Annotated in this window: 55 protein-coding genes and 1 riboswitch (1 of these 56 running past the window's edge); of the genes, 23 read left to right on the forward strand and 32 right to left on the reverse strand. The window is 70.3% G+C overall.

The window, feature by feature from the left end; translation table 11 throughout:
* Positions 1-97 precede the first annotated feature (97 nt).
* From IMZ11_RS26360 to IMZ11_RS26380, 5 genes are all read right to left on the reverse strand, one after another.
* The gene (locus IMZ11_RS26360) at positions 98-433 is read right to left on the reverse strand and encodes a C40 family peptidase (RefSeq protein WP_228645121.1); all 336 of its coding nucleotides are present in this window, start codon (positions 431-433) and stop codon (positions 98-100) included.
* A gap of 271 nt (positions 434-704) precedes the next feature.
* A riboswitch (cyclic di-AMP (ydaO/yuaA leader) is annotated at positions 705-862 on the reverse strand.
* An 886-nt stretch (positions 863-1,748) separates the two neighbouring features.
* Positions 1,749-2,708 carry an NlpC/P60 family protein gene (locus IMZ11_RS26365; protein ID WP_061256574.1) on the reverse strand — a complete coding sequence of 320 codons (960 nt, stop codon included), beginning with the start codon at positions 2,706-2,708 and terminating at the stop codon, positions 1,749-1,751.
* 126 nt (positions 2,709-2,834) lie between these two features.
* The gene (locus IMZ11_RS26370; RefSeq protein WP_228645123.1) at positions 2,835-4,151 is read right to left on the reverse strand and encodes an NYN domain-containing protein; all 1,317 of its coding nucleotides are present in this window, start codon (positions 4,149-4,151) and stop codon (positions 2,835-2,837) included.
* Positions 4,152-4,531: 380 nt separating this feature from the next.
* Positions 4,532-4,999: a hypothetical protein gene (locus tag IMZ11_RS26375; RefSeq protein ID WP_228645124.1), complete on the reverse strand. Its 468-nt coding sequence runs from the start codon at positions 4,997-4,999 to the stop codon at positions 4,532-4,534.
* A complete protein-coding gene (locus IMZ11_RS26380; RefSeq protein WP_228645188.1) occupies positions 4,989-6,416 on the reverse strand; it encodes an alpha/beta hydrolase in 1,428 nt (475 codons plus the stop codon). Before IMZ11_RS26380 ends, IMZ11_RS26375 begins: the two co-directional genes overlap by 11 nt.
* Positions 6,417-6,478: 62 nt before the next feature.
* Between IMZ11_RS26380 and IMZ11_RS26385 the strand changes: the two genes are divergently transcribed.
* From IMZ11_RS26385 to IMZ11_RS26400, 4 genes are all read left to right on the forward strand, one after another.
* Positions 6,479-6,715: a WXG100 family type VII secretion target gene (locus tag IMZ11_RS26385; protein ID WP_228645126.1), complete on the forward strand. Its 237-nt coding sequence runs from the start codon at positions 6,479-6,481 to the stop codon at positions 6,713-6,715.
* Between the two features lie 4 nt (positions 6,716-6,719).
* Positions 6,720-7,280, forward strand: coding sequence for a GNAT family N-acetyltransferase (locus tag IMZ11_RS26390; RefSeq protein ID WP_228645128.1), 561 nt, complete (start codon positions 6,720-6,722; stop codon positions 7,278-7,280).
* A 42-nt stretch (positions 7,281-7,322) separates the two neighbouring features.
* Complete coding sequence (locus IMZ11_RS26395; protein ID WP_228645130.1) at positions 7,323-9,071, forward strand: DEDD exonuclease domain-containing protein; 1,749 nt, start codon at positions 7,323-7,325, stop codon at positions 9,069-9,071.
* An 85-nt stretch (positions 9,072-9,156) separates the two neighbouring features.
* Positions 9,157-9,444 carry an Lrp/AsnC family transcriptional regulator gene (locus tag IMZ11_RS26400; RefSeq protein WP_061256561.1) on the forward strand — a complete coding sequence of 96 codons (288 nt, stop codon included), beginning with the start codon at positions 9,157-9,159 and terminating at the stop codon, positions 9,442-9,444.
* Here the strand turns inward: IMZ11_RS26400 and IMZ11_RS26405 are convergent.
* From IMZ11_RS26405 to IMZ11_RS26415, 3 genes are all read right to left on the reverse strand, one after another.
* A complete protein-coding gene (locus tag IMZ11_RS26405) occupies positions 9,396-10,166 on the reverse strand; it encodes a sensor histidine kinase (RefSeq protein ID WP_228645132.1) in 771 nt (256 codons plus the stop codon). The genes IMZ11_RS26400 and IMZ11_RS26405 overlap by 49 nt on opposite strands.
* Positions 10,167-10,256: 90 nt before the next feature.
* On the reverse strand, positions 10,257-11,300 hold the full coding sequence (trpD, locus tag IMZ11_RS26410; protein WP_228645133.1) for an anthranilate phosphoribosyltransferase: 1,044 nt from the start codon (positions 11,298-11,300) through the stop codon (positions 10,257-10,259).
* A 13-nt stretch (positions 11,301-11,313) separates the two neighbouring features.
* Positions 11,314-11,730, reverse strand: a complete 417-nt coding sequence (locus IMZ11_RS26415) for a hypothetical protein (RefSeq protein WP_061256555.1) — start codon at positions 11,728-11,730, stop codon at positions 11,314-11,316.
* A 163-nt stretch (positions 11,731-11,893) separates the two neighbouring features.
* On the opposite strand from IMZ11_RS26415, the gene IMZ11_RS26420 reads away from it, so the two are divergent.
* Genes IMZ11_RS26420 through IMZ11_RS26435 form a run of 4 tightly spaced genes read left to right on the forward strand, consistent with a single transcriptional unit; the run spans position 11,894 to position 16,057 of the window.
* Positions 11,894-12,514, forward strand: coding sequence for a heme-copper oxidase subunit III (locus IMZ11_RS26420; RefSeq protein WP_061256553.1), 621 nt, complete (start codon positions 11,894-11,896; stop codon positions 12,512-12,514).
* A 17-nt stretch (positions 12,515-12,531) separates the two neighbouring features.
* Positions 12,532-13,344, forward strand: coding sequence for a c-type cytochrome (locus tag IMZ11_RS26425; protein ID WP_228645135.1), 813 nt, complete (start codon positions 12,532-12,534; stop codon positions 13,342-13,344).
* The gene (locus tag IMZ11_RS26430; protein ID WP_228645137.1) at positions 13,341-14,426 is read left to right on the forward strand and encodes a ubiquinol-cytochrome c reductase iron-sulfur subunit; all 1,086 of its coding nucleotides are present in this window, start codon (positions 13,341-13,343) and stop codon (positions 14,424-14,426) included. The genes IMZ11_RS26425 and IMZ11_RS26430 overlap by 4 nt, the downstream gene beginning before the upstream one ends.
* Positions 14,426-16,057, forward strand: a complete 1,632-nt coding sequence (locus IMZ11_RS26435) for a ubiquinol-cytochrome c reductase cytochrome b subunit (protein WP_228645139.1) — start codon at positions 14,426-14,428, stop codon at positions 16,055-16,057. Before IMZ11_RS26430 ends, IMZ11_RS26435 begins: the two co-directional genes overlap by 1 nt.
* 219 nt (positions 16,058-16,276) lie before the next feature.
* Here the strand turns inward: IMZ11_RS26435 and IMZ11_RS26440 are convergent, their stop codons facing one another.
* The 4 genes from IMZ11_RS26440 to IMZ11_RS26455 form a co-directional block, all read right to left on the reverse strand.
* Positions 16,277-17,455: an Ig-like domain-containing protein gene (locus IMZ11_RS26440; protein WP_228645141.1), complete on the reverse strand. Its 1,179-nt coding sequence runs from the start codon at positions 17,453-17,455 to the stop codon at positions 16,277-16,279.
* A 150-nt stretch (positions 17,456-17,605) separates the two neighbouring features.
* Positions 17,606-18,001: a cytochrome c oxidase subunit 4 gene (locus tag IMZ11_RS26445; protein WP_061256539.1), complete on the reverse strand. Its 396-nt coding sequence runs from the start codon at positions 17,999-18,001 to the stop codon at positions 17,606-17,608.
* Positions 17,998-19,656 carry a cytochrome c oxidase subunit I gene (gene ctaD / locus IMZ11_RS26450; protein WP_228645143.1) on the reverse strand — a complete coding sequence of 553 codons (1,659 nt, stop codon included), beginning with the start codon at positions 19,654-19,656 and terminating at the stop codon, positions 17,998-18,000. The genes IMZ11_RS26445 and ctaD overlap by 4 nt, the downstream gene beginning before the upstream one ends.
* The gene (locus IMZ11_RS26455) at positions 19,653-20,483 is read right to left on the reverse strand and encodes a cytochrome c oxidase subunit II (RefSeq protein ID WP_061256535.1); all 831 of its coding nucleotides are present in this window, start codon (positions 20,481-20,483) and stop codon (positions 19,653-19,655) included. The genes ctaD and IMZ11_RS26455 overlap by 4 nt, the downstream gene beginning before the upstream one ends.
* 187 nt (positions 20,484-20,670) lie before the next feature.
* Between IMZ11_RS26455 and IMZ11_RS26460 the strand changes: the two genes are divergently transcribed.
* The 3 genes from IMZ11_RS26460 (at position 20,671) to IMZ11_RS26470 (ending at position 22,611) form a co-directional block, all read left to right on the forward strand.
* Positions 20,671-21,804, forward strand: coding sequence for a cysteine desulfurase family protein (locus IMZ11_RS26460; protein ID WP_228645145.1), 1,134 nt, complete (start codon positions 20,671-20,673; stop codon positions 21,802-21,804).
* Positions 21,804-22,112, forward strand: a complete 309-nt coding sequence (locus IMZ11_RS26465; RefSeq protein ID WP_228645147.1) for a sulfurtransferase TusA family protein — start codon at positions 21,804-21,806, stop codon at positions 22,110-22,112. Before IMZ11_RS26460 ends, IMZ11_RS26465 begins: the two co-directional genes overlap by 1 nt.
* Positions 22,113-22,179: 67 nt before the next feature.
* Positions 22,180-22,611, forward strand: coding sequence for a CBS domain-containing protein (locus tag IMZ11_RS26470; protein WP_228645148.1), 432 nt, complete (start codon positions 22,180-22,182; stop codon positions 22,609-22,611).
* A gap of 24 nt (positions 22,612-22,635) precedes the next feature.
* Here the strand turns inward: IMZ11_RS26470 and IMZ11_RS26475 are convergent, their stop codons facing one another.
* Together IMZ11_RS26475 and erpA are read right to left on the reverse strand one after the other, a co-directional pair.
* Positions 22,636-23,622, reverse strand: coding sequence for a carbohydrate kinase family protein (locus IMZ11_RS26475; protein WP_228645149.1), 987 nt, complete (start codon positions 23,620-23,622; stop codon positions 22,636-22,638).
* A gap of 196 nt (positions 23,623-23,818) precedes the next feature.
* On the reverse strand, positions 23,819-24,172 hold the full coding sequence (gene erpA / locus IMZ11_RS26480) for an iron-sulfur cluster insertion protein ErpA (RefSeq protein ID WP_061256525.1): 354 nt from the start codon (positions 24,170-24,172) through the stop codon (positions 23,819-23,821).
* Between the two features lie 361 nt (positions 24,173-24,533).
* On the opposite strand from erpA, the gene nadA reads away from it, so the two are divergent.
* Positions 24,534-25,688 (forward strand): quinolinate synthase NadA, encoded by a 1,155-nt coding sequence (nadA, locus tag IMZ11_RS26485; RefSeq protein WP_228645150.1) that lies wholly within the window; start codon positions 24,534-24,536, stop codon positions 25,686-25,688.
* A 76-nt stretch (positions 25,689-25,764) separates the two neighbouring features.
* Here nadA and IMZ11_RS26490 read toward each other — a convergent pair whose 3' ends face one another.
* The 4 genes from IMZ11_RS26490 to IMZ11_RS26505 are packed head-to-tail and all read right to left on the reverse strand — an operon-like array spanning position 25,765 to position 28,290.
* A complete protein-coding gene (locus tag IMZ11_RS26490) occupies positions 25,765-26,322 on the reverse strand; it encodes a hypothetical protein (protein WP_228645151.1) in 558 nt (185 codons plus the stop codon).
* The gene (gene htpX, locus IMZ11_RS26495) at positions 26,322-27,221 is read right to left on the reverse strand and encodes a zinc metalloprotease HtpX (RefSeq protein ID WP_228645152.1); all 900 of its coding nucleotides are present in this window, start codon (positions 27,219-27,221) and stop codon (positions 26,322-26,324) included. The genes IMZ11_RS26490 and htpX overlap by 1 nt, the downstream gene beginning before the upstream one ends.
* Positions 27,221-27,499, reverse strand: a complete 279-nt coding sequence (locus IMZ11_RS26500) for a hypothetical protein (protein WP_061256517.1) — start codon at positions 27,497-27,499, stop codon at positions 27,221-27,223. The genes htpX and IMZ11_RS26500 overlap by 1 nt, the downstream gene beginning before the upstream one ends.
* The gene (locus tag IMZ11_RS26505) at positions 27,496-28,290 is read right to left on the reverse strand and encodes a PspA/IM30 family protein (RefSeq protein ID WP_082776955.1); all 795 of its coding nucleotides are present in this window, start codon (positions 28,288-28,290) and stop codon (positions 27,496-27,498) included. The genes IMZ11_RS26500 and IMZ11_RS26505 overlap by 4 nt, the downstream gene beginning before the upstream one ends.
* 143 nt (positions 28,291-28,433) lie before the next feature.
* Here IMZ11_RS26505 and IMZ11_RS26510 point away from each other — a divergent pair, with 143 nt between their 5' ends.
* A complete protein-coding gene (locus IMZ11_RS26510; RefSeq protein WP_228645153.1) occupies positions 28,434-29,054 on the forward strand; it encodes a DUF3043 domain-containing protein in 621 nt (206 codons plus the stop codon).
* Between the two features lie 42 nt (positions 29,055-29,096).
* Here IMZ11_RS26510 and IMZ11_RS26515 read toward each other — a convergent pair whose 3' ends face one another.
* Positions 29,097-30,554 (reverse strand): SMI1/KNR4 family protein, encoded by a 1,458-nt coding sequence (locus IMZ11_RS26515; protein ID WP_228645154.1) that lies wholly within the window; start codon positions 30,552-30,554, stop codon positions 29,097-29,099.
* A 212-nt stretch (positions 30,555-30,766) separates the two neighbouring features.
* On the opposite strand from IMZ11_RS26515, the gene IMZ11_RS26520 reads away from it, so the two are divergent.
* Together IMZ11_RS26520 and IMZ11_RS26525 are read left to right on the forward strand one after the other, a co-directional pair.
* Positions 30,767-32,797: a multicopper oxidase family protein gene (locus IMZ11_RS26520; protein WP_228645155.1), complete on the forward strand. Its 2,031-nt coding sequence runs from the start codon at positions 30,767-30,769 to the stop codon at positions 32,795-32,797.
* A gap of 27 nt (positions 32,798-32,824) precedes the next feature.
* Positions 32,825-33,823: an aldo/keto reductase family protein gene (locus IMZ11_RS26525; protein WP_228645156.1), complete on the forward strand. Its 999-nt coding sequence runs from the start codon at positions 32,825-32,827 to the stop codon at positions 33,821-33,823.
* Between the two features lie 124 nt (positions 33,824-33,947).
* On the opposite strand, the gene IMZ11_RS26530 is transcribed toward IMZ11_RS26525, so the two are convergent.
* From IMZ11_RS26530 to IMZ11_RS26545, 4 genes are read right to left on the reverse strand one after another with little or no spacing between them, the layout of a single operon-like run.
* The gene (locus IMZ11_RS26530; protein ID WP_228645157.1) at positions 33,948-34,838 is read right to left on the reverse strand and encodes a VOC family protein; all 891 of its coding nucleotides are present in this window, start codon (positions 34,836-34,838) and stop codon (positions 33,948-33,950) included.
* Positions 34,839-34,890: 52 nt separating this feature from the next.
* Positions 34,891-35,184 (reverse strand): Dabb family protein, encoded by a 294-nt coding sequence (locus IMZ11_RS26535; protein ID WP_061256503.1) that lies wholly within the window; start codon positions 35,182-35,184, stop codon positions 34,891-34,893.
* Positions 35,185-35,194: 10 nt separating this feature from the next.
* Positions 35,195-35,707: an aromatic-ring-hydroxylating dioxygenase subunit beta gene (locus IMZ11_RS26540; protein ID WP_228645158.1), complete on the reverse strand. Its 513-nt coding sequence runs from the start codon at positions 35,705-35,707 to the stop codon at positions 35,195-35,197.
* A gap of 22 nt (positions 35,708-35,729) precedes the next feature.
* Positions 35,730-37,052: an SRPBCC family protein gene (locus IMZ11_RS26545; RefSeq protein ID WP_228645159.1), complete on the reverse strand. Its 1,323-nt coding sequence runs from the start codon at positions 37,050-37,052 to the stop codon at positions 35,730-35,732.
* A gap of 246 nt (positions 37,053-37,298) precedes the next feature.
* Here IMZ11_RS26545 and IMZ11_RS26550 point away from each other — a divergent pair, with 246 nt between their 5' ends.
* The gene (locus IMZ11_RS26550; protein ID WP_228645160.1) at positions 37,299-38,417 is read left to right on the forward strand and encodes an acetamidase/formamidase family protein; all 1,119 of its coding nucleotides are present in this window, start codon (positions 37,299-37,301) and stop codon (positions 38,415-38,417) included.
* Between the two features lie 106 nt (positions 38,418-38,523).
* On the opposite strand, the gene IMZ11_RS26555 is transcribed toward IMZ11_RS26550, so the two are convergent.
* From IMZ11_RS26555 to fdxA, 7 genes are all read right to left on the reverse strand, one after another.
* On the reverse strand, positions 38,524-38,898 hold the full coding sequence (locus IMZ11_RS26555) for an AraC family ligand binding domain-containing protein (RefSeq protein WP_061256494.1): 375 nt from the start codon (positions 38,896-38,898) through the stop codon (positions 38,524-38,526).
* 42 nt (positions 38,899-38,940) lie between these two features.
* A complete protein-coding gene (locus IMZ11_RS26560; protein ID WP_228645161.1) occupies positions 38,941-39,750 on the reverse strand; it encodes an HpcH/HpaI aldolase/citrate lyase family protein in 810 nt (269 codons plus the stop codon).
* Positions 39,747-40,946 carry an amidohydrolase family protein gene (locus IMZ11_RS26565; protein ID WP_228645162.1) on the reverse strand — a complete coding sequence of 400 codons (1,200 nt, stop codon included), beginning with the start codon at positions 40,944-40,946 and terminating at the stop codon, positions 39,747-39,749. Before IMZ11_RS26565 ends, IMZ11_RS26560 begins: the two co-directional genes overlap by 4 nt.
* A 102-nt stretch (positions 40,947-41,048) precedes the next feature.
* Entirely contained in the window at positions 41,049-41,894 is an 846-nt protein-coding gene (locus IMZ11_RS26570; protein WP_228645163.1) for a fumarylacetoacetate hydrolase family protein, read from the reverse strand.
* A 463-nt stretch (positions 41,895-42,357) separates the two neighbouring features.
* On the reverse strand, positions 42,358-43,134 hold the full coding sequence (locus IMZ11_RS26575; RefSeq protein WP_228645164.1) for an IclR family transcriptional regulator: 777 nt from the start codon (positions 43,132-43,134) through the stop codon (positions 42,358-42,360).
* A 67-nt stretch (positions 43,135-43,201) separates the two neighbouring features.
* Positions 43,202-44,254 (reverse strand): NAD(P)/FAD-dependent oxidoreductase, encoded by a 1,053-nt coding sequence (locus tag IMZ11_RS26580; protein ID WP_228645165.1) that lies wholly within the window; start codon positions 44,252-44,254, stop codon positions 43,202-43,204.
* Positions 44,251-44,562, reverse strand: coding sequence for a ferredoxin (gene fdxA, locus IMZ11_RS26585; protein WP_061256483.1), 312 nt, complete (start codon positions 44,560-44,562; stop codon positions 44,251-44,253). Before fdxA ends, IMZ11_RS26580 begins: the two co-directional genes overlap by 4 nt.
* A gap of 276 nt (positions 44,563-44,838) precedes the next feature.
* Here fdxA and IMZ11_RS26590 point away from each other — a divergent pair, with 276 nt between their 5' ends.
* Positions 44,839-46,167 carry a hypothetical protein gene (locus IMZ11_RS26590; RefSeq protein ID WP_228645166.1) on the forward strand — a complete coding sequence of 443 codons (1,329 nt, stop codon included), beginning with the start codon at positions 44,839-44,841 and terminating at the stop codon, positions 46,165-46,167.
* A 124-nt stretch (positions 46,168-46,291) separates the two neighbouring features.
* Complete coding sequence (locus IMZ11_RS26595; protein ID WP_228645167.1) at positions 46,292-47,083, forward strand: IclR family transcriptional regulator; 792 nt, start codon at positions 46,292-46,294, stop codon at positions 47,081-47,083.
* Positions 47,084-47,176: 93 nt separating this feature from the next.
* Here the strand turns inward: IMZ11_RS26595 and IMZ11_RS26600 are convergent, their stop codons facing one another.
* A complete protein-coding gene (locus IMZ11_RS26600) occupies positions 47,177-49,390 on the reverse strand; it encodes a cytochrome P450 (RefSeq protein ID WP_228645168.1) in 2,214 nt (737 codons plus the stop codon).
* Positions 49,391-49,586: 196 nt separating this feature from the next.
* Entirely contained in the window at positions 49,587-50,669 is a 1,083-nt protein-coding gene (locus IMZ11_RS26605; protein ID WP_228645169.1) for an NAD(P)-dependent alcohol dehydrogenase, read from the reverse strand.
* A gap of 76 nt (positions 50,670-50,745) precedes the next feature.
* Between IMZ11_RS26605 and IMZ11_RS26610 the strand changes: the two genes are divergently transcribed.
* The 5 genes from IMZ11_RS26610 to IMZ11_RS26630 form a co-directional block, all read left to right on the forward strand.
* Positions 50,746-52,215: an aldehyde dehydrogenase gene (locus IMZ11_RS26610; RefSeq protein WP_228645170.1), complete on the forward strand. Its 1,470-nt coding sequence runs from the start codon at positions 50,746-50,748 to the stop codon at positions 52,213-52,215.
* A gap of 297 nt (positions 52,216-52,512) precedes the next feature.
* Complete coding sequence (locus IMZ11_RS26615) at positions 52,513-53,541, forward strand: zinc-binding dehydrogenase (protein ID WP_228645171.1); 1,029 nt, start codon at positions 52,513-52,515, stop codon at positions 53,539-53,541.
* The gene (locus tag IMZ11_RS26620) at positions 53,538-55,019 is read left to right on the forward strand and encodes an amidohydrolase family protein (protein ID WP_228645172.1); all 1,482 of its coding nucleotides are present in this window, start codon (positions 53,538-53,540) and stop codon (positions 55,017-55,019) included. Before IMZ11_RS26615 ends, IMZ11_RS26620 begins: the two co-directional genes overlap by 4 nt.
* 96 nt (positions 55,020-55,115) lie before the next feature.
* Positions 55,116-56,213 (forward strand): BMP family ABC transporter substrate-binding protein, encoded by a 1,098-nt coding sequence (locus tag IMZ11_RS26625; protein ID WP_228645173.1) that lies wholly within the window; start codon positions 55,116-55,118, stop codon positions 56,211-56,213.
* A gap of 1 nt (position 56,214) precedes the next feature.
* Positions 56,215-56,456, forward strand: partial view of an ABC transporter ATP-binding protein gene (locus tag IMZ11_RS26630; protein WP_228645174.1) — the start only. The gene runs 1,384 nt beyond the window's last position; the window shows 242 of its 1,626 coding nt (coding positions 1-242); its start codon is at positions 56,215-56,217; its stop codon lies off the right edge, out of view.

Here is a 56,456-nt window from a genome sequence, read left to right on the forward strand (position 1 = left end):
GTCCCCGGGACGGACCGAGAGGGGGCTCGGTGGGGGCGGCGGCCCAGGGACGGACGGCAGTCGGTCAGGGGGAAATCCGACGTTCGGTGTAGGGAGCTCAGGCCCCGGGGCGGACCGCGCCGACGAAGCTGCTCTTGCGGTACGCGTCGAGCTTGTCGATCCTGACCAGCGCGCCGGTGTGCGGCGCGTGGATCATCTTGCCCTTCCCGACGTACATGCCCACGTGGCCGCCGCCGCTCGTGAAGATGAGGTCGCCGGGCTTGAGGTTCTTCCAGGAGACCTTCTTCTTGACGCCGCTCTTCTGTGACCAGGTCGTGCGGGGGATCTTGACGCCCGCCTTCTCCCAGGCGTACTGGACCAGGCCCGAGCAGTCGAACGCGCCCGGTCCTGTGGCTCCCCATCGGTACGGGTCGCCGATCTGCTTCTTGGCCACCTTGATGGCCTTCTCCGCGAGGCGCTTCTGGCGGGCTGCCTTGGCCTGACGGATCGTTACTTTTGAGACTATGGCCGCTTTGGCGGAAGTCTCCGCCTTCGCGGCGGCCGCTGTCGTGGTGGCCGTTTCCAATGAGAGGCCGTCCGTCACCGGGTCGGCCGACGCGGGCTGGGCTCCGACGGCTGCGACAGAGGCGGTGATCGCTGCGCCACCGAGGGTGACGCGGGCAAGGCGGGACAGGCGTGCAGGGGTGCTAGACAGGATCGCTCCTATGGTCTTCCGCTTGCGCCTACCGGGTTAGCTGACGGATTCGGGCGGGGAAGTCGCCCTACGGCGCGAAAGGCGCCGATTCACCCCGGACCTTCGATGAAGGTCATTGGTTCCCCGGCTCCGTGCCTCCTGACTGCACGGACTCGGCATGTCGCCGCACCCGGGGGGATCGCGAAGCGGGTGACGACGACGGATGATCGGCACGAACGCGGCTGGCACCGGCGTTCATGGCGACGGCGTGGAGTGCACGTCGCGGGCCAGAAGTTACCGATTCGTGCCATAGGTCGGCAAAGTCCATGCCAAGAAATGGAGATCGAATAAAGGCTCCGGCAAAACGAAAACCCCTGCATACTCGATGCATTCCGCACTAAAATGTGACTCTGGTCACATATTACGAAACATGATTCGAAACTGCCACATTGGCACCAGCGGACACCGTGGAAGGTAGATCTATTTTGGTGATCACAATTCCACGTGACAACTCTCACATCGCGTGCGTGAATGTCGATCGGACCCAGGGTGCTTCCCATATGCCGCTTCCGCCGATGGGTGAACGTGATCGCGAAATCATGATTTCCACCGTCGAATCGCCCCGTATAACAGGATCGGAGTGATCCGGCCGCGTACAGCGGGACCGGTTGCTCCTTGAGGCGTCCGTTCGTGCGGGCGTTCAGGATTCACCGACCCCGGCCGCGCCCATCGGCCTACGGCCGTCCCCGGGGGCTCGATCGAGCGCCCCACGGGCTCCAATACGGCTCTCAGGGCCGGAACCAGGGGAAGCCGGGCTCAGGAGGGACCGGGCCAGGGGACATCGACATGGAACCTCGCCGCAGAGCACCGGCGCGCTCAGCGGCGTCCGACCGCGCGGACACCGCCGAAAGCCGCGCGGACACCGCCGAAATACGCGGCCCAGGACAGATCCGAGGCCTGCGGCCCCGAGACAGTGTGACGGCGGTGCGGATGGGACACCAACGGGTGTGCGGCCGGGGCACCGGCGATCCGGTGCCCCGGCCGGGGCGGTCGCCGGAGTTCCCGGCGGCCGAGATCAGGGACGTACGGCGCCGATGGCGTTGTACTGGGCGAGCGTGACGACCTTCACCACATCGCCCGTCCGGGGAGCGTGGACGACCTTGCCGTCTCCGGCGTAGATGCCCACATGCCCGTACCCACTGTGGAAGAGGAGGTCGCCCGCCTCCAGGGCGTCGAGTGAGACCCTGCGGCTGGCACCCCAGGCCCACTGCTCGAAGCTCGTACGCGGCAGCGAGACCCCGCCGCTCGACCAGGCCGCCTGGACGAGCCCTGAGCAGTCCCAGGCCCCCGGCCCGGTCCCGCCGTAGCGGTACGGCTTGCCGATCTGGCGGTAGGCGAACTGGAGCGCGGCGAGCGCGTTGCCGGAGGCCGAACCCGTATAGGCGATGCCCGCACTGTTGGGGTTGCCGGCGTTGTAGGCGCCCAGGCGACGCAGCAGCTCGGTCTGCTCCTTGACCAGTTCGTCGGCCTTCTTCTTCTCCTTGAGGAGATCGGCCTTGACCTTGGCCGCTTCGTCGAAGGTGCTCTTCTTCTGGTCCCGCTGCCGTTTGAGGTCGGCGATGGCGCCCTGGTACTCGCTGAGCCGCCGGGCACGCCCCTGGGAGAGCTGGTCGAGCGCGGCGAGGCCGCTGAGCATGGACTCGGGGTCCGGGCTGTAGAACAGACCGAAGGAGACGACATCCCCAGTCTGGTAGGTGCTGTTGGCGACCGTGACCAGCCCCTCGCGCAGCTCCTCGACCTTGCTGGCCTGCGCCTTGTAGGTGGTATTGACCGCGATGTACTGCTTCTTGGCCTTCTTCCACTTCTCGTTGGCCGCGTTGTACTGATCCACGATCTTGTCGGCCTGCTCGTCGAGCTTTTTCAGCTTGGCCTTGGCCTGCGCGACGGTGGGCTTGGGATCCGCCTGCGCGCCGGTGATGGGCAGCAGAAGCGCCACAGCGGCCAAGCCGACGGCCACCGGTACACGCCCTCGCACTCAGGCCCCCTTCGTCATAGACAAACCTGGGGCGCGACTTTACTCAGGCGATCATGGCGATTCAACCTATTCGCAGGTATTCGACCTGATCATCACTTATGGCGATCAGCCTGGCACTCTAGGTGATCAAGTACGGCCGAGACGGCGGAGCAACAGGAGCGACGGCACCGGCCGCGCCCCCATCCGGCGCACCGAATCGGCCACCTCACGATCGGAGGAGACCACGGCGATGGCACGGCCGGACGGCTCCGCCTTGACCAGCTGCCGGATGAGATCGTCGGCGATCTGGCCGGGCGCGCTGAACATCACCCGGACCCCACGCGGAGCAGAGACCTGGACCGGCCCGTTGAGCTCGGCCCCGTCGAAGACGCAGGTCACCTCCACCCTTGCCTGTACGGCGAGGCCGCCCAGCCCGGTGAGGAGCCGCGCCCGCTGGTCCGCCAGCGTGAGGGACGGATAGCCCGTCTTGGTGACGTTGTAGCCGTCGATGATGACGTGCAGGTTAGGGATGGCCAGCAACTGGTCGAACAGCTGCGGATCGTCGTCGGCGAGCGCCCTGGCGGGCACCGCCCGCACGCTCGGCGCACCCGGCACCACGGCGGACACGTAGTCGGCCGGTTTGCTGATCATCGTGGGCAGGGCCAGCTCCTTGCGGAGCCCTGCCGCGGCGTCCTGCAGCGCGTCCATGAGCACCCGGATGCGGGCGTCCTCCACGCTGCGCCCCTCCCGGGCCGCACGACGGCTCGCCTCAAGGTGCCGCTCGGCGTCCGCGAGGCGTTCCTTGAGCTTGCGGACCTCGGTCTCCGCCGCGCCGCTGGCGTTCGCCACCCTGGCTCTCGCCTCGGCGGTCTCCGCCTCCATCTCGGCCGCCCTGCGCTCGGCCGCCTTCGCGCGCTCCCGCGCGTCGTGCAGCCTGCGTCGAAGGTCCGCGTTCTCCGCGCGAGCCACCCTCACCTGTTCACGGAAGCGCTCCGCCTCCTCCTTGGCGGCGGTCCGCTGGGTGGCGAGCTGCTCGCGAAGCCGGGCCTCCACCTGGTCGCGCCCCGCCTCGGCCGACGTGGCCTGCTCCAGGTCCTCGCGCGCGCGCTCGATCAGCTCAGGCCAGCTCGGAGGCCGGGTGAGGTAGGCCGCCGCGGCGACGAGCACCGGCTCGGCGGCGGCGGGCACCACTCCGTCGGCGAGACCCGCGACCAGGTCGGGCCAGGCCGACCGGAGCGTCTCCGCGACGGTCTCGCGGAACTCCTTGTCCGTTTCCAGCATGGCGGCGATCGGCGCGCTACCGAGGCGGGCGCGCTTGCGCGGATCGAACTTGGCGATGCCGCGCAACTGAGACGGAATCGCGGCGGCGGGCATGGACCCCAGCACCTGAGCCGCGAGCTCCACCACGTGTAACCGCACCTGCTCCGGCAGCGGACGAGACAGGCCCTCTCCGGCTGAACTCATCCGCTCGCTCCTCATCCTTGTCCTTTTTAAAGGGTACGGCTGTCGCGCCCCTGACCGGGTCGCGCATCACTCTCGCCTCAGCAGCCGCCCCTTCGGGGCTTTTCCCGCCGCATCATGGCGGTTCCCGCCCGATGCACGAACGTCGAGGCTAACGGAGTTCGCCCAACTGCTTGGTTGCGATACGGACTCGGAGCACCCTCGTCAAGCGGCACGGGCGCACTCTGGCGGCTCCGCGCACGGGCCCGCCGACCTGCGCGGCGGGACACCTCTCCCGCCTCCGCCGACGCCCATCGAGCACGATCGCAATGCGATCAGGGCGCGGGCTCACGAGCCATTCGGGAACCGATCACCAGTCGATTCGGGGGCCGGGAAGAGACCCCCTACCGGACGTCCCGCCACTCCTCCGGCACTTCCCCCGGCAAACAAACCGTGTTGCCGTGGACCCACACTTCCTCGCGCTCAGGAAACCCAACGATGCTCAGTTCAAAAGCGGCCACGTCTGCGTACACTTCCGGATGCGCGGGCGCGTCCGAATTATCCTCCTGAACGCGATAACCTCGGCTGCGCCAATGAGTCCGGACTGCTTTGACAGCAGCACGTGGATCATTGCTCTTGATGTCGTAGCTGTAGCTGAAGGACCTCTTCTGCGCCTGATCACACTGCCAGGGGCTCTTGGTCTTCATATACGGCACTGCTCCGTCAAGACCTACAGCCACGGCCTCATCCATTGATGCGACCATCCGCCGCAGTCCATCCGCCAACGTAGGCGGTTCGTTCTCAGTCATCAGGCATCCTTGCGAAAAAATCATGACCACGGCGACAAGAAGGGCGAACTCCTTAACCTTCATTCGGTTCGCTCCTCGCGATACCACCGAAGGGCATGGGGCCTTGATCTCCGGCAATCACATGAGCCATGTTCTTAGTCGCAATCTTGCTCTGGCCGGTGGTGGTGAAGTAGTCGCCGTGGGCGTGGGCGTCGACGCCCAGTTGAACGAGGTCGGTGTCCGTGCCGGTGGCGAGTCGGGTCACACCGCCGAGCAGAATCGGGTCCTGCCCGTGTCCCGCCCACGGCGTGGCGAGCAGGCCCAGCAACCCGGCCTTCGACGCCAACGAGATAACGGGAGCCACACTGATCACGTCGTGCGGATGGCGCAGGGCGTACAGGCGGGTGCCGGGGGCATGCAGAGCTTCGGCCGAGTACACCCCCCATCCCGGGCTCGCGACGGCGACGAGGTTGCCGGGCCGCAGGCCGGCGCTCACGGCGTGTCCCGTCACGGTGCTGCCGTAGGAGTGGCCGACCAGGGTCGTACGGACGCCTGCGCCGAGGCGTAGGCCGGTCACGAAGTCGCGGAGCATCGGCCCGCCGGCCTCGGCGTACGACGTCCAGGTGGCCTGCGTGAGCGACTGCGGCAGGTCGCAGCCCATCCACGCGATCGTCGCCGATCTCCCGCCGGAGAAGCGTTCGGCGAAGTCGTGCAGGGCCCGCGCGTTCGCGCCGGGGCCGTCGGCGTAGGTCTCGAGGTTGTTCCCGGTGCCGGGCACGGTGACGGCGACGGACGTCGCCGTGTCGAGGTCGCCGAACACCTCGGCGACGCGGCCCTGCCCCGAGGCGTCGAACAGCAGGAACTGCCTGGGCGCCTTCTCGGACACGACCCGTCCGTCGCGCACGGTCCGCACCTCGCGCGGTTCGAGCAGCCGGGAGAAGAGGGTGACCCGATCCGTGAGCCACAGTGTGCGGGCCTCGGCGCGGGCCTGCCGGATGAGCAGCCGGTTCGCCGCATAACGCAGGCCGTACGGCACGCCGCCGAGAGGCCCGACCAGGTCGGCGTCGGCGAGAGCCACCGCGAGCGCCGTGTCCGGCGGGAGCGCGGCGAAGAACCCGGCGACCGCCGCGTCACGGTCGGACCCGGCCTCGCGCGCCGCGACCACCTGGCGGAGGTCGGCGAGGGCCGCGTCGGCCGTACCCGAGGCGGCGGCGACCAGCGCGGCCCGGACGGCCGTGGGCTCCACCGGGTCGAGGGACACCGCGTCGGCCTGCTCGGCGATCGAGGCTCTGCGCCGCAGGTCCGCCGCCGTCGCCTCGCACCAGTGCCGGAGGGACCGCAGCCGCTCGGCGTAGTGCGCCAGCTCGGGATGGCGCGACACCTGGTCGAGACCGAACACCGGGGACAGGCCGGGGGCGACTCGCGGGGCCAGACCGCCCGACACGTCGTCCAGGCGCTCGGCGAGCGCGCGCATGGACGGCGCGTCGGCCAACCACAGCATGCTCACCAGCGGATCGTAGGCCATCGATCACGCTGCGTGTCGGCTTCTGCCAGGCTTGCGGCGTGACGTTCGAGAGTGACGCGATGCGCAGGGCGGCTCCCCGCTTCGACGAGCTGCTGGATCAGGTGGCGGCACTGCGCCGGTCCCCGCGCTGGACCGGCCCGGCCGCCGAACGCTTCGACCGGGAACTCCACGGGTGGCGCGGGACGCTGCACCAGTTCTCCGAGGATCTGCGGAGCGTCGCCGCCAGGCTGGAGCGGGAGGAGCAGCGGGCTGACCGGCCATCCCCAATAGGATGATCGCGTGCTGAACCCTACCTATCCGATCAAAACTCCCCGGTTGCTCCTCCGCCCCTTCACCATGGACGATCTCGACGAGTTGCACTCCTTCCACTCGCGTCCGGACGTCGTCCGCTACCTCCCTTGGGACGCGCGTACGTACGACGGGACAAGAGCGGCCCTGGAGACCAAGCTCGGGCAGGCCGCGCTGAGCGCGGAGAACGGCACCTTCAACATCGCCGTCGAGCTGCGCGAGACCGGCGCGCTGATCGGCGACATCTTCCTGTTCTGGCGCAGCCCCGAGCACCGCCAGGGCGAGATCGGCTTCGCGTTCCACCCCGACTACCACGGACAGGGGCTCGCCTTCGAGGCGTCCCGGGAGATCCTGCGGCTCGGCTTCGACGACCTCGGCCTGCACCGGATCTATGGCCGCTGCGACGCCCGCAACGACGCCTCCGCCAGGCTGATGGAGCGCCTCGGCATGCGCCGTGAGGCCCATCTCGTGGAGAACGAGCTGTTCAAGGGCGAGTGGGGCGACGAGCTCATCTACGCGATGCTCCGGCGGGAATGGACTCCCGCGGCATAACCGCGAACGCGGACGACCCGGGTACCGGCGTGGGGAATGTCGGTGACCGTCTCTAAGGTCAAGCGCGTGGAAGCGGTACAGGGCACTCTGGACGAGCTCGGCACTCCCCTCAGGGACGTGACGTTCGTGGTCTTCGACCTGGAGACCACGGGCGGTTCGGCGGCCGAGCACGCGATCACCGAGATCGGCGCGGTCAAGGTGCGCGGCGGCGAGGTGCTGGGCGAGTTCGCCACCCTGGTCGATCCCGGCGGCCCGATCCCTCCGTTCATCTCCGTCCTGACCGGGATCACGGACGCGATGGTCGTGGCCGCGCCCACGATGCCCGAGGTGCTCTCCAGTTTCCTGGAGTTCATCACCGGCGCCGCTCTGGTCGCGCACAACGCGCCCTTCGACCTGTCGTTCATCAAGGCCGCGTGCGCCGCCGGGGGCTACCCGCCGCCCGCCAACCCGGTCGTGGACACCGCCGATCTCGCCCGCCGGGTCCTCACCCGGGACGAGACGCCCAACTGCAAGCTCGCCACCCTGGCGCGGCTGTTCCGCAGCACCACCGAGCCCTGCCACCGGGCCCTCGCCGACGCCAGGGCGACCGTCGACGTGCTGCACGGCCTGATCGGCCGGGTCGGCTCGTACGGCGTGCACACCCTGGAGGACCTGCGCACCTTCGTCCGGGCGCCCAGTCCTGAGCAGCAGCGCAAGCGCCATCTCGCGCAGTCCGTGCCCGGCGCCCCCGGGGTGTACATCTTCGAGGACGCCAAGGGCGAGGCGCTCTACATCGGCAAGAGCTCGAACCTGCGCAACCGGGTCCGGAGCTACTTCACGGCGAGCGAGACGCGTCCGCGCGTCCGCGAGATGGTCGGCATCGCCGAGAGCGTCCGCACGATCGTGTGCGCGACCGCTCTGGAGGCGGAGGTCCGCGAGCTGCGCATGATCGGAGCGGCGAAACCGCGCTACAACAAGCGGTCCAGGTTCCCCGAGCGGGTGGTCTGGCTGAAGCTGACCGACGAGCCGTTCCCCCGGCTCAGCATCGTCCGGGAGATCAAGGACGACCAGGGCACCTACCTCGGCCCGTTCCCGAGCAGCCGCATGGCCGACGAAGCCCGCTCGGCCCTGCACGAGGCGCTCCCGCTGCGGCAGTGCACGCAGCGGCTGTCCACCCGCGTCCGTCGTGTCGCGTGCACACTGGCCGAGATCGGCCGGTGTGGAGCGCCCTGTGAGGGCCGCGAGAGCGAAGAGGGCTACTCCCTGCACGTCGAGAGCGCCAGGCACGCCATGGAGCGGGATCCGGAGGTGGTCTTCTCCGCGATCGAGGCGCGCATGCGCCGCCTGTCGGCCGAGCAACGCTATGAGGAGGCCGCTCTCGACCGCGACCGTCTCGCCGCCTACATCCGCACGGCGGCCCGCATGCAACGGCTGCGCTCGCTCACCTCGATCCCGCAGATGGTGGCGGCCAGCCCCGCCTTCGACGGCGGCTGGGACATCCACGTGGTGCGCCACGGGCGGCTCGCGGCCGCGGGGGTGATGCCGCGCGGCGCCCATCCGGTCCCCTACGTCGACGCCCTGGTCGCCACGGCGGAGACCGTGGCACCCGGCCCCGGCCCCATTCCGGCCGCCAGCGCGGAGGAGACCGAGTGCGTCCTGCGCTGGCTCGACTCCCCCGGCGTACGGCTGGTGCGGGTGGAGGGGACGTGGAGCCTGCCCGCGTACGGCGCCGGCCGGCTCAGAGACCGGGTCGAACGCGCCTACCAAGGGCTGCCCAGGCACCAGCCGCGGGAGGGCAAGCCCCTACGATGAACCACGATCCCGCCCGGCGCCTCCGGAGCGCGGGCGGCGTCCGACGACGCACTCGACGACACACTGACGACACAGGAGAACGCGAATGGTCACCGCGATCGTGCACATCAAGGCTGATGTCGACCGGATTCCCGAGGTCGCGCAGACGGTCGCAGAGCTCAACGGGGTCAGCGAGGTCTACTCCATCACCGGTGAGTACGACCTGCTCGCCATGATCCGCGTCGCGCGGTACGAGGAGATCGCCGAGGTCGTTCCCGGCCGCATCAACAAGGTGCCCGGGGTGCTGCAGACCGAGACGCACATCGCGTTCCGCACCTACTCCCGTCACGATCTCGACGCGGCCTTCTCGATCGGCCTCAACGACGGAGACTGACCCGCCAGCAGGCGGACCCGCATCTCGAAACCGCCGGACACGACGCGCGCGGTCACCGAGCCGCCGAAGAGCGCGGCACGCTCCCAGGTGCCGAGCAGCCGTTCCCTGGGCGCGCCGTCGTCCCGGATGGTCAGGTCGAGCACGCCCTGGGTCCAGCGCAGCCTCACCGCGGCCGACCGCGCCGCTCCGGGCCGCATGGCGTTGCCCAGGGCCTCCTCCACGATCCGGTAGGCCGACAGCTCCAGGGTGGGCCGGGCCTGCCGTACGCCCTCCTCGGTGAACGTCACGTCCAGCCCTGCGGCCCTGAACGCGTGCAGCAGGGCGGGCAACTCGGCCAGGCAGGGCTGGGGGCCTCGTGCGGCTCCGTCCACGCGCAGCAACGCCATCATGCGCTGCAGGTCGCCCAGCACCTGGCGGCCCGACTCCTCCACCTCACGCAGGGTCTGGATCGCCCGTACGGGGTCCTTGTCCATGAACACCCGTCCGGCGCCGACGCCGAGGGTCATCACACTCAGGTCGTGAGCGACCACGTCATGCAGCTCCGAGGCGATGCGGAGCCGTTCACGCGTGCGCAGCAGCTCCAGGCGGTCACGCGGAGGGAAACGGGGCCGCCACGGCGGTAGGAGAAGGGGACCTGACGGCCGCGACCCGCCAAGGCTCCGGAGCGTGGGCAGACATCGCCGGGAGAGGCGGACGAGGCAGGCAAGGAGGTGGCGCGTCATGCGGGCACCGTACGACTCGCGCCGCGCCGTACGCGTCACCTCAAAGGCGGACCGGGAATCCCTCCGGGGACGGACCCCGGCCCGCGCGGTTCAGGAGGCGAGAGCGCGGCTGATCTCGACCCAGCGGTCGAGCGTCGCGGCCGCGCGGCCGGTGTCGACCGCCTCCGCGGCCCGGGCGTAGCCGGCGCCGAGGGCGGCGACCAGGTCGTCGCCCGCTCCGTCGAGCGCGACCAGCGCGGCCGCGGCGTTCAGCAGCACCGCGTCGCGCACCGGCCCGGTCTTGCCCGCGAGCGTGTCGTGCACGGCGGCGGCGTTGAACGCGACGTCGCCGCCGCGCAGGTCGTCCGGCCGGGACCGGGCCACGCCGATGTCCGCCGGGTCGAACATCGTCTCCCGGGTCACGCCGTCGCGGACGACGAAGACGCGCGAAGGACCCGCCGTGGAGAGTTCGTCGAGCCCGTCCTCACCACGGAAGACCAGCGCCGACACGCCTCGTTCGGCGAAGACGCCCGCGACCACAGGAAGCATCCGGGCGTCGAAGACGCCGATCGCCTGGGCGGACGGACGCGCCGGGTTGGTGAGCGGGCCGAGGAAGTTGAAGACGGTGGGGATGCCGATCTCCCTGCGCGGCGGCCCGGTGAAGCGGAACCCCGAGTGGTAGACGGGCGCGAAGCAGAACGCGATCCCGGCCTCGACCGCGAGCCGCGCGGTGCCCTCCGGCGACAGGTCGAGGACGACCCCGAGGTGCTCCAGCACGTCGGCGGCGCCGCAGAGGGAGGAGGCGGCGCGGTTGCCGTGTTTGACGACACGGGCGCCGGCCGCCGCGGCGACGATGGCCGCCATCGTGGAGACGTTGACGGTGTGCGCCCGGTCGCCCCCGGTGCCGACGATGTCGACGACGGGCCCCTCGATGGACAGCGGGACCGCCCGGTCGAGCATCGTCCGGGCCAGGCCGGCCGCCTCGGCGACGGTCTCGCCCTTCGCCCGCAGCGCGACGGCGAAGGCGCCGATCTGCGCCGGTGTGGCGTCGCCGGACATGATCTCGCCCATGGCCCACGCCGTCTCGTCGGCGGTCAGGTGCTCGCCGGCGAGCAGGGCGGTCAGCAGGGACGGCCAGGTGGTACGCGAGTCCATGGAGAGGCTCCGTTTACGAGACGGGCTGGGCGGGGCGGGGCGATCCGGACGAGCTCAGCCGCCGGCGCATGAGGTCGGCGACGGTCTCGGCGACGGCCATGGGGTCGAGCGGCTGGGCGACCACGGCGTCGGCGCGGGACCAGTTGGCGAGCCAGCGGTCGTCCCTGCGCGCGATGATCAGCAGGATCGGGGGGCAGTTGTGGACCTCGTCCTTGGCCTGCCGGCTGATCCCCATGCCTCCGGCCGGGGCGGCCTCACCGTCGAGGACGGCCACGTCGATGTCGCCGGAGTCGAGGTACTTGAGCACGGCCGGCTGGGTGGCGCACTCGACGATCTCCACGAGGGGCACGTCCGCGGCGGGGCGCCGCCCGATGGCAAGCCGCACCTTCTCACGGGTGCCTGCGTCGTCGCTGTAGACGAGAACCCTCATGTCACGCTCACTGTCGAATCGCGGGATATGGTCATCGTGATGCTACCGGCGCACACGCCGTACGCGCAGCCCAGGGCTTGTTGCCAAGATTTTCCGGTTCTAAACGGAGCAAAACGCCTCTAACGGGGGGGCGTGCGGCGACCCGACCAGGGGAGCCGCAATAATGCTGCGCGTGGCGACAGCATCCGCAATTACAACGACGACGACACCGTACGGGTCCCGCCGACCGAACCTCGTTCAGGTCGGGACCATCGTTTGGCTGTCCTCTGAGCTCATGTTCTTCGCGGCGCTGTTCGCGATGTACTTCACCATCCGGTCGGTCACCCTCGGCCAAGGCACAGCCTGGCCGACGGACACCCATCTCGACATCCCGTACGCCACGGCGAACACGATCATCCTGGTCCTGTCCAGTGTGACGTGCCAGTTCGGTGTATGGGCCGCGGAAAAGGGCCAGGTCAAGAAGCTCAGGCTTTGGTACATCATCAGCTTCATCTTGGGCGCGATCTTCGTCGCGGGCCAGCTGAACGAGTACCGCACCCTTGTGGAGGAGGGCACGACCCTCGCCTCCACCGCCTACGGCTCCGTGTTCTACCTGACCACAGGCTTCCACGGTCTGCACGTGACGGGTGGACTGATCGCGTTCCTGTTCATTCTGGGACGCACGTACGCCGCGAAGCGCTTCACGCATGAGCAGGCGACCAGCGCGATCGTCGTGTCTTATTACTGGCACTTCGTCGACGTGGTCTGGATCGGCCTTTTCGCGACCATCTACATCATCAAATGATCGGAACGGGGAGATCGGTGAACTCCATCACCGCGCGACGGCGGCATCCCCTCGCGCGTTTTGCCGTTGTGGCGCTCGCGCTTGGCCTCCTCGGCGGGGGATACGCGCTTGCCGCACCGACCGGCAGCACCGCGGACGCGGCGGTCGCGTCCGGTAAGGCCGACGACGTGGCGCAGGGCAAGGACCTCTTCGTCGCCCACTGCGCCAGCTGTCACGGCCTGAACGCCGAGGGCACCAAGTCCGGCCCCACCCTGGTCGGCGTGGGAGCGGCGGCCGTGGACTTCCAGGTGAGCAGCGGGCGCATGCCCGCCTCCGACCCGGGAGCCCAGGCACCGCGCAAGCCGCTCGACGAGTGGGTCACCCCGCAGGCCATCGACCAGCTCGCGGCGTACGTCCAGTCACTGGGCGGCGGCCCGACCCGGCCGGCTGCCGAGCAGGTCGACCCGGCCAAGGGTGACCCGGCGAAGGGTGGCGAGCTGTTCCGGGCGAACTGCATCCAGTGCCACAACTTCGTCGGCGCCGGCGGCGCACTGACCTACGGCAAGTACGCACCCTCGCTGAACGAGTCGTCGCCCACGCAGATCTACGAGGCGATGGCCACCGGTCCGCAGGCGATGCCCGTCTTCAACGACTCGACGATCACTCCCGACCAGAAGCGGGACATGATCGCCTACATCACGAGCGTCCGCAGCCAGGTGGACCCGGGCGGCTCCGGTCTCGGCCGTATCGGCCCGGTGACGGAGGGTCTCGTGGCCTGGATCGCCGGCATCAGCCTGCTGGTCCTCGCCGCCATCTGGATCACCGCGAAGAAGCGACAGGCGCATTCATGACAGACAACACCATCGACCAGCCCGAGGATCGCGTACCGAAGCGCGTCATCGGCACGCCGCCCGCCACCGAGGCCGTCCTCAAGGACGAGACCGTCCACGAGACCGCCGCTCTGCCGGGCGTGATCTACCAGGACCCGGCGAGCGCCCGCAAGGCCGAGAAGACGGTCGCGCTGCTCTTCCTGATCGCCTTCCTGGCGGGCGTCGGCTTCATCGCCTCGTACGTCATCTTCCAGGTCGGGACGATCGACAAGACGGCGACGTCCAACTTCGCGCTCGGCGGCACGCTGGCGCTGGCGCTGCTCGCGCTGGCCGCCGGCGTCACCACGTGGGTGCGGCGGATCATGCCGAAATACACCATGATCCAGGAGCGCCACCCGATGGCCTCCGACGCCGAGACCCGCGAGACCGTCAAGGAGACGTTCCTGGCGGGCGCCGACGAGAGCGGCTTCGTCAAGCACGGGCTGCTGCGCCGGACGCTGCTGCTGGCGGCCGCGCCGCTGGGCCTGGCCCCTCTCGTCCTGCTGAAGGACCTCGGCCCGCTGCCGGGCACCAAGCTCCGGCACACGGTGTGGGGCGAGCCCACCAAGAACGGCAAGCCGCGGCGCCTCATCACCGAGGGCACCGGGCAGCCGATCCGCGCCGCCGACTTCAACTCGCCCGGCGGCATCCTGTCGGTGGTCCCCGAGGGGTACGAGCACGACCTCAACGCCCTGGCCAAGGCCACGCTGATCCTGCTCAAGTTCCGTCCGGAGGAGATCAAGTCCGGCACGAACCTGAACTGGACGCACGACGGCATCGTCGCCTACTCGAAGATCTGCACCCACGTGGGCTGCCCGGCGGCGCTGTACGAGCAGACGACCCATCACATCCTCTGCCCGTGCCACCAGTCGACCTTCGACGCGGCGGACGGCGCCAAGGTCGTCTTCGGTCCCGCGGCGCGACCGCTGCCGCAGCTCCCGATCGGGATCGACAACGAGGGCTTCCTCATCGCCAAGGCCGACTTCAACGTGCCCGTCGGGCCCAGTTTCTGGGAGCGCGGGGACGCGGAGGCGGAAGCTAGGGAGAAGGCGGAGAAGGCGTAATGGACACTCCTCCCAAGGCAATAGCCGGCGTCTCGACCTTTCTCGACGACCGCCTGGGCGCGGGCAGCTTCCTCAAGCGCAACCTGCGGAAGATGTTCCCCGACCACTGGTCGTTCCTGCTGGGCGAGATCGCGCTCTACTCGTTCATCGTCCTGCTGCTGACCGGTACGTTCCTGACGTTCTGGTTCAAGCCCAGCATGGGCCACGTGATGTACGACGGCTCGTACGAGCCGCTCAAGGGCATCATGATGTCGGAGGCGTACGCCTCGGCGCTGAACATCTCGTTCGACGTCCGCGGTGGTCTGCTCATCCGGCAGATCCACCACTGGGCAGCCCTGCTGTTCGTCGCCGGCATGGTGGTGCACATGCTCCGCGTGTTCTTCACGGGGGCATACCGCAAGCCGCGCGAGCTGAACTGGCTGATCGGCATCGGCCTGCTGAGCCTCGCCCTGTTCGAGGGTCTGACCGGCTACTCGCTGCCCGACGACCTGCTGTCCGGCGCCGGCCTGCGGATCACCCAGGGAGTCATCCTCTCGATCCCGCTGATCGGCACGTACATCCAGTTCTTCCTCTTCGGCGGGGAGTACCCGGGCGAGGACATCATCTCCCGGTTCTTCACGCTGCACATCCTGCTCATTCCGGGCATCCTGCTGGCGCTGATCACCGCGCACATGATCCTCATGTGGGTGCAGAAGCACACCCAGATGCCGGGCAAGGGGCGCACCGAGAAGAACGTGGTGGGCGCGCCGTTCTACCCGGCCTTCATGGCCAAGGCGGGCGCGTACTTCCTGTTCACCTTCGGCGTGCTGGCGCTGCTGGGCACGTTCGCGCAGATCAACCCGATCTGGTTGTTCGGGCCGTACACTCCGGCGGACATCTCGGCGGGTTCCCAGCCCGACTGGTACATGGGCTTCCTCGAAGGCTCCCTGCGTCTGATGGTCCCGTGGGAGATCAACCTCTTCGGGACGTCCGGAGGCACGATCCCGCTGAGCGTGCTGATCCCGGCGCTGGTGCCGCTCGGGATCATCATGACGGGCCTGGCGCTGTATCCGTTCCTGGAACAGTGGGTGACCGGCGACCGGCGCGAGCACCACATCGCCGACCGGCCGCGCAACAACGCGCACCGCACCTCGATCGGCATCTCGGCGGTCACGTTCTACGGCATCCTGTGGCTGCTGGGCGCGAACGACGAGATCTCGGCCAACTTCCACATCGGCCTGTACGAGACGACGATCTTCGGTCGGTTCGCCATCTTCCTCGGTCCGGTGATCGCCTACATCATCACCTACCGGGTCTGCATCGGCCTCCAGCGCAAGGACGCCGAGGTCGTGTCCCACGGTGTCGAGTCCGGCGTCATCAAGCGGATGCCGAACGGCGAGTACATCGAGGTGCACACGCCGCCCGCAGACGACATCCTGGCGCACATCCGCGGCAAGAAGGAGATCCCGGTCATCGAGAGCGGAGTCGACCGTGAGGGGATCCCGCCGAAGGGAGCCCGCTCTCTCATCGGCAGGCTCCGCGCCAAGATGAGCAAGGCCTACGGCACGGACCGCATCCCTCTCGAGGAGGGCCACGGTCACGGCGAGGAGCACGCCGCCGTCGGCGCCGGGGAGCGCAAGGAAGTTCACTGATTCACCACGTGAGCGGCCCGGGTGGGATTCCCACCCGGGCCGTTTCGTATGTATTCCCCGCCCGCACGGCCGTCGTCCCCAGCCGTGTGGCCGTCGTTCCCCGCCTGTACGGCCATCTGCCGCCGCTCCCTAGACGGCCCTCAGATCCTCCGAGACGACGAGCGGCCCGCACCCTCCGATTCAGAGGGTGCGGGCCGAGGTCAGCGGCTCACAGGGCCGTCAGAGCGGTTCGGTGCTGGCGCCACGCAGCCTGCTCCACTTGAGCCACTGCTTCCAGGACTCCTGCCAGTGGCCCCAGCCGTTCGTGGGGTCGAGCGGGCGCGGCGAGCCGGTGACGACGATCGGGTCTCCGATCAGGGTGTTGGTCATGAACCACTTCGCGTTCTCCGGGCTGACGTTGACGCAGCCGTGGCTCACGTTGGAGTTGCCCTGATCCCCCACGGACCATGGGGCGCCGTGGACGTACTCCCCCGTGTCGGAGATCCGTACGGTGTCGTAGACGGTGGTCTGGTAGTAGCCAGGGCTGCCGGGGCCGATGCCGGGTGAGGTCATGACCGTGACGAGTTCGCGGTCCATGGCCAGATGGACGCCCGAGGTGGTGTAGTACTTCATCTCGCCGCCCTTGCCCGCGCTGATCGGCATGTTGCGGACGAGCTTCCCGTCGCGTTTCACCTTCATGTGGTGGGTGCCCGTGTCGGCGTAGCTGATCTGGGAACGGCCGATCGTGAAGTCGCGGACATAGTCCTTCGTGCCGTACATCCCGTCGGCTCCGCGCACGCCGGCGAGCCGGGCGACGAGCCGGACCTTCGTGTGGGCCGGCCAGTACTCCTTGGGCCTGAACGTCACACGGCGGTTGTCGAACCAGTGCCACGCGCCCTGGATCGGCTTGGACGCCAGCACCTGCAGGTTCTTCTCGATCGAGACGCGGTCCGTGACGTCGCGGTCGAACGTGATCATGATGGGCATTCCGACGCCGACGGTCAGCCCGGTCAGTTCCTTGTTCGGAAGGATGGTCTGGACGTCGAAGGACTTGGCCGCCTTCACCGTGGAGAAGACGCTCTTGGTCTCGGTCGTCTTGCCGGCCGCGTTGACCGCCACAGCGGTCACCGTGTAGTCGGTGCCCGGCGTCATCGGCCGTGCGCTCCGCCACCTGGTCCGGTCGGCACTGAACATCCCCGCCACCCGTTTGCCCTTCGCCTCCACGGTGACGTCCTTCAGCGTCCCCCCGGCGGCCGACACCATGATGGGCAGCTCCGGGATCAGTCCCTGGGCGCCGTTCTCCGGCGTGATGCCCACGGCCGCCGCGGGCACGACGGCGACCTCCTTGTCGCGATCCGCCGCTGCGGCGGTACATCCGGTCGCCATCAGTAGGGCCAGCATCCCAGCACCAGCTCGCACGTCGGTCTCCCCCCGCCACACACCACTTGCATGGGGTTAGTACCCGATTACTGTGGGTCTGCGCTCAGGGCCGGGATGACAGCTGGCAAAGAAAAGCGTCGCGGCCGGCCAACAGGATCGTTGGCCGGCCGCGACGGGGAAACTCCCAGGTCAGTGCGAGAAGTTGCCCCGGTAGTACTGGAAGACGAAGCCGATCATGCTCAGCACGACGGCGAAGACGCCGATCAGGAACAGCCACATACCGACGGCGAAGCCGAAGAACGTCAACGCCGCGGAAAGGCAGACGAACAGCGGCCACCAGCTGTGCGGGCTGAAGAAGCCGAGCTCTCCGGCCCCGTCGCTGATCTCGGCCTCCTTGCTGTCCTCCGGCTGGTCACCGATACGGCGAGCCGTGAAGAGCAGGTAGTAGCCGATCATGAGGGCGAGGCCGACGGAGATGGCCAGCACCGCGGTACCGGTCGGCTCCTTGGACCAGAACCAGTAGACCACGTCCACGGCGGCGAAGAAGAGGCCGCAGAGCACGAACATCCATCCCTGGATCTTCATCGAGCCTCCTCCAGCTCAGGCTTCGCGGAAAGGTGCGGATACTTGATGTCGAACGCGGGGCGCTCGGACCGGATGCGCGGCAGCGAGGTGAAGTTGTGCCGCGGCGGCGGGCAGGAGGTCGCCCACTCGAGCGAACCGCAGTAGCCCCACGGGTCGTCGACGGTGACCTTCGGTGCCTTCTTCCAGGTGATCCACACGTTGTAGAGGAACGGCAGCAGCGACGCACCGAGGAGGAACGCGCCCACCGACGAGATCATGTTCAGGTCGGTGAAGCCGTCCACCGGGGAGTAGTCGGCGTAGCGCCGGGGGAAGCCGATGACGCCCAGCCAGTGCTGCACCAGGAACGTCAGGTGGAAACCGAAGAACGTGAGCCAGAAGTGGACCTTGCCCAGCCGGTCGTTCAGCATCCGCCCGGTGAACTTGGGCCACCAGAAGTAGAAGCCCGAGAACATCGCGAACACCACTGTGCCGAAGATCACGTAGTGGAAGTGAGCGACGACGAAGTAGGTGTCGCTGACCTGGAAGTCCAGCGGAGGCGACGCCAGGATGACGCCGGTGAGACCGCCGAAGAGGAAGGTCACCAGGAAGCCGACCGCGAAGAGCATCGGCGACTCGAACGACAGATGGCCTCGCCACATCGTGCCGATCCAGTTGAAGAACTTCACACCGGTCGGTACCGCGATGAGGAACGTCATGAACGAGAAGAACGGCAGGAGCACCTGGCCGGTCACGAACATGTGGTGCGCCCAGACGGTCACGGACAGACCGGCGATCGCGATCGTCGCGCCGACCAGGCCGATGTAACCGAAGATCGGCTTGCGGCTGAACACCGGGATGACCTCGGTGATGATGCCGAAGAACGGCAGCGCGATGATGTAGACCTCGGGGTGCCCGAAGAACCAGAACAGGTGCTGCCACAACATCGCTCCACCGGTGGCGGAGTCGAAGATGTGGGCGCCGAGCTTACGGTCGGCCTCCAGCGCCAGCAGCGCGGCGGCGAGGACCGGGAAGGCCAGCAGCACCAGGATGCTGGTGAGCAGGATGTTCCAGGTGAACATCGGCATCCGGAACATGGTCATGCCGGGCGCGCGCATGGTGATGATCGTGGTGATGAAGTTCACCGCGCCGAGGATCGTGCCGAGGCCCGACAGCGTCAGACCCATGATCCACATGTCGCCGCCGATGCCGGGCGATGTCACCGCGTTGGAGAGCGGCGCGTAGGCCGTCCATCCGAACGCCGCGGCGCCTCCCGGGGTGATGAAGCCGGCCACCGCGATGGTGCTGCCGAACAGGTAGAGCCAGTAGCTCACCATGTTCAGACGGGGGAAGGCCACGTCGGGCGCGCCGATCTGCAGCGGCATGAGCTCGTTGGCGAACCCCGCGAAGAGCGGCGTCGCGAACATCAGCAGCATGATCGTGCCGTGCATCGTGAAGAGCTGGTTGAACTGCTCGTTCGACACGAACTGCAGGCCCGGCTGGGCGAGCTCGGCGCGCATGACCAGCGCCATGACGCCGCCGATGAGGAAGAACACGAAAGACGTGATCAGGTACAGGTGCCCGATCACCTTGTGGTCGGTGGAGGAAAGCCACTTGGCCACGACCGAGCCCTTGGTGTACGGCCGGGCGGCGATGGCGGGTTGCTGGATGGCGGTCACTGTGCACTCCCCGCCTGGCTCTGGATGTACTGGTCGAACTCCGCCTGCGGCACGAGCTTCACCGAGAACAGCATCTTGCTGTGGTCGACGCCGCACAGCTCGGCACATCGGCCGACGAAGACGCCGGTGCGGTTCAGCGTCTTGATCTGGAACTTGTTCCGCACGTCACCGGGGAACACGTCCTGCTTGAACAGGAAGGCCGGCACCCAGAAGGAGTGGATGACGTCGGGCGAGTGAAGCTCGAACTCGACGTCGGCGCCGGTCGGCAGCACGAGCTGCGGACCCTCGGGGTTCTCCACGCTCTGCTTGGCCAGGTCGACCGGCACACCCTCGACCTTGGCGGTCTTGCCCTGGTACTCGGTGGTGAAGCCCCAGCTCCACATGCGGCCCTCGACCTTGACCTTCACCGGGGCGTTGCCGGAGACCTTCATGATCTCGGTCTCGTCGCGCGCGGTGAAGTAGAAGAAGACCGAGACCATGATGATGGGCACCACGGTGTAGAGGATCTCGATCGGCAGGTTGTACCGCACCTGGGGCGGCAGCTGGTCCGGCGAGTTCTTCTTCTTGCGGTGGAACGCGCATGCCCAGAGGATCAGGCCCCACACGACGACGCCGGTGGCCAGCGCCGCGATCCAGGCTCCGTTCCAGAGCGTCTGGGTGATGAGCGACTGATCGGTGGCGCCTTCGGGCATGCCGCCCCGGGACCACTGCTCAGTCGCCTGGGCGCTACACGCCGACGCGGACGCCACGAGCACCGCCAGAGCGGCGACGCGTGGCAACCGGCGGCGGGCCAACGGTCGCCGTGTCGTACGGCGGGTCGGACTCACGGATCGCCTACCCCACAGATGAAGCCCAGGAGTCCCTCTCCTGGGCGGTTCTTCAGATTTGCTCGTTCAAGAACGACCGGCGATGTCTCGCATCGGTCGCCCCTTTACTTGATTGAGTTCACGCTGGGGGACACATTAGCGCGGACCGGCACCGCCCCTCTGAGCAGCCCCCGTTAATGTCCTAACTGTGGTGTATCTGGACGCGGCCTCGACCGAACCCCTCCACTCCGCGGCGCGGGAGGCGCTCCTCGCCGCCCTCGACTCCGGCTGGGCCGACCCGGCCCGCCTGTACGGCTCGGCCAGACGGGCGCAGATGCTCCTGGAGCAGGCCCGTGCCGACGTGGCCGAGGTGCTGGGCGCTCGCCCCGACGAGGTCGCGTTCACCTCGTCGGGCACCCAGGCGGTGCACCTCGGTGTGCTCGGCACGCTGAACGGGCGCAGGCGGATCGGCCGCCACCTGGTGGCCGGCGCCGTCGAGCATTCCAGTGTCCTGCATACCGCCGAGGTGCACGAACACGAGGGCGGCACCGTGCGGATCGTGGGCGTGGGCCGTACGGGCCGGGTGGACGCCGAGGCGTTCGCCGAGGCCGTCTCCGTGCCCGGTACGGCCCTGGCCTGCCTGCAGACGGCCAACCACGAGGTCGGGACGCTGCAGCCGGTGGACGAGGTGGCCGCCGCGTGCCAGGAGGCGGGCGTCCCGCTGCTGGTGGACGCGGCGCAGTCCGTGGGACGGCTCCCGCTCCCCCGCGGCTGGTCGGTGCTGACGGCGAGCGCGCACAAGTGGGGCGGGCCCGCCGGCGTGGGGGTGCTGGCGGTGCGCAAGGGGACCCGCTGGCGGTCGCCGTACCCGCAGGACGAGCGGGAACGGCGCCGCGTGCCCGGTTTCGAGAACGTCCCGGCGATCGTCGCGGCGGCGGCGGCGCTGCGCGCCAGGGTCGCCGAAGAGGAGGCGGAGGGTCCGCGGCTGTCCGCCCTGGTCGACCGGATCAGGACGGAGGTGCCGCGCCTGGTGCCGGACGTGGAGGTGGTCGGCGACCCGTTGCAGCGGCTGCCCCACATCGTCACCTTTTCGTGTCTTTATGTGGAGGGTGAGGCGCTGCTGGCCGAGCTGGACCGGGCCGGTTTCGCGGTCTCGTCCGGGAGCTCGTGCACCGCTAGTACGCTTCGCCCATCGCACGTGCTCGAGGCGATGGGTGTGCTTACGCACGGGAACGTCCGGGTATCGCTGCCCCGTGGCGTGTCCGAGGGCGACGTCGACCGGTTCCTCGCCGTACTTCCGGACATCGTGCGACGCATCCGAGCGAGTTTGGGAGTGCACTGATGTGGCGGAGGCGGTCGGGGGCCAGCAAGAGCGAGCCCGAGGAGCAGTGGAGCGAGCCGCGCGCCGAGGCGCGTGAGCCCGCCGCCCTGACGATCGACGCACTGGGCCGCAAATGCCCCATCCCGATCATCATGCTGGCCGACCAGATCAACCAGGTGCCCATGGGGGCGGTGGTCGAGGTTCTCGCCGACGACCCCGCCGCGTTCACCGACATCCCCGCGTGGTGCCGGCTGAAGTCCCACGCGCACGTCGGCAGCGTGGAGATCCCTCAGGGCGGCTGGTCGATCCAGGTGCGGCGTAACTACTGACTGCTCGTCCCTCGCCTGGGTAGGGGGTCCTCGAAGCACACAATCCACGGATTCTTCGGGGGATTCCATGACGACTGCACGTAACGTCATGCACTTCGGCGTGCAGTGCATCGGCGAGAACGAGAACTTGCTCACCGCGGCACGGATGATGCGCGACCTCAGCGTCGGCTCGCTGCCCGTGTGCGGGAACGACGACAGGCTCAAGGGGATCATCACCGACCGCGACATCGTCATCAAGTGCGTCGCGGCCGGTAAGGACTGCTCCGAGGTCACGGCGAAGGACCTCGCGCAGGGCACGCTCGTCTGGATCGACGCCGAGGCGGACCTGGAAGAGGCGCTCCACACGATGGAGGAGCATCAGATCCGGCGACTGCCGGTGCTGGAGAACCACCGGCTCGTCGGCGTCATCACCGAGGCCGATCTGGCCGCCCACCTGCCCGAGGACAAGCTCGCCGAGGCGGTCAGCCGGATCTACGCCGAGAGCACGCCCCGCGTGTAGCGGTTCACCCGCGCATCGCGGGTCTCACGCGTAGTGGCACTTCACGTGGGCGGCGACCTCGTCCGCGGCGTCCTGGCCGTAGGCGGCGGCGAACCGGTCCAGGAAGACGCGCTGGCCCAGCTCGTACTCCTGGCAGCCGACCTGCTCCAGTACGTGCGTCGCGGTGAGGTTGCCCACCTGGGCGCAACGCTCCAGGGACAGGTCCCACGCGAGCGCCGCGAGGAAGCCGGCCCGGAAGGCGTCGCCGACGCCGGTCGGGTCGGCTTTCCCGAGCTCGGGCGCCGGGGGGACGTGCAGGCTCGGCTCGCCGACACGGTCGATCCTGGCGCCCTTGGGCCCGAGCGTGGTGACGCGGACGCCGACCCTGCTCAGGATCTCGTCGTCCGACCAGCCGGTCTTCTGCTCGATGAGGCCCTTCTCATAGTCGTTGCCGAACAGGTAGGCGGCGCCGTCGATGAGCTGGCGGATCTCCTCGCCGGGCATCCGGGCGAGCTGCTGTGAGGGGTCGGCCGCGAACGGGATGCCGCGCCCGCGCGCCTCGTCCGTGTGCCGCAGCATGGCGTCCGGGTCGTTGGGGCTGACCAGGATCAGGTCCAGGCCGCCGATGCGGTCCATGATCGGGCCGAGCTCGATCTCCCTGGCCTCGGCCATCGCGCCCGTGTAGAACGAGGCGATCTGGTTGTGCTCCTCGTCGGTGGTGCAGAGGAAGCGCGCCGTGTGGTGCAGCTCCGAGATGTAGACCGACTCGCAGTCGACGCCGTGCCGCTCGAGCCACGACCGGTAGTCCGTGAAGTCCGTCCCGACCGCACCGACGAGGACGGGACGCAGCCCCAGGCATCCCATTCCGAACGAGATGTTCGCCGCGCACCCCCCGCGACGGATCTGCAGTTCGTCGACCAGGAAGGACAGGGAGACCCGGTCGAGCTGTTCGGCGACGAGCTGATCCCCGAAACGGCCGGGGAAGGTCATCAGGTGATCGGTCGCGATGGAGCCGGTGACGGCGATGCGCACGGGGTCGTTCTCCTCGTTGTCAGCATCTCGATGAACGCGTTGATGAACGTCTTGATAAACCCCGCAAGGATACGCGACCCGTGCTCGGCCGGTGCTCAACCTGCCCCTGGGCATACGAACGCCCCGCATGGCCGGGGCCGTACGGGGCGCGCGTGTCGCGGTGGGCGGATCCGCTCGGCGGGATCCGCAGGATCCGCTAGTTGAACGAGTCGCCGCAGGCGCACGAGCCCGTGGCGTTCGGGTTGTCGATCGTGAAGCCCTGCTTCTCGATCGTGTCGACGAAGTCGACCGTGGCGCCGATCAGGTACGGCGCGCTCATCCGGTCGGTCACGACGCTGACACCGCCGAAGTCCGACACGACGTCGCCGTCCATCGAGCGGTCGTCGAAGAAGAGCTGGTACCGCAGGCCGGAACAGCCGCCCGGCTGCACGGCGACGCGCAGCTGCAGCCCCTCCTCGCCCTGCTGCTCCAGCAGGCTCTTGACCTTGGCGGCGGCCGCATCAGTCAGGATCAGGCCCTGCTGCGTGGTCTCGCTGCTCTCAACCGTCATGTGCTGACTCCCGCGTCTGCGTCAACCGCCCACCGGGAGCGGTCGATTGATTCTGACGTCTCAGGTAGGGCTCAATGGGATATTTCCACCTTCATCGAAGGTCACTCCCTGAAGCTCTCCCCAGATAGACGCTACCAACACCGGCCCGATGCCACACATTCCCCGCCGTCCCGGGAAGAGGTCGCGGAAACCGCGCGCCGACGGGCACCGAAGCGGCGCGACCGGGGCGGGAGCGGGATGCGAGCAGGCCACACGGAGCCGGACGGGGAGGCGGCCCCCGGGACCCCTGGAATGAAACGGACGAAGGGTGTGTAATTATTAGTCGTCAGTTCGACGATAAGTCCCCGAAGGGGGTGTGGTCGTGACGACCACCGAGACCGGGATCCCGCTCTTCATCCTCGGCCAGGGCACCGACCCGCACAGCGAACGCGGAGTGGACTGTCCGGGCGAGCTTCCCCTCGCCTCCGATCCCGCGCTGGTCGAGCGCGCCCGCAAGGCCAAGGAGCGGCTCGGCGACAAGCTGTTCGTGCTCGGCCACCACTACCAGCGTGACGAGGTCATCCAGTTCGCCGACGTGACGGGCGACTCCTTCAAGCTCGCGCGCGAGGCCGCCGCCAGGCCGGAGGCCGAGTACATCGTGTTCTGCGGCGTGCACTTCATGGCGGAGTCGGCCGACATCCTCACCGGCGACGCGCAGAAGGTCGTCCTTCCCGACCTGGCGGCCGGCTGCTCGATGGCCGACATGGCGACCTTCGACCAGGTCGAGGAGTGCTGGGAGGCCCTGGAGGACGCGGGGATCGCCGACCAGGTGGTCCCGATCACGTACATGAACTCGAGCGCCGACATCAAGGCCTTCTGCGGGCGGCACGGGGGCGCGGTGTGCACCTCGTCCAACGCCCGGCGGGCGCTCGATTGGGCCTTCGAGCAGGGACAGAAGATCCTGTTCCTCCCGGACCAGCACCTCGGCCGGAACACCGCCGTGCTGGAGATGGGCCTGTCCCTCGACGACTGCGTGGTCTACAACCCGCACCGTCCGAACGGCGGCCTCACCAGGGACCAGCTCGAGAACGCCCGGATGATCCTGTGGAAGGGCCACTGCTCGGTCCACGGCCGGTTCACCGCCGAGTGCGTCGACGACGTACGCGCCCGCATCCCGGGCGTGAACGTGCTGGTCCACCCGGAGTGCCGCCACGAAGTCGTGACCAAGGCCGACTACGTGGGCTCGACGGAGTACATCATCCGCAGGCTGGAGGAGGCTCCGGCCGGCTCCTCGTGGGCGATCGGCACCGAGCTCAACCTGGTCAAGCGGCTCGCCCGGATGTTCCCGGACAAGGACGTGACGTTCCTCGACCGGACCGTGTGCTACTGCTCCACGATGAACCGGATCGACCTGCCGCACCTGGTGTGGGCGCTGGAGTCGCTCGCCGACGGCGAGGTCGTCAACCAGATCACGGTCGATCCCGACACCACCCACTGGGCCAAGGTCGCGCTCGACCGTATGCTCGCGCTCCCCTGACCTGGCCTTCGCCCCCGACGTCGCACGTACGCGCGGGCGACCGTCCCTGTGGACGGATCGCCACGCGGCGACGGGCTCAGAGGCCCGGAGCGCCCCAGACGGGGAACCAGCGGGCGAGGTCCGGCTCGATCTTGAGCTCGCCCGCGAGCGCCCCGCGGACCTGCAGCTCCAGGGCGTTGTCCCGCTGGGTCCCGCCGGCGGGCGCGAAGGGGTAGAAGGTGCCCTGCTTGTAGAGGTAGACGATCGCGAGGCGCCGGTTCCGGGGATCGGTGAAGGTCACCAGCGAGCACAGCAGGGACGGCCCGAAGCCGTTCCCCTCCAGCGTCGAATTGACCGCGTGCAGGTCGGTGACCAGCGACGCCACGTCCTCGGCCGGGCGGCGGACCACCAGCCAGGTGTAGCCGTAGGAGTCGGGCGCCAGCTCGGTCCCCTTGCCCAGGAGGGCCTGGATGTCCTGTTCGAGCTGGATGAAGGCGCCGCCCTCCGCGGCGCGGAAGCAGACCGACCCGACGCCTGTCGGGGTGAACCCGGTGGCGGCCTGCAGGGTCACCGCCGCCGACGGCAGCGCGAACAGCGCGTCGAGATCGGGCCTCGCCGGTTTCGACCGGCCCAGGAGCGCGTCGAACCAGCCCATCAGCGCCCCAGCTCGGCGGAGATGCTGGACAGCTGCGCCAGGCGGCGCTCCAGCGGCGGGTGCGTGGAGAAGAGGGACGCGATGCTCTGCCCGGACAGGGCGGGCGCGAAGTAGAACGCGTTGAACGGCTGGGCCTCGCGCAGGTCCTGGGTCGGGATCCGGGCGATCTCGCCGCTCACCTTGGTCAGCGCGCTCGCCAGGGCCGACGGACGCTGGGTCAGCAGCGCGCCCGCGCGGTCGGCGGCCAGCTCGCGGTAGCGGGACAGCGCCCGCGTCAGCAGGAAGCTCACGGCGTAGACGATGCCGGACACCAGCAGGATGATCAGCCCGACGGGCGGGCCGTTGTTGTTGTCCCTGCGGCCTCCTCCCGCGAGGCCGCTGTAGAGCGCGAACCGGGTCATCAGCCCGGCCACGATCCCGAGGAACGAGGCGATCGTCATGACCGCGACGTCGCGGTGCGCGACGTGTGACATCTCGTGGGCGAGAACGCCTTCGAGCTCCTGCGCGTCGAGCCTGCGCAGGATCCCGGTCGTCACGCAGACGACCGCGTTCTTCTGGTTGCGCCCGGTGGCGAACGCGTTGGGCACGTCCGAGTCGGCGATCGCCACCCTGGGTTTCGGCATGTCCGCCATGGCGCTCAACCGGTCGATGATGCCGTGCAGCTCAGGGGCTTCCTGAGGAGAGACCTCCCTGCCGTGCATCGCGAACAACGCGATCTTGTCGGACAGGAAGTACTGCACCAGCAGGAAGCCTCCGGCGATCACCAGCACCACGACGGCGCGCACTCCGACCGCGATCAGGATGGCCACGAACGCGACGTAGAGCAGGCCGAGCAGAAACATGGTCGTGACCATCCGGGTGGTCAGACCACGATCTGGGGCGAACCTGGTCCGGGACATCAGCCCGGGATGAGCCCGGTGTCGCCGAGCATCTCCCGCACTTCCTCGATCGAGGCGTCGGCGGGCGGCAGGATCAGCTCGGACGGCTCCAGCGAGTCGTCCGGCAGCGCCTTGCCGACGTGGCGGACCTTGTCCAGAAGCGCGTGCAGCTTGACCCGGAAGACCGCCTCGTCATCGGACTCGATGGCAGCCTCAAGCTCACTGTCCAGGGCGTTCAGAACGTCGAGATCGGTGTCCGCGATCTGGATCTGGCCCTCTCCCATGATTCGGACGATCACAGGCCCTCCCCCGGCTGACGCAGCTGCTGGGTCTGCGACGGCTGTGCCGCCTGACCTGGCTGCCCGGCCTCGATTGCGCTCTTGGGAGCCGGACCCTGCCCGAGCTCCGCCTTCATCTTGGCGATCTCCAGCTCGACGTCCGTGCCGCCGCCCATGCGGTCCAGCTCGGCCTGGATGTCGTCACGCTGGCCGGTGAAGTCGTCGAGGGCACCGCTGGCCAGCAGCTCGTCGATCGCGCCCGCGCGCGCCTGCATCTGCGCGGTCTTGTCCTCGGCACGCTGGATCGCGAGACCGACGTCGCCCATCTCCTCGGAGATGCCGGAGAACGCCTCGTTGATCCGGGTCTGCGCCTCGGCCGCCGTGTAGGTGGCCTTGATGGTCTCCTTCTTGGTGCGGAAGGAGTCCACCTTGGCCTGCAGCCGCTGGCTGGCGAGGGTGAGCTTCTCCTCCTCACCCTGGAGGTTGTTGTACTGGATGCGAAGGTCGGCGATCTGCGTGTTCAGACCGTTGCGGCGAGTCAGCGCCTCGCGCGCCAGGTCCTCGCGCCCCGCGGACAGCGCCTGCCTGCCTTGGCCCTCCAGCTTCGTGGCCTGGCTTTCCAGCTGGTTGATCTGCAGTTCGACCCGCTTGCGGCTGGTGGCGACGTCGGCCACGCCCCGGCGCACCTTCTGCAGCAGCTCCAGCTGGCGCTGGTAGGAGTAGTCCAGGGTCTCCCGCGGATCCTCCATCTTGTCCAGTGCCTTGTTGGCCTTCGACTTGAAGATCATGGAAAGTCTTTTCATCACGCTCATGCGCGTCGGCCGTCCCCTTCTTAAGGTTGCGTGGGTAGCCCCAGCCGTATTCAGTCGCCCAAAAGCGGCAGAGCCGCCTGGGTTCACCCTACGCATAACGCGTGAGGGCGTCACTAAGTTGCACTCCCGGTAGGCTGGGCGACGTGTTCGGACGTCGTAACCAGGCCGCTACGGACGAGGCCCCCGTCCCCGTGGAAGATCCTAAGCCCCAGGGGACTCCGGGTAAGGGCCGTCCCACCCCCAAGCGGAGCGAGGCGCAGGGGCGCCGCCGCTCGCCCGTGACCGCGCCTAGCAACCGCAAGGAAGCCTACCGGCAGCAGCGCGACCGTGACCGGGCGTTGCGGACCCGCCAGCGCGAGGGCATGATGCGCGGCGAGGAGAAGTACCTCCCTCCCCGTGACAAGGGCCCCGCGCGCAAGTTCGCCCGCGACTGGGTCGACTCCCGGCGTCTCCCCGGTCAGTACTTCCTGCCCGCGGTGCTGGTCATCATGCTGCTGTCGATGGTGCCGTTCCCGCTGGCGATCCGTCAGGTGGTCCTCACGGTGTACACCCTGGCCCTGCCGGTGGTGATGGTCGCGGTGCTCGGCAGCTCCTTCTTCGTCGCGAACCGGGTGAAGAAAGCGGTCGCGGCGAAGTTCCCCCATGAGAACCTCAAGGGTGTCGGCTTCTACGCCGCGATGCGGTCCTCCCAGATCCGCCGCCTGCGCTTCCCCAAGCCGACGGTGCTGCCCGGCGGCAAGCCGGTCGCGCCTCCGGCGGGCTGAGTTTCCGGTACGGCCCCGCACGGCGGCGGCCGTACCGGCTTTTCACCGGTTCCGCTTCACCGTCGTGGCACCGGCGGTGACGCCGTCTTCGGCATCGTCCACGTCGATCCATGCGAGCGTGCCGTTCGCGACCTGTGGCACCAGCCACCCCTTCAGCAGCGTGCCGCTCTCCAGCGCGTCCGCCGTCGCCCTCAGCAGCGCGTAGTAAGAGGACCAGTCGCCCCCTTCCGCGAACGTGCCCCCGTTCTCGATGAACGTGCCCGCGACGTCCCTCCGCACCGAATCGACCAGCAGATATTCACCGCTCTGGTCGTCCCCGACGGGGATCATGCGCCCGCTCCACCACTCGGCCCGGGGGTCGGCGGTGTAGTCGGCGCCTTCCTGGCGGCACAGGTCCCGCCAGGTGTCGCGGATCTCCTTCACGCCGTACATCCCGTAGAGGTACAGCTCAAGGCCCCGCGTGCCGCCGATGTCGCCTGAGCCGTTGTGCCGCAGCAGGGACGCGCGCAGGTCGTCGGGGAAACGCAGCCCCATCTGGGCCTCGGCCACGGCGATCGTGCGCGCCCTCGCGGGGCGCCGCAGCGCGCGATAGGTCTTGGGCGCGTTGGCCCTGAGCCACTTCTCTATGCGCCGCCACTGCCGGTTGACGGCGCGGGTGACGCCCGGCCGCACCGGCAGCACCCGGGGCCTGCCGACCGTTGGCGTGCACGCCGCGTCCGGCACCGGATAGTCGTCCTGCCCCCCGGCCTCCGGCACCGGATGGTCCTCCTGTCCCCCGCCTTCGGTGCTCGACCTCACAGAGCCGAACAGGCTCTCGGCGCCGTCCGGCGTCACCGGCTCGCCGGCCAGGCATTCGGTGGGGTCGAACGGGCCGATGTCACAGCCGTACGCGCGGCCCTCGACGAACCCCGTCCCGGGGCAACCGTCCTCGGAGCAGTCGCCGATGCCGAGGACGCCTCCCGACGAGGAGCCGTCGATGGGCTCGCCGAAGGTCGAGTTCTCGAGGAGCTGGGCGCCGAGCGCGAGCAGGCAGACGGCCAGGGCGGCCGCGGCCCACCGGCGGGCCCGCCTGCGGGTCCGGCCGTCGAGCCTGCGCACGTCCGCCATCGAGCCCTCCGCGCGCTCGCGGGCGAACGCCTCGATCAGGGCGGCGCCGCGCGGGCGGTGGCGGGCATGGCGGCGGAGCTCCTCGGCCGAGGGCCGCCCCAGGACCGGTTCGGCGGGGAAGGGCGCGGAGTCACCGGTGCCGCTGGAGGCACGGGGTCCGGCCGCACGGGGTCCCGCGGCGCCCGGGGCGGCGGGGCGATCCGGTGCGTGGGTGCCCGGCTGGACACGGTGGCCGGGGAACGCGGGCCCCACGGCCAGATCCGGGGCGTAACGATCCAGGGCACGGTCCAGGGCACGGTCCAGGGCACGGCGCCGGAGCACGATGACGGCACCGGCGATGCCGGCGGCCACCGCGACCGTGAGCGCGAGCCGTACCAGACGAGAAGTGATCAACCGCCGCACCGGGGCACACTACCGCCAATCCTCCGCACGCCGTGTCCAATCCCCCACGGCGTCGACGGGCTCCGCCACCGGCTCCTGCGCGGCTTCCCGGGTGTACGGGCCGGTCATGGCACTATGGCGACCGGCATCGCGCCGGGAACGCCGCGAGCGAGAGCCGTACCGGTCGCTGGGGGCGGCGAGACGATCGCGAAGACGGGGCGGGGATGAGAGCCGCCAGGCGGGGATTCCTGGGCGTTGCCGCGGCGTTCGCGGCGGCCGCGACGGGCACGGGCACCGGCTCGGCGGAGGCCACCACCTGGCGGGGCAGGGCATGGGGCCGCGGGGACGGAGACGATCCGCACGCGGGGGCGGGACACGGCGGCTCCGGGCATATGGGCGGTGACCTCCCGGGCGCGAACCGCGGACACGACCTCGCGCACGGCGACCCCTTGCACGGCGACCGCGGCGGACTCGGCCGCGCCGGACTGGATCGGCCCTCCACCGCGACGCTCACGCCGTTCATGGACGCCCTCCGCGTCCCTCCGGTCATCCGGCCGCGCGGGCCGAGGCTGACCGTGGAGATGCGCTCGGTGGACCGGCGGCTGCACTCCCAGCTCCCGCCGACGCGCCTGTGGACCTACGGAGGGCACTTCCCCGGGCCGACGATCGAGGTACGGCGCGGCCAGCGGCTGGAGGTGGCCTGGAAGAACGACATCGAGGACGAGCGCGTTCCGGTCACCGCCGTGGAGGTCTTCGCTCCCGTGGGGATCCAGCCGAACCCGTACGTCGTTCCCGGGCGGAGCGGGGGGACGCCGCGCGCGGACGTGGCGGTGATCCCCCCGTGGCTCGTGGTCCACCTGCACGGCGCCGTCACCGGGGCCGGCCAGGACGGATGGTCGGAGAACGGGCAGTTCCCCGGCGAGACGCAGATCGTGGAGTACCTCAACGACCAGCCGGCGGCCACTCTCTGGTACCACGACCACTCGATGCACATCTCGACGTGGACGCTGTTCGCCGGGCTCATCGGCATGTACCTGATCAGGGACGAGCAGGAGGACCTGCTCGGGCTGCCCGACGGTGGCCGGGAGATCCCGCTGGTGATCACCGACCGCAACTTCGAGGTCGACCCCGACGGCCGGCTCACCGGCGGCCTGCTGCACAAGGTGACCTACGCCGAGGCCGGGCCGCCGAAGATCACGGCGGGGTTCCGGGGTCCCTACACGCTGGTCAACGGCATGGTCTGGCCCTATCTGGACGTCGAGCCCGGCTGGTACCGGTTCCGGCTGCTGAACGCGTGCAACACCCGCACGTACCACATGATGATCATCGATGAGGAGACCGGGCGGCCGATGCCCGGGACGATACGGCAGATCGGGACGGACGCCGGACTTCTCCCGGCTCCCGTGACCGTGGACTCGCCGCTCATCCTGTCGCCGGGAGAACGGGCGGACATCCTGGTCGACTTCACCGGGTGCGGCGGCCGGCGGCTGCGGCTCGTGAACGTGCTGGACGACAACCCGCCGGCGCCGCCCATCTCACGGGAGTCCACTCCCGGCCTTCCATACCCGGAGATGATGCAGTTCCGGGTGGCCTACGGGGGAGGATCCGACCTGTTCGTCCCACCGCCGGCGCTCTCCCCCACGTTCACCCGCACGACGTACGACTCACTCCCGGCGGACCGCAACCACCGGATCGTCCTCACCAAGGTCCTCGGCGGCAGGCACGCCGAGATGTGGGAGATGGAGGAGGTGGACGCGGCGTCGGTGACGATCCCCTCCGACGGCGTCGTGCAGCTCCGGGGCGCGGACGGCAGGGTCAGGACCTTCCGCCGGATCTCCCGCGACCCCGACGACACGGTCAACTTCTACGGCGAGCTCGGCAAGTGCGAGCACTGGACGTTCATCAACGCCGCGACGGCCCTGCACCCGATGCACATCCACCTGATGCGCTTCCAGATCCTCTCCCGGGAGGAGTACGACGTCGGCGGGTTCGACATGAAGCTCTGCGGGACCACCCGGCCCCTCGCCTTCAAGCGGACGGGCGTGGTCCAGGAGGGTGAGAAGGGCTGGAAGGACGTGGTCCGCCTCGGGGACGCGGAGGTCGTGGAGATCGCCGGGCGGTTCGAGGGCGGCACCGGCCGGTACGCCTACCACTGCCACCTGCTGGAGCATCAGGACACGGGCATGATGCGGCCGCTGATCGTCTTCCCGCCCGGGGTCGGGGCGCTGCGCCTGGCGCACCAGCACACCGCGTGATCGACGCCTTGTCCTAGTGTTCGGTCTATGGAATTCCGCCATCTCGGTCGTAGCGGTCTCATGGTCAGCGAGATCAGCTACGGCAACTGGATCACCCACGGTTCCCAGGTCGAGGAGGACGCCGCGCACGCGTGCGTACGCGCGGCCCTGGACGAGGGGGTCACGACCTTCGACACCGCGGACGTCTACGCGGGCACCAGAGCCGAGGAGGTCCTCGGCCGGGCGCTGAAGGGGGTGCGCCGCGAGTCTCTGGAGATCTTCACCAAGGTCTACTGGCCGACCGGGCCCGGCCGCAACGACCGCGGCCTGTCGCGCAAGCACATCATGGAGTCCGTCAACGGATCGCTCAGGCGACTCGGGACGGACTACGTGGATCTCTACCAGGCGCACCGGTTCGACGTCGAGACGCCTCTGGAGGAGACCCTCCGGGCCTTCGACGACCTCGTACGGCAGGGCAAGGTGCTGTACGTCGGCGTCAGCGAGTGGAACGCCGACCAGATCGCCCAGGCGCTGAAGATCGCCGACTCGATGGGATTCGACCGCCTCGTCTCCAACCAGCCGCAGTACTCGATGTTGTGGCGGGTCATCGAGGCCGAGGTCGTCCCGCTGAGTGAGCGGGAGGGACTCGGACAGATCGTCTGGTCGCCCATCGCGCAGGGCGTGCTGACCGGCAAGTACCTGCCGGGGCAGCCGCCGCCCTCGGGTTCGCGGGCGACCGACTCGACCGGATCCGGGTTCATCGACCGCCTGATGCGGGACGAGGTGCTCAGCCGGGTGCAGGAGCTGCGGCCGATCGCGTCCGACCACGGGCTCACCATGGCCCAGCTCGCCGTCGCGTGGGTGCTGCAGAACCCCAACGTGTCGTCCGCCATCGTCGGCGCCAGCCGTCCCGAGCAGATCCGCGACAACGTGAAGGCGTCCGGGGTCAAGCTCGGCGCCGACGCGCTGCGGACGATCGACGACATCCTCGGCCCGGTGGTCGAGCGTGACCCGGCCAAGACCGTGAGCCCGTCGAGCCGTCCCTGATCGCCCTCGGCGTTCAGAGCGTTCTCGGCGTGTTCGGTGTGTTCGGCGTCCGGTGAACGGCGACGCGGCGCGGGTCCCTGCCGGTCAGGGGACCCACGCCGCGTCCTCGGGCCGTCTTCTCAGATCAGAAGCGGTCCCAGTCGTTGTCCGCCGCACGCCAGACGTCGATGTTGCGCGGGTCGGCGACCATCCGGCGCGGCCGGTGCGTCTCGTGCTCCTCGGGCGTGAACACCCGGTGCCCGTCGCACAGCTCGTACCTCGGGCCGTGCTTGGCCTCGTACATATAGAAGGCGATCGACGTCGACGCGGAGTGGTTGACCAGGTCGGAGGCGATCGGCACCTTCTTGTACAGCGCCCGCGCCCGGCCGCGCATGACGTGGTCGAAGCTCTTCATCATGAAGCACAGGTGGGCGACGAAGAACTCCTTGTTGCGCTGCAGCGCCAGGCTGTGGTGGAACCGGTCCTCCGAGCGGAGGAACGCCGACACGTCGCCGACGTAGTCCGACACCAGGAACCCGAGGACCTTGGTGTAGAACTCCAGGCACTCGTCGTACTTGTCCGTGGCGAGGAAGGGGTGCACCAGCTTGAGCGGGCGCAGCTCGATCGTCGGCGGCTCCGCGTACTCCTGGAACTCGGTGAACAGCTCGATGATCAGCCCGTTCGGGTCGCGTACGGCGAAGCCCTCCTGGCACAGGCCCTTCATCCGGTCCTGGAGCGGCAGCACCTCGAGGCCGGCGGCGGAGACCCGGTCGCGCAGGTCGGCGAGCTCCTCGGCGGACCGGACGCTGTAGCCGACCGCCACGGTGCGCGACACCTCCAGGGCGGGGTCGCTGATCAGCTCGATGCAGTGGTGCTCGATGTCGGCGCGCAGGTAGGCGTACTCGTCGGTGTGCCGCTCCAGCTGGAGGCCGACGTGGTACCGCAGGAACTCGATGGTCTCGGCCATGTCCGGGACCAGGATCCGGGCGTACTCCATCCCGAAGGGCCCCCCGCGGCGGGCGCCGTCAGTCGTCATGTCAGTTCCTCATCGCTCGTGATCGCTCGTGGTCGTATGGGGGGTGCGCGCGTCAGCACGCGAAGGTGACGATCGCCTGCCGGTCGATCACCGGGCGCCAGCGCTCCCGCACGAACTCCTCGTGCGAGTCGCTGCCGAGGTAGTCGAGAAGGTCCCGCTCGGAGTCGAACTCGACGACGAACCCGTGGGTCATGGTGGTGTCGCGGGTGCTGATGTTGGGCCCGCTGGCCCAGTTGCGCATGGTGGGGTACTTCGCCGGGAAGGTGTCCAGCTCCGCGAGGACCGCCGCGACGGTCTCGGCCGGGACGTCGTCGCGGAAGCGGAACACCAGGGTGTGCTTGATCACGGTCGCCGCCTCAGAGGATGAAGCTCAGCCGGGCGCCCGGCGCCATGGACTCCATGGTCGGGATCGACCTGCGGAGCCGGTACCTGAGGCCGTCGTCGTCCACCACCAGGACGTGCTCGTACCGGCCGACGTAGGTGAACGCCTGGTTGTCGCGGTACCGGTGGATGATGAAGTTGGCCGCGACCCAGACCGTCTCGTCGCCCTGCTCCAGGATGATCACGTTGGAGATCATCCGGTGGGTGCGGGAGTGCGGGTTCTCCGCGTGCGCCTTGCGGCTCTTCAGCCGCTTCACCCTGGCCTTGATCAGGTCGTGGTCGTCGCACATGAACGCGCCGGCCGAGGAGCTGTCCCACCCGTTCCAGTCGGTGGTGGTGACCTCCATGCGGCCGCCCTCCTCGAAGAGGGTCAGCCACTCGTCCAGGCGCCACTCGTCGAGCAGCTGTGCCTCCCGGTAGAGGAAGTCCTCCGCTTCCGCCCTGCTCACTGTGCGGCGGCCCATGGTGCTCTCCTTATGCTGGTCCATGCTCTCCACCCGCCCCGAACCCTCAGGCACCCGGGGTCGCGTCGTCTTCGACGCGGCGGGACCACTGCCGCCAGAAGCTGCGCATCGCGCCCTCGTCGATGGAACGCCCCTGGTTGCCCTGCTTCTCGTTGGCCATGCCGCGCGACATGTCGCTCCAGTCCCACGCGGGGTCGGCCGAGTCGGCGGTGGCCTCGATGCCGCGCTGCACCGCCTCGTACGCCTCGATGTCGTCCGGCGTGGCGAGCCCTCCGGGGCCGACGAAGCTGACCATCGTCTTGATCCGCAGCGCCCGCACGTCGTCCGGCTCGCCGGTCTCCACGAACTGCCAGGCCCGCACGTCCGTACGGCCGGCCTCCACGGGCTCGATCTGCCGGATGGTGAGCGCCTCGAGGTCGAAAAGCAGCAGGTTGGGGAAGACGTAGAGGATCCGGCTGGCGTCGGCGATCTCGGCGGCCAGCTCCGAGCCGAGGCGGTCCTCCATCTCCTGCCGCTTGGCGGCGGTACGCTCCCTCTCGGCCTCGCCGAAGCGCGGCTCCCACACCATGCCGATGCGGCCGTTGTGCCCGGTCAGGATGAGCAGCCCGTGCCCGTCGCCGAGGTCGTAGGCGTACTGGTCGTCGTCGGTGACGGCGAAGCCGGTCTCCCGCAGGTAGCCCACGAAGGTGTTGTGGGTGGGCGCGAAGTGGTAGCCGTCCATCGCGTTCTCGACGGCGAGCTTCCAGTTGCCCTTGACCGAGTAGAGCTGGACGCCGGGCACGGTCTGCATGCCCTGCGGCCCGATCTTGGCGGTCAGCGACATGTAGTGCGCCGCCTCGCCGAGGTGGGTCAGCAGGTCCGGCACGTCGGGGTCGAAGGAGATGAAGACGAAGCCCTCGTGGCTGTCCACCCGGGGCACCGAGCGCAGCCGGTGCCGCTCCTTGAAGCCGGGCACGTCCGCGTACGCGTCGTCGCCGGGCAGCGCGGCCAGCTCGCCCGAGTTGCTGAACGCCCAGGCGTGGTAGAAGCACTGGAAGAACTTGGTGTTGCCCTCGCTGTGCCGGCACAGGATGGTGCCGCGGTGCGTGCAGGCGTTGAAGAACACCTGGATCTCGCCGGAGGAGTCGCGGCAGAAGATGAGCGGCCTGCCGCCGAGGGTCCTGGACTTGAAGTCGCCGGGCTTCGGGATCTCGGTCTCGTGTCCGAGGTACAGCCAGGTGTGTCCCCAGATCCGGGAGGTCTCCTTCTGGAACACGGCGGGCGACCGGTAGGCCGACCTGTGCACCTTGAACGTCAACGCCTCCCAGTCCTCCTGGACGAGGGAGTGGTTGGGCGTTCCACCGGGGTCCGTGTGTGTCAACTGCGTCATCGCCGCGGTCTGGCCCTTCTTGCGATTTGAGCGAGAATTCGAGATACCGTCTCGCAATGTGATGCTGGCCCCCGACCTCCCGGAATGTCAAGAGTCTCTCTCTTATCCCGATTCGCCGGTTACACCGCGTTAACAAAGCAACGTTAGCCTCCGAACTCCCGGCCCCCGCGGGACCGACGCCGAACCGGCCGCGGCGGGCTGACAGGTGAGCCATGCCTGGATCCAGAGACTTCCCCCGGAGGGACAATGCTCCAGCCTACGAGCGGCCGCATCGACGGAGAGCACTACCTGCAGACCACTCCCGACACCTGTCTCTGGGGCCGCCTCCCCGGCCCCGGCCGCCCCCCGGCGCTGCGCGTCGCGTCAGGCGCAACCGTCACGATCGACACGCTCAGTCACGAAGGAATCCTGGAGGACCAGGGCCGCGACCCGGTCGGCTACCTCTCGCGGTTCGGCGTTCCCGCCGAGGGCGTGCTGGCCGACGCCAGGGATCTCGCCGCGTCCGGCGTCGCCCACGACTACGACACCGACGGGCCCCACGTCGTCACCGGCCCCATCGCCGTGGACGGCGCGGAACCCGGCGACGTGCTGCGGGTCGAGGTGCTCGGCCTGCTGGTCCGCGCGCCGTACGGCTTCATCAGCAGCAGGCACGGGTACGGCGCGCTGCCCGGGGAGTTCCCGGAGACCGCTCCGGACACCGGAGCGAGCGGGGAGGGCCCGCGCGAGCACAACAGCGTCTGCGTCTTCACCGAGGTCGTCGAGGAGGCGGGGCGGCTGCACGGGATCGTGCCGTTCGGGCAGGGGCGCTCGGCCCGCTTCCCCCTCGCCCCGTTCCTCGGCCTGATGGGCGTGACGGCGGACACGGGCGACGCCGGCGACTCCCTCCACTCGGTACCGCCCGGCAACTTCGGCGGCAATCTGGACATCAACGAGCTCCAGGTCGGCTCCACGCTCTACCTGCCCGTCCAGGTGCCCGGCGCCGGCTTCTACGCGGGCGACCCGCACTACGCGCAGGGCGACGGCGAGGTGGCCCTGACGGCGCTGGAGGCGCCGCTGCGGGCCACGCTCAGGCTCTCCACGATCCCGCGCGCCGAGGCGGAGCCGCTGCTGGGCGCGCTCGGCGAGCCGTTCGCCGAGACGGCCGCGCACTGGATCCCCGTGGGTCTGCACGAGGACCTCGACGAGGCGATGCGGCGTGCCGTACGGGCGGCGGTGGACTTCCTGTCGCTGACGCAGGGCATGGAGCGGTCGAAGGCGCTCGCCTATCTCAGCGCCGCCGCCGACTTCGAGATCAGCCAGGTCGTGGACCAGGTCAAGGGGGTGCACTGCCTGATCCGCAAGGCCGACTTCGCGCCCCAGTGGTGACACCGGGCCGGTGGTGAGTCCGGGCCCGGCCTGCACCCCGGTGCCGTACTCCGGTGCCGGTACTCCGGTGCCGGTAGGCCGGTTCCGGTACGCCGGGCGGCGCCGGTCAGGGGCCCTCCGGCAGCCAGACCGCGTCGCGGAAGTCCGCGCGCGGCGGCGCGAAGACGTCGACGTTGACGCACGGCCCCTCGATGGGCTCGATGTAGTGCTCGGCGCCCCTGGGCACCAGCAGCATCGACCCCGGGCCCATCTCGTGGCCGACGCCGTCCACGTAGTACGTGCAGCGGCCCTGGTGGATGAGCACGAGCTGGTCGAAGTCGTCGTGGCGGTGCGGGTTGAGGGTCATCCCGACGGCCAGCTCGTGCCAGGCGAGCATGATCTCGTCGGTGGAGTACACCTTGCGCCGCACGCCGGGACGGATCTCGGTCGAGGGTATGTCGTCCCAGTTCACCGCTGTGCCGTACAGGTGCTGGTTGAACATGGTGATTCCTTTCTCTGCGTCTCTCCGCGTCCTCCGGGACGCTCAGGACGCGGCGGATTCCGGGCCGGGGAGGTCGCGCGCGCCGGCCGCCGTCTCGCGCAGCGCGGACCCGAGCAGTTGCAGGTCGGACCCGGCGATGACGAAGGCGGCGGAGCCGAGCCCGGACGCGGCGATCAGACCGGCGTCCGGGCGGGCCACCCATCCGCCGAACGCCGTCCCCGCGGCGTGGGCCGCCGCGGCGACCTCGGCCACCCGCGCCGCGAGCGCCGACTGGTCGGCGGCGCCCGCGATGCCGAGGCTGACCGCGAGGTCGGTGGTCCCGACGAAGGCGACGTCGAGGCCGTCCAGCACGGCGGGCAGCGGATCGCGGGTCGTCGCGGTCTCGATCTGCCCGACGAGCAGGGGCGGGTCGTGGTCCTCGGCGGCCAGGTAGGCGGCCAGGTCGGTCGCGCCGAATCCCGCCGCCGGATGCGCCAGGCTGACGCTGCGCTCCCCGTGCGGGGAGTACCGTACGGCGGCGACGAGCGCGGACGTCTCGGCGGCGCCGGTCAGCATGGACAGCTGCACTCCGGCCGCCCCGGACTCCAGCACCCGGTTGATCCACGCGGCGTTCACCGCCGGCACCCGGACCAGGGCGGCCAGTCCGGTCGCGGCGGCGTGCCGTACCAGGGCCAGGACGGTCTCGTCCGGGAGCGCGGAGTGCTCGCCGTCCACCACCACGAAGTCGAACCCGGCCTGGCGGGCCAGGTCGACGGAGTCGACGGTGGGCAGCTTGACGAACGTGCCGGTGACCCGGCGCCCGGCGGCGAGCGCGGCGCGCAGCCGCCGCCGGGCCTCCGTCGCGGAGGTCACCGGGCCCCGGCCGCCTCGGAGGCGGAGCCGGCGGCCAGGCCGCGCCACGGGGTCGGCTCCACCTTGCGGCCCTTGTGCAGGATGAGGGCGGGTTCGAGCCGGGGCGCCACGATCGAGTTGCCGGCCGCGTCGGGCAGCACCGTCTCTTCGGTCTCGGCGAGCACGGTGACGTGCGCGGGGCCGCCCTCGACGAGGGTTCCGTACCCCTCGGTGTCGAGGCCGAGCACGCGGGCCGGGGCGATGGTCATCCGCGGCGCGATCTCGTCCATGGACATGCCGAGCGCCTTGAGCTTGGCCGCGCTGGTCACCAGGTCGAACACCGGCCCCTGCCAGTTCCGCCCGCTGGTGTCGGAGGTGAGCAGGTCGGGCAGGAAGCCCTCGGCGATGGCCTGCCTGGCGACCTCGAAGCTGAGGTTGCTCTTGCCGTGCGCGCTGTCGAAGAGCACGCCGCGGGCCCTGGCCTCCTGTACGGCGGCGATGACCTTGCCGTCGGTCAGGATGCCGTGCGGCTTGCCGGTGTAGCAGTGGGCGACGATGTCACCCGAGCGGAGCATCGGCAGGACGTCGGGCAGCGGCTCCTCGGTCTCGCCGATGTGCACCATGAGGGGCAGCCCCGCCTCCTCGGCGAGTTCGAGTGACGACTTGAGCAGGGAGCGCCAGGCCGGGCCGACGACGTCCTCCGACAGCCGGATCTTGAAGCCGCGCACCACGCCGGGGTTCTCGCGGGCCACGGCCAGCGCGTCCTCGGGGACCAGGGTGGCGGGGTTCAGCAACTCGCCGAAACGGAAGTCGATCAGACCGAGCACCGACACGTTGAGGAAGTTGACCAGCCGCATCTCCGCCCGGCCGACCACGTAGGCGTTGAAGGCCGCGAACGTGGACGCGCCGACCGTGCCCGCGTCGGCGGCGGCGACCACTCCCCTGCGCAGGTGCGCCTCGTCCGGCGGGGCCCCCACCTTCGACACGTTCTCGAAGATGTGGGTGTGGCCCTCCACCAGGCCGGGGAGCACCCACTGTCCGGCGCAGTCGACGACCTCCCCGGCCCGCTCCTTCACGTCCGGGTCGAGGGACGGCGCGATCCGCGCGACTCGGTCACCGATGATCGCCACGTCGGCGACCGAGGACGTTCCCGCCTCGGTGTCGAAGACGGTGCCGTTCGTCAGCACCAGATCGTAAGAAACAGCTGTCTCGGTCATTTCACTCTTTCGGCGTGTACGGGTGCGGCCGGATGCCGCGACGGATCGGTTCGGCAAGGCTCGGAACGGTTCACGACGGCTCCGGGCGGGAACGGCGCGAGGTCAGGAGCGGCCGGGCGCCGCCCGGTAGTGGGTACGCAGCGGCAGAACCCCGGCCACGGAGATCTCCACCTCGTCGCCCGCGCCCAGGAAGACCTTCCTGTCCTGCCCGGTGCCGGCCGGGGTGCCGGTCAGCACCACGTCCCCGGGTTCGAGCACGGCGAAGCGCGAGATCCGCGAGATCAGGTCGGGCACCGGGAAGATCAGCTCGGCCGTCGTGGAGTCCTGGTGGACGACGCCGTTGACGGTGGCGCGGACGGCGATGTCGCCGGGATCGGGCACCCCGGCCAGTTCGAGCACCGACGCGCCGAGCGCGCCGAAGCCGGGGAAGCTCTTGGCCAGGGACGGCGTCCCGGTGGCCACCATGACGTCGCGGGCGGTCATGTCGTTGGCCGCGGTGACGGCGGCGATGTGCTCCCACACCCGCTCCGGCCGTACGCACGACATCCGGCGGCCGACCACGAAGGCGACCTCGGCCTCGTAGTCGACCTGGCCGGAGCGGTCCTGCGGCAGCTCGATCTCCGCGCCCGGCGCGGAGACGGCCGACAGGGCACGCAGGAAGAGGATCGGCTCCTCGGGCACCGGCCGCCCGGTCAGCTCGGCCTTGGAGTGGTAGTTCAGCCCGACGCCCCAGATCGCCCGCGTGCGCGCCAGCGGCGCCAGGAGGTCTCCTTGGACGTCGGCCAGGGGGACGCGGCGCAGCTCCTTCGCGGCGCGCGCCGGCGCGAAGCCCTCCCCCTCGGCGAGCAGCTCGGCGACGTCGCCGTACGGCAGGTCGAGGAGAACGGCGTCCGCGCCGTCGACGTGGGCCAGCCCGTCACGGGTGGCGACCAGGTTCAGCGCGGTCATCGGGCGCCCGCCGCGGAGATCCGGCCGGACTCGTCGCCATCGCCGCATGCCGTGGGGAGAGGGACTGTGACCGGAACCGCGAGGGCTCCCACGCGTCGCGTTCGCATGCAGACTCCTTGCTTCCCTTGCCGTGCCGCGCCCGTGTCGCCGGAGGGCTGAGCCGTTCCGGGATGGGGCGAGGCCGGCCAGGAAGGGGGGATTGAGGGGTACGCACGAACGTAAGAGGAACCTTCTGCCCATGTCAATATGCGAAACAATATCTCGTATTACGTCACATCGACGGTGCGCTTCCCGCCGATGACGCGTGGGCGCGCGGGTACTCGGGCAGGCGAGATCGCCGGATCGGCGGGTGAATCGCCGTACGGAGGAAGGCCCGTGGAGACCCTGTGCCGACGGCCACCGCTCTCTCGGCGGACGTCGGACCCGCCGCCAGGCGGTGGTGGTGTGTGGTGCCGGACCGCCGTCAGGCGGTGGCGGTGCCGCCGAGCTCGGCGGACAGGCGGCGCGAGGCGGCGAGCAGCGCCTCGGTCACCAGGTGCTCGGCCTCTCCGGCCAACGTCGCCACGGTGCCGACGACCGCCATCGACGCCACGATCTGCTCGCCCTCGAAGATCGGAGTGGCGATCACCCGCACGCCGTGGTCGGCGGGCGAGTTGACCGCGATCCCGGTGCGCCGGACGTCCTCGATCAGGGCGCGCAGCTCCGGCGTGCCGCGCAGTTTGCGCGCCAGCCCGGGGACCTCGCCCACCGGCAGGTACGCGCAGAAGACACGGCCCTGCGCCGAGCGGAGCAGGTCGAGGGTGGAGCCGGTGCGCACGCTCAGCCGGATGTCGCCCTCGGTGTTGTCGACGCACCGCACCACGACGGGGCTCTCGCCGTTCCAGACACTGAGCACCGCCGTCTGGTTGATCTCGCGGACCAGCAGGTCGAGGTACGGCCCGGCCGCGGCGGCGATGGGCAGCCCGGCGCGGGCGGCGGCCTCCAGGGCCAGCACCTCCGGCCCCAGCGTGTAGGTCGCCTGCTGCGCGTCGTAACGCAGCAGGTTGGCCGCCCGCAGCGCACGGGTGTACCGATGCGCGGTGGGCTTGCTGGTGCCGAGGCGAGCGGTGATCTCGCTCAGGCTGAGCCTGGGGCGTTCGACGGTGAAGGCGCTCAGGATCAGCGCCGCGCGCCGGACCGTCTGTATGGCGGGTGCCTCACCGGACTGGTTCGCGTCGTCGCGCTGCCCTGGCCCCGGCATCCCGTCTCCTCCGTCGAGTACCCCTTATGTCGGTTGGGACTCTATCCAGGGACGCGCTCCCGCGCATTCAACTCGCATCAGACGAATGCCCGGGAACCGTGCCGAACGCCGGATTCACGAGCGGAGCCAGGTTGTTGACCGCGGCGGCGGCCTCCCCGAAGCCGACGGAGATCAGCCGGACCTTGCCGTCGTAGTCGCTGATGTCGCCCGCGGCGAACACCCTCTCCAGGTTGGTCCGCATGGAGCGGTCGACGAGGACGTGCCGCTTGCGCAGGTCGAGGCCCCACTTCTGGACCGGCCCCAGGTCGGCGATGAAGCCCAGCGCGGCCACGACGGTCTGGGCGGGCAGGGTGACCCGCTCGCCGCTCCTGACCCGCTCGACGGTCACCTCGGCGATCCGGTCGTCCCCGGCGATCCCGGCGACCTCGAAGGGGGTGAGCACCCGTACGGACGACTCCTGGAGGCGGGCCACGCTGTGCTCGTGCGCGCGGAAGGCGTCCCGGCGGTGCACCAGCGTGAGTGAGCGGGCGATCGGCTCGAGCGCGAGCGCCCAGTCCACCGCGGAGTCGCCGCCTCCGACGACCACCACGTCCTGCCCGGCCAGCTCGTCCAGTTTGCGGACGAAGTAGCGCAGGCCGCGCCCCAGGTATTCGCCGCCGGCGGGCAGCTCCCTGGGGGTGAAGGTGCCGATGCCCCCGGTGAGGAGCAGGGCCTTGGCCCGCACCCGGGTGCCCGCGTCGGTGACGACCTCGACCGATTCCGCGTCGTGGCGCAGTTCCAGCGCGCTCTCCCCGAGCAGGTACAGCGGCTCGGCCTGGCCCGCCTGGGCGACCAGGGCGTCGACCAGCGCCTGCCCCTTGACCGCCGGATAGCCGGCGATGTCGAAGATGTCCTTCTCCGGGTACAGCGCGGCCACCTGGCCCCCGGGCTCGGGCAGGGAGTCGATCAGCGCGACGGACATGCCGCGGAAACCGGCGTAGTAGGCGCCGTACAGCCCGGCAGGACCGGCACCGACGATCACCAGGTCGACGTCATGGATCGGGCGCGGCGCCGCGTCCGGCCCGCCCGGCGACTCGGCGGGCAGGTCGTTCGCGGGGCCGTCCAGGGTGCCCGCGGTCACGACCCGCCTCCGGTGACGGCGGGGTGGTCCGCTCCCGCCCGGCCGACCTTGCGCGCGCCGCCGGGGGAACCGAGGTCGGCGAAGAACTCGGTGTTGATCTGGGCGAACCCGGCCAGGTTCGGCGGCAGGTCGTCAGTGTGGAAGATCGAGGTCACGGGGCAGACCGGCTCGCACCGGCCGCAGTCCACGCACTCGTCCGGATGGATGTACATCATCCGGTCTCCCTCGTAGATGCAGTCGACCGGGCATTCCTCGACGCACGATCTGTCCTGCACGTCCACGCACGCGTCGGTCACGACGTAGGCCATCAGTCCTCCTGGGATGGGCGCCCGCGCGGGAACGGGGGGCCGCGCGCGAGCCATTGGCCGGAGGCCCGCCGTCACGGGGGCGGGCCGGTGGCGGCGGGAGCCGTGAGAATCCGGTTGGCCTGCGGAATCAGCCTCTCCACCGACGTGAGGGAACAGTAGGATCCGGCCGCAAACGTTGTCAAGATGCGAGATGGCATCTTGAATGGAGTTAGCATCAGTGCGATGAGGGTCCTCCGCGCCCCATCGCTGAGCCCGAGCGGAACGTCTGGAGCGCGCGTGACGACCGACCCCCTGGAACGCCTGCGGAGCGCCGCCCACGCCGCGATCAGCGGTGACCGGATCGTCGAGACGGTACGGCTGCTCGCCGCGGGCCCGAGCCCGCGCGGCGCCGAACGCGACACCGCGACCCGGCTCGCGGAGTGGGCCGGGCCGCTGTGGCCCGCCCTGTCCTTCCGCCGCGACGACATCGGGGCCTCGGGCGCGAACCTCGTCGCCACCTCGGTCCATGAGGGCGGCACCCGAAGCGGGGAGCTGCTCCTCTACTCCCATCTCGACACCTCCCTGCCCGGCGATGCCACGCGGGACCGGTGGGCGACGGGGATCGACACTCCCCCCGCTCCCCTGACCGTGACCCCCGAGGCGGGGCTGCTCGCCGGCTTCGGCCTCGGTGTCGCGCGGGCCCCGGCCGCCGCGGCCCTGGCGGGGTACACGGCCGCCGCTGCGGCGCTCCTCGACGCGGGTGTCCCGCACCGGCTCACGCTGCTGCTGGCGAGCGCGGGCACGCATGCCTCCCCCTTCGCCGCCACCACCGAGTCGGCCGCGCCGGTCGGTGTGGAGGAATACCTCCGGACACACCCGCGCCCCGAGGCCGCCGTGGTGGCCAAGTGCGGCCCGCCCGGGATCCTGTACGAGGAGCCGGGGGCGGCGTTCGTCCGGGTCCGGCTGGGCACGGGATACCGTCCGGTGCTCGCCAGGGACGCGGCGCCGCCCGAGGGTGGCCTGATCGCCCATCTGGGCGAGGTGATCGCCGTCCTGGAGCGATGGCGCGCGGAGTACGCCGCGGCCCGCGCCGGGTCCGGCGGCCAGGTCGCCGCCGAGGCCGGCATCGGCGCGGTGCGCGGCGGCCTCGCGGCCAAGCCCGACCTGCTGCCCGGCGTCGTCGAGCTGCATCTCTACGTGGTCACCGTCCCCGGCGACGACGTCGAGCGCATCGCCGCCGACATCAGGGAGGCACTGGAGGCCGGTCTGCGGGGTGGCCCCCTGGAGGGGTGCGCGCCGGTCGTCGAGGCACGCGAGGCCCATCCCGCCGGCGTCACGCCGCCGGACGCGGCCGTCGTACGGCACGCCGCCGCCGCGTGGCGGCGTGAGCACGGCGGGCCGCCCCCGCCCGTGAAGGGCTGGAAGGGCTCGACCGACGGCGTGGTCCTGCGCGGCCACGGCGTGCCCACCGTCAGGGTCGGCCCCGCCGTACGGCCGGACCCGGCGGACCCGCGCCGGGATGTGGTCGAATTGGACACTTTGCTGCGATTTGCCCGTATATACGCGGAAATCGTCTTGCGGCATGTCGTTTACGGCGAACCAGTTCTCGAACCGTCTCAGTCCTGAGAAGATCTTCACCGCCGGACCGCTCCGTCCCACCGGATGGGAACCGTATCCTTTCACAAGATGGCGTCTCGGAAAATGGAACGCGAGCCACCTCCGAGCCATCACCGCGACACGAAGGAGCCACATGGGTGACGAGACGACGCCTGCCCCTCCCGGCGCCGGGGGCGACCGGGCGGCCCCGGCGATCCAGACCGTCCAGCGCGCGGCCATGATCCTCAGCGCGTTCACGGTCAGCCGTCCCCAGCTCAGCCTCAACGAGCTGACCGCCAGCCTGGGCACGAGCAAGGCGACCGCGCACCGGTACACGAAGGCGCTGCGCGAGAGCAACCTGCTGCGCTACGACGACCGTGAGGCGCTGTACTCCCTGGGCCCGCAGATCCTGACGTTGTCCGCCGCCGCGCGGGCCGGGATGCCGGTGATCGGCATCGCCGGGCCGTACATGCAGCGGCTGGTCCGCGAGATCGACGAGACGGTCGTGCTGAGCGTCTGGGACGGCGACAGCGCGGTGGTGGTCCGGGTGGACGACAACACCGACCGCATCATCCGCGTGAGCGTGCGGACCGGCACCCGGCTGTCCCGCACCGAATCCGCCCAGGGCCGGGTCTTCTGCGCGTTCCTGCCGGAGGGCGACGTACCCGGGCTGGCCCAGGAGCTGGACGCGTCCCCCGAACTGCGCCAGGAGCTGAAGAAGATCCGCGAGGAGAACATCTCGGCCAACACGCCGTCGGTGAACGGCGTGCGCACCATCGCCGCGCCGGTGTTCCGCGACCAGGTGCCGATCGCGACGATGGCCGTCGTGGCGACCACGGACTCGGTGCCGCCGGGCAGCGGCTCCCCCGCCGCCGAGGCGCTCAAGCGCGTCACCGCCGAGATCACCACGGAGCTGGGCCGGGAGTCGCCGGACGGCCTCGCCTGAGCGGCCGGTCCCTCCCCCGCCCTCGGGGCGCGTACGGGAAGGACCGACCGTCGGGGTTCCGGCACCCGGCCCCGCAGGGGGCCGGAGGCGCCGTCAGAGGTCCAGCACCAGGCGGGGTGACGTCGAGCGGCCCACGCAGATCATCATGGTCCGGCCGGACTCCCGCTCCTCCGGGGTGAGCAGGGAGTCCCGGTGCTCGGGGGTTCCGGCGAGCACCCGCGTCTCGCAGGCGCCGCAGTACCCCTTCTCGCAGTCGTAGGAGAGCCCGGGGACGGCCTCGCGCACCGCCTCGATGATGCGCTGGTCCTCCCTGACCCGCACCGTGCGGCCGCTGCGGGCGAGATGGACGTCGAACGCGGTGTTGCCCGCGGGGTCGAACGCCACCTCCAGGTCGTCGCCGGCCGCGAACCGTTCGATGTGCAGCCGGTCGCCGACGCCGAGGCGCGCGCAGGCCCGCTCGACCGCCTCGATCATCCCCGCGGGACCGCAGCAGTAGATCGCGGTACCCGGACCCGCCGAGCCCAGGACGGCGTCCAGGTCGGGCAGGCCGTGCTCGTCCTGCGGCAGCAGCTCGGCGTGCTCCCCCGCGTGCTCCACCAGCTCGTCCCCGAACGCCATGGAGGAACGCGACCTGCCGCCGTAGACGGCGCGCAGGGGCGCGCCGTCGCGGGCGGCGGCCCGCACCATGGCCAGGATCGGGGTGATGCCGATGCCTCCGGCGAGGAACAGGTAGTCCTCGGCGGAGACGAGGGGGAAGTGGTTGCGCGGTCCCTTCACGGTGACGGTCACGCCGGCGCGGGCGAGATCGTGCAGCTCGGCCGAGCCGCCGCGCCCACCGTCCTCCCGCAATACGGCCACGCGGTAGGAGGCGCGGTCCTCCGGGTCGCCGCAGAGGGAGTACTGCCGGATGCGTCCCGACGGGAGGCGGAACTCCAGGTGCGCGCCCGGCGCCCACGCGGGCAGTGCCTCCCCGTCCGGCGCGGCCAGCGTCAGCGCCAGCACGCCGTCGGCGACGGCCTCCGCCGCCGTGATCACGACATCGAACGGCACCGCCTGCTGGAAGGCCGCCGGAGCGCCGGACGAGGAGGGCGTCCCCCTGCGGGGCCCCGGCGTGAAGACGGCGGGGATGGCGTCCCAGCCGGACTGGTTGCCCCGGGTGGGGTAGGCGACCAGGCCCTCCTCCAGCACCCTGAAGTCGGGCAGCCTGGTCAGCACCTGGGTGATCATCTCGCGGAACATGGCACGGGCCAGGTGGGCCCCGGCGCAGCGGTGCGTGCCGATGCCGAAGCTGAGGTGGCGGGTGGCGTCCCGGTCCAGCCGGATCTCGGCCGGGTCGGGGAAGACCGCCGGGTCGTGGTTGGCCGCGACCCAGGGGATCAGCACGCGCTCGCCCGCGCGCACCGGGCACCCGCCGACCTCCGCGTCGGCCAGGGCCGTACGCGCCATGGACTGCGAGGGGGCGAACGCGCGGAGGAACTCCTCGGTCGCCGTGTCCAGCAGGTCCGGCGACTCGATGAGGCGCCGGCGCTGGTCCGGGTTCCGGCTCAGGTGCACGAGGACGGAACCGGTCAGTGACGTGGTGGTGTCCACGCCGCCCGCGATGAGCAGGCCGATCACGGAGACGAGCTCGTCCTCGCCGAACGGTTCGCCGTCGGGGCGGCGCCGCGCGACGAGGAAGCTCACCGCGTCGTCCGCGGGCTCCTCGCGGCGCAGCCGTACCAGCTCGCGGATCCGCCGCTCCATGTGGACGAGGCCCTCGGCCCCGCGGCGGGCCCGGTCGCTGTCGGCGGGCGCGGCGAAGATGTCGTGGATGGGCCCGGCCAGCGGGGCCCAGTCCTCCTCGGGGAAGCCGAGCCAGTCCAGGGTGACCGCGGCCGGCAGCGGGTTGGTCAGGTCCCTGACGAAGTCGGCCGAGCCGAGCTCGACGAACGCGTCCACGACGCGCGTCGCGTGCCGGGCGATCATCGGCCGGAGCCTCTCGACGGCGTCCGGGGTGAGCAGCGGATTGATCAGGTCGCGGTACCCCGTGGAATCCGGCGGGTCCAGCTCGATCGGGTACTGCTCCAGGCCGGGCCCGCTCGGGATCACGATCGCGACCCGGTCCCTGCCCGCGGCGGCCCGCGAGGAGGAGAAGGTCGCGTCGTCACGGGCGACGCGGACCACGTCGGCGTAGCGGGTCGTGTAGACGTAGCCGCCGTGGGCCGTCGTCCGGCCGACCGGGCAGCCTTCGCGGAAGGACTCGTAGTAGGCGACCGGGTCCTCCGTGCACAGGGCGGAGTGGTGGTCGAAGTCAACCTGTCGGGTCATGGTGCACAGGCCCCACATACATGGACGACGCGCGGTGTTTCCCAGCCGCGCCACTGGGTGTCTGTGGTCCCGGGAGTCTAACCGTGCTCACTCCGCGAGACAATGTCTCGCGGAATGCGGCGATATCGCGGCGGCCCGGCTCCCGGGAGGGACCGCAGGAACGTCGGGCGCCAGAGCGTGCAGAACGTGCAGAACGTCAGAACGTCAGGACGGCTTTCGCGACCTCGCCCGCGCGTACCGCGGCGACGGCCTCGTTGATCTTCTCGAACGGGAACGCGGTCATCATCCGGTCCACCGGGAACCGGCCCGCGGCGTGCAGGTCGAGCAGCTTCGGCAGGAACACCTGCGGGACGCTGCTTCCGGCGATGATCCCGGTGATGGTCCGCCCGTTGAGCACGCTGCGCCAGTCGAAGCTCATCTCGGGGCTCGGGCCGACGCCGATGACGCCGCACCTGCCGAGCGGTCCGAGCGCCTCGACCGCCGTACGCAGGACGTCCTGCCTGCCGGTGGTGTCGATGACGTAGTCGAACCCGTGGGGCACGATCTCCCGCAGCGCGGCAGCCGAATCCGACGCCGTGGAGTCGACGGCGTGCGTCGCGCCGTAGGATCGCGCCGCCTCCAGCTTGGCCGCGTTGACGTCCACCGCCGCGACGATCCCACAGCCGCTGACGGCCGCGGCGATGATCGCGGCGACGCCGACGGCACCGGCGCCGAAGATCGCGATCGAGGAGCCGGCCTCCGGGCGCAGCACGTTGAACACTCCGCCCGCCCCGGTCTGGAACCCGCAGCCGAAGGGACCGGCGAGCGGCAGGTCGATGCCGTCGCCGATCGGCACGACCGCGCGTTCCGGCACCACCGCGTGGGTGGCGAAGGACGACTGCCCGAGGAAGTGCCCGTTGATCTCGGCGCCGTCGAGGGAGAGCGCGGAGGAGCCGTCGGGGCGGCGCCCGCTGAAGTTGACCGCGTCGAACCGGTGGCAGTACGCGGGCGAGCCGGTACGGCACGTCACACAACTTCCGCACGAGGTGAAGCTCATCGCCACGCGGTCCCCCGGCGCGACGGAGGTCACCTGGGCGCCGACCCGCTCGACGACGCCGGAACCCTCGTGCCCGAGGACCGCGGGCGTCGGGAAGAACGTGGCGAACTCCAGGTCGGTGCCGCAGATGCCGGTGCCGCTCAGCCGTACGAGCACCTCGTCCGGGCGGGGGTCGCCGAGGTCCACGTCACGGAGGGCGAACGGGCCTCCCGCTGTCTCCAGAACTGCGGCGGTGATGCGCACGAGACCTCCTCAGAGCTTTTCATAAAACGAGATGGCATCTTGACATGCAGAATATTGGCGGTCAAGGATTCCCTCCATGGCCGAACTCCTGATCCCTTCCGCCCAGCAGCTGATCGACGGCGAGTGGGCGGCCGCCCGCGACAGGGGCGAGCTTCCCGTCACGGATCCCGCGACCGGACAGACGATCCAGGCGGTGGCCCGCGCCGGACGCGCGGACGTCGACGACGCCGTGTCCGCCGCCCGCCGGGCGTTCCCCGCCTGGGCCGCCACCTCGCCGTCCGAGCGCGGCGCGCTGCTGCGCCGCTGGGCCGAGCTCATCGGCGGACACGTCGAGGAACTGGCCGCACACGAAGCCCGCGACGTGGGCAAACCGTTGTCCGGCGGCCGGATGAACGTGTACATCGCGCAGAGCATCATCGACTACTTCGCGGGCGCGGCCGACAAGCTCACCGGCGTGACCCTGCCCACCCGCACCCCCGACTACCTCGGCTACACCGTCCAGGAACCGTACGGCGTCTGCGCCGTCGTACTCCCATGGAACGTTCCCTCCGTGCTCACGGCGGCCAATGTCGCACCGGCGCTCGCGGCGGGCAACACCGTGGTCCTCAAGCCGTCGGAGGTGGCGCCGCTCGCGCCGTTCGCCCTGGCCGAGCTCGCCCGGCAGGCCGGGTTCCCGCCCGGCGTGCTGAACGTCCTCACAGGGTACGGAGCCGACGCGGGAGCCGCGCTCACCTCGCATCCCGGCGTGAACCACATCAGCTTCGTCGGCTCGACCGCCACCGGCCGCGCGATCATGCGGGCCGCCGCCGAGAACCTGGTGCCGGTCAAGCTCGAACTGGGCGGCAAGTCGCCCAACGTGCTCTTCGCCGACGCCGACATGGACGTGGCGATCCCCGCGATCGTCGGGTCCATCACCGAGAACGCCGGCCAGAACTGCTACGCCGGGTCCCGGCTGCTGGTGGAGGCGTCCGTCAAGGACGAGGTCGTCGAGCGGGTGGCCGCCGCGATGCGCGCCGTCCGCATCGGCCCCTGGGACGCGGACCTCGACATGGGACCGCTGGTCAGCGAGGCGCAGTACCGGCGGGTGCTCGGCTTCCTGGAGGAGGCTCCGCGCGAGGGCGCCCGCCTCGTCACCGGCGGCGGCCCCGCCGGGCAACGGGCGGGGGGACGGCCGGACGGCTGGTTCGTCGAGCCCACGCTCTTCGACGACGTGGATCCCGGCGCCCGGCTGTACCGGGAGGAGGTCTTCGGCCCCGTGCTCGCCGTACAGGCGTTCTCCGGCACCCGGCAGGCGATCGAGATGATGAACGACACCGACTTCGGCCTGCTCGCGTGCGTCTGGACCAATGACGTGTCGCGTGCGCTGCGACTGGCCGGGGAGGTGCGCTCCGGGCAGGTGTCGGTGAACCAGTTCGCCGACGCCGGGGTGATCGGCTTCCCGTTCAACATGCAGAAGGACAGCGGCTTCAGCCGGGGCGGCGGCCACGGCGCGATGCGGGAGTACACCCAGGAGAAGGCGGTCGCGATCCGCCTCCTGGAGCGCTGACCGGGGGCCCCGGCCCCGTGTCCACACCGGCGTCCGCGCCGGTGCCGGTACCGGTGTTCGCGCCGGTGCCGGTACCGGTGTCCGTACCGGCGGCGTCACTGTGTAACCCGCGCGGAACCGTTCCGACATGCGTGTATCCCCTCCCGGCGACCCGCGTGTAACAAGCGCGTGACGTGCGGAGCCAGATGCCGTCGGGGCATTGACACGCTACCGGAGCGGTAGCAGAGTACGTCGCATTGCGAGCCACCGAATCACAATGCGAGATGGCATCAACATTGGCGATCCGTGGAGGGTAGCGTGCGAGCACTGGTCCAGACGGCCTTCGGAGGCCCGGAGGCGGTGGCCGTCCAGCGGGTCCCCGAGCCCGAACCCGGTCCGCACGACGTGGTCGTCCGAGTGGCCGCCTGCGCGCTCAACCGCCTGGACCTTCTCCAGCGGCGCGGCCCCGGGATGCTCCCCGGCTTCAGCCTGCCGCACATCGCCGGCATGGACATCGCCGGGCACGTGGTGGCGACCGGCGCCTCCGTCACGTCGCGGGCCGTCGGCGACCGTGTGGTGATCGACCCCACCGTGGGCTGCGGCTCCTGCGCGCACTGCCTGGCCGGAGAGCGCGGACACTGCGCGGCGCTGCGGGTCATCGGCGGCAACGCCCCTGGAGGCTACGCCGAGTTCGTCGCCGTGCCGGCCGATCTGGCCCACCCGGTGCCGGAGCACGTCGGCCTCGACGAGGCCGCGGCGCTGCCGACACCGTGGAGCACCGCCTGGCAGGCGACGTACCGCGTGGGCGAGGTCGGTCCGGACGACTGCGTCGTCGTCCAGGCGGCGGCCAGCTCGGTCAGCATCGCCGCGATCCAGCTCGCCAAGCAGGCCGGGGCCCGGGTCGTCGCGGTGGCCAGCACCGACGAGAAGCTCGCCGCCGCCGCAGGCCTCGGCGCCGACCTGCTGCTGCGCGGCGACGCCCCGATCTCCGGGCCGGTGCGCGACTTCACCGGCGGCCGCGGGGCCGACGTGGTCCTCGACCACGTCGGCGCCGCCACCTGGCAGCGCTCGCTCGACTGCCTGCGGATCGGCGGCCGGCTGGTGATGTTCGGCAACACGACGGGCGACGAGGTCTCCCTCTCGCTGGCGAACGTCTACCACCGCGGCCTGCGGCTGCTCGGATCCGGCGCCTACACCGCCGACGATTTCTCCCTCATGCTGGACACGTACTTCTCGGGTGGCCTGCGCACCCTCGTGGCCGCCGAGTGCGGGTTCGAGGAGCTGCACCCGACCTTCGGCCGGGGCGACTCCCGGTCGCTCGTCGGCCGGGTCCTGGTGCGGCCATGACGGCACCTGACACGACACCCGACACAGCACCCGTCACGGCACCCGTCACGGCACCCGTCACGGCGTCCGCGCCCGGGGACGGCCACGCGGACCTGCTCGTCGTGGGCGGCGACGTGGTGACGATGGCCCCCGGACGCGAGGTGGTCACCGGAGCCACGATCGCCGTGGCCGCCGGGCGTGTCGCCGCGATCGGCCCGGCGGACGAGCTGCGGGCCCGATTCCCCGGCGCCCCGGAGCTGGACGCGCGGGAGTGCGTGGTGATCCCCGGACTGGTCAACGCGCACCAGCACACGACCGCCGATCCCCTGGTACGCAGCATGATCCCGGACGACATCGCCTCCGAGGAGGCGATCTTCGGGTGGATCGTTCCGCTGCACGACCAGGTCACCGGCGACGACGACGAGCTGTCGGCGACCCTGACGGCCGCCGAGTCCCTCCTCCGCGGCGTCACCACGATCCTGGAGCCCGGTACGGTCGCCCACCCGCTGAGGGTGGCGACGGGCCTCGCCTCGGCCGGGATCCGCGCCCGCGTCGGCCGCTGGGGCTGGGACGTGCCGGGTGTCGCCCACGCGCTGCCCGCCGCGGAGAGCCTGGCCCTCCAGGAGGAGACCGTACGCGCTCTCCCGCCGGGCGGGACCGTCACCGGCTGGGTCACCCTGGTCGGGCACGACCTGGCGAGCGACGAGCTGTTCGTCGGCGCGGCGGAGCTGGCCGAGCGGCTGGACGTGGGGCTGACCTGGCACATCTCCCCCAGCGCCGCCGACGCGCGGGCCTACGCGGAGCGGGCGGGCACCCGGCCCGTGCTGCACTTCCGGCGGCTCGGCGTGCTGGGTCCCCGGCTGCTGCTCGGCCACGCCGTCTGGCTGGACGACGCCGAACTCGACGCCGTCGTCGAGACGGGTACGGCCGTCGCCTCCTGTCCCGGGGCGTACCTGCGGCTCGGCCAGGGATATGGCCGGGCAGGACGGCACGGGGAACTGGTCCGCCGGGGCGGCAGGGTCGCCCTCGGCTGCGACTCCCACAACGCCGGTGACGTGCCCGACCTGCTCGGCGCGGCGCGGTTGCTCGCCGCGCTGGAGCGCGACCGGGACGAGGCGCCCGTCCTGCGCGCCGACCAGGTCTTCGCCCTGGCGACGATCGACGGCGCCGAGGCGGTCGGACTCGGCCACCTCGTCGGCTCGATCGAGGTCGGCAAGGCCGCCGACCTGGTCGTACTCGACACCCGGGACCTGTCCTGGACCCCCAGGGGCGACCTCGCCACGCACCTGGTGTGGGGCGCGCCGACGCACACGGTCCGCGACGTGCTGGTCGACGGCAAGGTCGTCGTCCGCGACCGCGGGCTCACCACCGTCGACACCGGCGCGCTGCGCCGCGAGGCCGCCGAGCGGTCCGCGGCGCTGCTGCGCCGGGCCGGCCTGGACGTACCGCACCGCTGGCCGTCGATCCCGGCGGCGGCGTACTCCCGAAGATCATCCTGACCACACCCCCTGAAGATCACTGCCCGGAATCACGACCCGACAACTCCCCTACGAACTCCCAGCAGATCGAGCCCCCAGAAGATCGAGAGGATCGTTATGGCCGGAAACTACCGAGCGGGCAAGGCCGCCGGTGCGATGATCGCCTGCCTCGGCACGATCGCCCTGGCCGGATGTGCCGGCAACGACGCGACCGCGGCGAAGGCTCCGGCCGCGACCGCCGGCAGCACCTCGGGCGGCGGCACCCAGGCCGGCCAGCCGGACGTCAACGGCGACGGCAAGGTCGTCATCGGGGTGCTCAGCCCCGGCGACATCAACGACGGCGGCTACTACCAGAGCTTCGTCGACACCGCCGAGAAGTACGCCACGTCACAAGGCTGGACGCTCATCAAGCGGGGCAGCGTGAACACCAGTGAGGCGCTCAGCGCCGCGCGGGCGCTCTGCCAGCAGAAGGTCGACATGGTGGCGCTGGGCGCCTCGGAGCTGAGGGACGCGATCCCCGCCTCCGAGGAGCCGGTCTGCGCCAACACGGCGTGGTACGTGCCGTCCGCCGACAACATCCCGCAGACGCCGAAGATCATGCTCTCCGTCGACGACGCCAACCAGAGCCTGCTGGCCGCCGGGTACGCCGCCGGCCTGCTGCTGAAGGAGCGCGGCGACACCAAGGCCGGTTTCATCACCGGTCCCGAGGTCGACTTCACCACCTCGGCGGTGCGGGCGTACCGCGCGGGCATCCGCCTCGTGATCCCCGACGCGAAGGTGGTGACGACCTTCACCGGCGACCTCAACGACTCGGCCAAGGCCAAGGAGGCGATGCAGGCGCAGATCAGCCAGGGCGTCAAGGTGGTGTACCCGTACCTCGGTGGCGCCACGAACGCCGCCACGGAGCTGGCCAACGCCAACGACGTCTACACCCTCACCCCGGGCACCGACCAGTGCGCCTCCACCAAGCCCAAGTTCGACGTCTCCGTGCTGTTCAGCCCGGGCGACTACTTCGCCTCCGCGCTGGAGAGCTTCGCCGCGGGCAAGCTGCAGATGGGCGTCAAGAAGGTCTGGCAGCTCGGCGTCGACCCGTACCCGACGGTGAAGCTGTGCGGCGACAAGCCGGAGGTCAAGGAGAAGCTCGACGCGTTCATCGCCGACGTCGGCGCCAACAAGTTCGACCCCGCCGCGGAAGTCAAGAGGCTCGGTTCCTGAGATGACAGATGACGAGCGGGCGAGGGAGCTGACCCCGCCATCGGCCCCCGCTCTGCGGCTGCGGGGCATCAGCAAGCGCTACGGCCCGGTCGTCGCCTCCGACAACGTGGATCTCGACGTGCACCACGGCGAGATCCACGGTCTGCTCGGAGAGAACGGCGCGGGCAAGTCGACGCTCATGAAGATCCTCCTGGGGCTGGTCCAGCGGGACTCCGGGACGATCATGCGCGGCGAGACGCCGGT

This window comes from Microtetraspora sp. AC03309, from assembly GCF_020826795.1.
Lineage (GTDB): Bacteria > Actinomycetota > Actinomycetes > Streptosporangiales > Streptosporangiaceae > Microtetraspora > Microtetraspora glauca.

Bases quoted from the DNA above. Each gene is read 5' to 3' on its own strand.
- IMZ11_RS26430 (WP_228645137.1), top strand. From the start codon at position 13,341: ATGACAGACAACACCATCGACCAGCCCGAGGATCGCGTACCGAAGCGC.
- IMZ11_RS26435 (WP_228645139.1), top strand. From the start codon at position 14,426: ATGGACACTCCTCCCAAGGCAATAGCCGGCGTCTCGACCTTTCTCGAC.
- IMZ11_RS26470 (WP_228645148.1), top strand. From the start codon at position 22,180: ATGACGACTGCACGTAACGTCATGCACTTCGGCGTGCAGTGCATCGGC.
- fdxA (WP_061256483.1), bottom strand. From the start codon at position 44,562: ATGGCCTACGTCGTGACCGACGCGTGCGTGGACGTGCAGGACAGATCG.
- IMZ11_RS26370 (WP_228645123.1), bottom strand. From the start codon at position 4,151: ATGAGTTCAGCCGGAGAGGGCCTGTCTCGTCCGCTGCCGGAGCAGGTG.
- IMZ11_RS26600 (WP_228645168.1), bottom strand. From the start codon at position 49,390: ATGACCCGACAGGTTGACTTCGACCACCACTCCGCCCTGTGCACGGAG.
- IMZ11_RS26525 (WP_228645156.1), top strand. From the start codon at position 32,825: ATGGAATTCCGCCATCTCGGTCGTAGCGGTCTCATGGTCAGCGAGATC.
- IMZ11_RS26420 (WP_061256553.1), top strand. From the start codon at position 11,894: ATGCTGCGCGTGGCGACAGCATCCGCAATTACAACGACGACGACACCG.
- IMZ11_RS26565 (WP_228645162.1), bottom strand. From the start codon at position 40,946: ATGACCGAGACAGCTGTTTCTTACGATCTGGTGCTGACGAACGGCACC.
- IMZ11_RS26550 (WP_228645160.1), top strand. From the start codon at position 37,299: ATGCTCCAGCCTACGAGCGGCCGCATCGACGGAGAGCACTACCTGCAG.
- IMZ11_RS26405 (WP_228645132.1), bottom strand. From the start codon at position 10,166: ATGACGCGCCACCTCCTTGCCTGCCTCGTCCGCCTCTCCCGGCGATGT.
- IMZ11_RS26625 (WP_228645173.1), top strand. From the start codon at position 55,116: ATGGCCGGAAACTACCGAGCGGGCAAGGCCGCCGGTGCGATGATCGCC.
- IMZ11_RS26375 (WP_228645124.1), bottom strand. From the start codon at position 4,999: ATGAAGGTTAAGGAGTTCGCCCTTCTTGTCGCCGTGGTCATGATTTTT.
- htpX (WP_228645152.1), bottom strand. From the start codon at position 27,221: ATGTCCCGGACCAGGTTCGCCCCAGATCGTGGTCTGACCACCCGGATG.
- IMZ11_RS26575 (WP_228645164.1), bottom strand. From the start codon at position 43,134: ATGCCGGGGCCAGGGCAGCGCGACGACGCGAACCAGTCCGGTGAGGCA.
- IMZ11_RS26530 (WP_228645157.1), bottom strand. From the start codon at position 34,838: ATGACGACTGACGGCGCCCGCCGCGGGGGGCCCTTCGGGATGGAGTAC.
- IMZ11_RS26570 (WP_228645163.1), bottom strand. From the start codon at position 41,894: ATGACCGCGCTGAACCTGGTCGCCACCCGTGACGGGCTGGCCCACGTC.
- IMZ11_RS26520 (WP_228645155.1), top strand. From the start codon at position 30,767: ATGAGAGCCGCCAGGCGGGGATTCCTGGGCGTTGCCGCGGCGTTCGCG.
- IMZ11_RS26400 (WP_061256561.1), top strand. From the start codon at position 9,157: ATGGTCACCGCGATCGTGCACATCAAGGCTGATGTCGACCGGATTCCC.
- IMZ11_RS26415 (WP_061256555.1), bottom strand. From the start codon at position 11,730: ATGAGGGTTCTCGTCTACAGCGACGACGCAGGCACCCGTGAGAAGGTG.
- IMZ11_RS26465 (WP_228645147.1), top strand. From the start codon at position 21,804: ATGTGGCGGAGGCGGTCGGGGGCCAGCAAGAGCGAGCCCGAGGAGCAG.
- IMZ11_RS26445 (WP_061256539.1), bottom strand. From the start codon at position 18,001: ATGAAGATCCAGGGATGGATGTTCGTGCTCTGCGGCCTCTTCTTCGCC.
- IMZ11_RS26620 (WP_228645172.1), top strand. From the start codon at position 53,538: ATGACGGCACCTGACACGACACCCGACACAGCACCCGTCACGGCACCC.
- IMZ11_RS26540 (WP_228645158.1), bottom strand. From the start codon at position 35,707: ATGGACCAGCATAAGGAGAGCACCATGGGCCGCCGCACAGTGAGCAGG.
- erpA (WP_061256525.1), bottom strand. From the start codon at position 24,172: ATGACGGTTGAGAGCAGCGAGACCACGCAGCAGGGCCTGATCCTGACT.
- IMZ11_RS26610 (WP_228645170.1), top strand. From the start codon at position 50,746: ATGGCCGAACTCCTGATCCCTTCCGCCCAGCAGCTGATCGACGGCGAG.
- IMZ11_RS26380 (WP_228645188.1), bottom strand. From the start codon at position 6,416: ATGCTGTGGTTGGCCGACGCGCCGTCCATGCGCGCGCTCGCCGAGCGC.
- trpD (WP_228645133.1), bottom strand. From the start codon at position 11,300: ATGGACTCGCGTACCACCTGGCCGTCCCTGCTGACCGCCCTGCTCGCC.
- IMZ11_RS26555 (WP_061256494.1), bottom strand. From the start codon at position 38,898: ATGTTCAACCAGCACCTGTACGGCACAGCGGTGAACTGGGACGACATA.
- IMZ11_RS26505 (WP_082776955.1), bottom strand. From the start codon at position 28,290: ATGAGCGTGATGAAAAGACTTTCCATGATCTTCAAGTCGAAGGCCAAC.
- IMZ11_RS26545 (WP_228645159.1), bottom strand. From the start codon at position 37,052: ATGACGCAGTTGACACACACGGACCCCGGTGGAACGCCCAACCACTCC.
- IMZ11_RS26490 (WP_228645151.1), bottom strand. From the start codon at position 26,322: ATGGGCTGGTTCGACGCGCTCCTGGGCCGGTCGAAACCGGCGAGGCCC.
- IMZ11_RS26595 (WP_228645167.1), top strand. From the start codon at position 46,292: ATGGGTGACGAGACGACGCCTGCCCCTCCCGGCGCCGGGGGCGACCGG.